The organism is Plasticicumulans acidivorans, from assembly GCF_003182095.1.
Classification (GTDB): Bacteria; Pseudomonadota; Gammaproteobacteria; order Competibacterales; family Competibacteraceae; genus Plasticicumulans; species Plasticicumulans acidivorans.
In genome coordinates, this window is sequence record NZ_QGTJ01000009.1 from 137,150 (window position 1) to 183,060 (window position 45,911).

42 protein-coding genes are annotated in these 45,911 nt (G+C 67.6%); 22 read left to right on the forward strand and 20 right to left on the reverse strand.

The annotated features are described in order from the left end of the window. Positions 1-47: 47 nt before the first annotated feature. From C7443_RS15185 to C7443_RS15200, 4 genes are read right to left on the reverse strand one after another with little or no spacing between them, the layout of a single operon-like run. Positions 48-1,571 carry an aromatic/alkene/methane monooxygenase hydroxylase/oxygenase subunit alpha gene (locus C7443_RS15185; protein ID WP_110019468.1) on the reverse strand — a complete coding sequence of 508 codons (1,524 nt, stop codon included), beginning with the start codon at positions 1,569-1,571 and terminating at the stop codon, positions 48-50. 54 nt (positions 1,572-1,625) lie between these two features. Then, the gene (locus C7443_RS15190) at positions 1,626-1,901 is read right to left on the reverse strand and encodes an MmoB/DmpM family protein (protein ID WP_110019469.1); all 276 of its coding nucleotides are present in this window, start codon (positions 1,899-1,901) and stop codon (positions 1,626-1,628) included. After that, complete coding sequence (locus C7443_RS15195) at positions 1,898-2,917, reverse strand: ferritin family protein (protein WP_110019510.1); 1,020 nt, start codon at positions 2,915-2,917, stop codon at positions 1,898-1,900. The genes C7443_RS15190 and C7443_RS15195 overlap by 4 nt, the downstream gene beginning before the upstream one ends. 40 nt (positions 2,918-2,957) lie before the next feature. Further along, on the reverse strand, positions 2,958-3,194 hold the full coding sequence (locus tag C7443_RS15200; protein ID WP_110019511.1) for a phenol hydroxylase subunit: 237 nt from the start codon (positions 3,192-3,194) through the stop codon (positions 2,958-2,960). A gap of 533 nt (positions 3,195-3,727) precedes the next feature. Between C7443_RS15200 and C7443_RS15205 the strand changes: the two genes are divergently transcribed. Next, positions 3,728-5,464, forward strand: a complete 1,737-nt coding sequence (locus C7443_RS15205; protein WP_110019470.1) for a sigma-54-dependent Fis family transcriptional regulator — start codon at positions 3,728-3,730, stop codon at positions 5,462-5,464. A gap of 229 nt (positions 5,465-5,693) precedes the next feature. Here the strand turns inward: C7443_RS15205 and C7443_RS15210 are convergent, their stop codons facing one another. After that, entirely contained in the window at positions 5,694-6,422 is a 729-nt protein-coding gene (locus C7443_RS15210; RefSeq protein ID WP_110019471.1) for a YopT-type cysteine protease domain-containing protein, read from the reverse strand. Positions 6,423-6,684: 262 nt separating this feature from the next. Between C7443_RS15210 and kdpF the strand changes: the two genes are divergently transcribed. The 6 genes from kdpF (at position 6,685) to C7443_RS15240 (ending at position 14,738) form a co-directional block, all read left to right on the forward strand. After that, positions 6,685-6,774, forward strand: coding sequence for a K(+)-transporting ATPase subunit F (gene kdpF / locus C7443_RS15215; protein WP_110019472.1), 90 nt, complete (start codon positions 6,685-6,687; stop codon positions 6,772-6,774). 10 nt (positions 6,775-6,784) lie between these two features. Continuing rightward, positions 6,785-8,500 carry a potassium-transporting ATPase subunit KdpA gene (gene kdpA, locus C7443_RS15220; RefSeq protein ID WP_110019473.1) on the forward strand — a complete coding sequence of 572 codons (1,716 nt, stop codon included), beginning with the start codon at positions 6,785-6,787 and terminating at the stop codon, positions 8,498-8,500. A gap of 73 nt (positions 8,501-8,573) precedes the next feature. Beyond that, positions 8,574-10,655, forward strand: coding sequence for a potassium-transporting ATPase subunit KdpB (gene kdpB / locus C7443_RS15225; protein ID WP_110019474.1), 2,082 nt, complete (start codon positions 8,574-8,576; stop codon positions 10,653-10,655). A 30-nt stretch (positions 10,656-10,685) separates the two neighbouring features. After that, positions 10,686-11,273 carry a potassium-transporting ATPase subunit KdpC gene (gene kdpC, locus C7443_RS15230; RefSeq protein ID WP_110019475.1) on the forward strand — a complete coding sequence of 196 codons (588 nt, stop codon included), beginning with the start codon at positions 10,686-10,688 and terminating at the stop codon, positions 11,271-11,273. Positions 11,274-11,319: 46 nt separating this feature from the next. Beyond that, positions 11,320-14,028: a sensor histidine kinase gene (locus C7443_RS15235; protein WP_110019476.1), complete on the forward strand. Its 2,709-nt coding sequence runs from the start codon at positions 11,320-11,322 to the stop codon at positions 14,026-14,028. Next, on the forward strand, positions 14,025-14,738 hold the full coding sequence (locus C7443_RS15240) for a response regulator (RefSeq protein WP_110019477.1): 714 nt from the start codon (positions 14,025-14,027) through the stop codon (positions 14,736-14,738). Before C7443_RS15235 ends, C7443_RS15240 begins: the two co-directional genes overlap by 4 nt. Before the next feature lie 5 nt (positions 14,739-14,743). Here C7443_RS15240 and C7443_RS15245 read toward each other — a convergent pair whose 3' ends face one another. Next, positions 14,744-15,841: an NADH:flavin oxidoreductase/NADH oxidase gene (locus C7443_RS15245; protein ID WP_110019478.1), complete on the reverse strand. Its 1,098-nt coding sequence runs from the start codon at positions 15,839-15,841 to the stop codon at positions 14,744-14,746. Positions 15,842-16,057: 216 nt separating this feature from the next. Here C7443_RS15245 and C7443_RS15250 point away from each other — a divergent pair, with 216 nt between their 5' ends. Next, on the forward strand, positions 16,058-17,131 hold the full coding sequence (locus C7443_RS15250; RefSeq protein ID WP_110019479.1) for a molybdopterin-dependent oxidoreductase: 1,074 nt from the start codon (positions 16,058-16,060) through the stop codon (positions 17,129-17,131). Between the two features lie 236 nt (positions 17,132-17,367). After that, positions 17,368-18,522 (forward strand): HAF repeat-containing PEP-CTERM protein, encoded by a 1,155-nt coding sequence (locus tag C7443_RS15255; protein WP_110019480.1) that lies wholly within the window; start codon positions 17,368-17,370, stop codon positions 18,520-18,522. A gap of 241 nt (positions 18,523-18,763) precedes the next feature. On the opposite strand, the gene C7443_RS15260 is transcribed toward C7443_RS15255, so the two are convergent. Both C7443_RS15260 and C7443_RS15265 read right to left on the reverse strand, forming a co-directional pair. Beyond that, the gene (locus C7443_RS15260; RefSeq protein ID WP_110019481.1) at positions 18,764-21,397 is read right to left on the reverse strand and encodes a cation-translocating P-type ATPase; all 2,634 of its coding nucleotides are present in this window, start codon (positions 21,395-21,397) and stop codon (positions 18,764-18,766) included. 68 nt (positions 21,398-21,465) lie between these two features. Then, on the reverse strand, positions 21,466-21,789 hold the full coding sequence (locus C7443_RS15265; protein WP_110019482.1) for a YnfA family protein: 324 nt from the start codon (positions 21,787-21,789) through the stop codon (positions 21,466-21,468). Positions 21,790-21,958: 169 nt separating this feature from the next. Here C7443_RS15265 and C7443_RS15270 point away from each other — a divergent pair, with 169 nt between their 5' ends. From C7443_RS15270 to C7443_RS15280, 3 genes are read left to right on the forward strand one after another with little or no spacing between them, the layout of a single operon-like run. Further along, complete coding sequence (locus C7443_RS15270) at positions 21,959-22,999, forward strand: permease (protein ID WP_110019483.1); 1,041 nt, start codon at positions 21,959-21,961, stop codon at positions 22,997-22,999. A 10-nt stretch (positions 23,000-23,009) separates the two neighbouring features. Further along, positions 23,010-23,243, forward strand: coding sequence for a thioredoxin family protein (locus tag C7443_RS15275; protein ID WP_110019484.1), 234 nt, complete (start codon positions 23,010-23,012; stop codon positions 23,241-23,243). Between the two features lie 2 nt (positions 23,244-23,245). After that, positions 23,246-23,608, forward strand: a complete 363-nt coding sequence (locus C7443_RS15280; protein WP_110019485.1) for a metalloregulator ArsR/SmtB family transcription factor — start codon at positions 23,246-23,248, stop codon at positions 23,606-23,608. A gap of 281 nt (positions 23,609-23,889) precedes the next feature. Here the strand turns inward: C7443_RS15280 and C7443_RS15285 are convergent, their stop codons facing one another. The 4 genes from C7443_RS15285 to C7443_RS15300 all read right to left on the reverse strand — a co-directional run bounded on the left by C7443_RS15285 (position 23,890) and on the right by C7443_RS15300 (position 26,521). After that, complete coding sequence (locus tag C7443_RS15285; RefSeq protein WP_110019486.1) at positions 23,890-24,054, reverse strand: Hsp20 family protein; 165 nt, start codon at positions 24,052-24,054, stop codon at positions 23,890-23,892. Between the two features lie 42 nt (positions 24,055-24,096). Next, positions 24,097-24,567 (reverse strand): hypothetical protein, encoded by a 471-nt coding sequence (locus C7443_RS20160; RefSeq protein ID WP_170123637.1) that lies wholly within the window; start codon positions 24,565-24,567, stop codon positions 24,097-24,099. Positions 24,568-24,711: 144 nt separating this feature from the next. Next, positions 24,712-25,425 carry a response regulator transcription factor gene (locus C7443_RS15295; RefSeq protein ID WP_170123638.1) on the reverse strand — a complete coding sequence of 238 codons (714 nt, stop codon included), beginning with the start codon at positions 25,423-25,425 and terminating at the stop codon, positions 24,712-24,714. 157 nt (positions 25,426-25,582) lie between these two features. Further along, positions 25,583-26,521 carry a LysR family transcriptional regulator gene (locus C7443_RS15300; RefSeq protein ID WP_110019488.1) on the reverse strand — a complete coding sequence of 313 codons (939 nt, stop codon included), beginning with the start codon at positions 26,519-26,521 and terminating at the stop codon, positions 25,583-25,585. Positions 26,522-26,714: 193 nt separating this feature from the next. Here C7443_RS15300 and C7443_RS15305 point away from each other — a divergent pair, with 193 nt between their 5' ends. Further along, the gene (locus C7443_RS15305) at positions 26,715-27,476 is read left to right on the forward strand and encodes an SDR family oxidoreductase (protein ID WP_110019489.1); all 762 of its coding nucleotides are present in this window, start codon (positions 26,715-26,717) and stop codon (positions 27,474-27,476) included. Positions 27,477-27,492: 16 nt separating this feature from the next. Here the strand turns inward: C7443_RS15305 and C7443_RS15310 are convergent, their stop codons facing one another. The 3 genes from C7443_RS15310 to C7443_RS15320 all read right to left on the reverse strand — a co-directional run bounded on the left by C7443_RS15310 (position 27,493) and on the right by C7443_RS15320 (position 29,498). Further along, positions 27,493-28,305 (reverse strand): enoyl-CoA hydratase/isomerase family protein, encoded by an 813-nt coding sequence (locus C7443_RS15310; RefSeq protein WP_110019490.1) that lies wholly within the window; start codon positions 28,303-28,305, stop codon positions 27,493-27,495. A gap of 121 nt (positions 28,306-28,426) precedes the next feature. Continuing rightward, the gene (locus C7443_RS15315) at positions 28,427-29,020 is read right to left on the reverse strand and encodes a glutathione S-transferase family protein (protein WP_110019491.1); all 594 of its coding nucleotides are present in this window, start codon (positions 29,018-29,020) and stop codon (positions 28,427-28,429) included. A 19-nt stretch (positions 29,021-29,039) separates the two neighbouring features. After that, a complete protein-coding gene (locus C7443_RS15320) occupies positions 29,040-29,498 on the reverse strand; it encodes a VOC family protein (RefSeq protein WP_110019492.1) in 459 nt (152 codons plus the stop codon). 123 nt (positions 29,499-29,621) lie between these two features. Between C7443_RS15320 and C7443_RS15325 the strand changes: the two genes are divergently transcribed. After that, positions 29,622-30,518, forward strand: coding sequence for a LysR family transcriptional regulator (locus C7443_RS15325; RefSeq protein ID WP_110019493.1), 897 nt, complete (start codon positions 29,622-29,624; stop codon positions 30,516-30,518). A 9-nt stretch (positions 30,519-30,527) separates the two neighbouring features. Here C7443_RS15325 and C7443_RS15330 read toward each other — a convergent pair whose 3' ends face one another. Continuing rightward, positions 30,528-32,183, reverse strand: coding sequence for a CorA family divalent cation transporter (locus tag C7443_RS15330; RefSeq protein WP_110019494.1), 1,656 nt, complete (start codon positions 32,181-32,183; stop codon positions 30,528-30,530). A gap of 141 nt (positions 32,184-32,324) precedes the next feature. On the opposite strand from C7443_RS15330, the gene C7443_RS15335 reads away from it, so the two are divergent. The 3 genes from C7443_RS15335 (at position 32,325) to C7443_RS15345 (ending at position 36,142) form a co-directional block, all read left to right on the forward strand. After that, the gene (locus C7443_RS15335; RefSeq protein WP_110019495.1) at positions 32,325-32,960 is read left to right on the forward strand and encodes a CatA-like O-acetyltransferase; all 636 of its coding nucleotides are present in this window, start codon (positions 32,325-32,327) and stop codon (positions 32,958-32,960) included. Positions 32,961-33,061: 101 nt separating this feature from the next. After that, a complete protein-coding gene (locus C7443_RS15340; protein ID WP_110019496.1) occupies positions 33,062-34,816 on the forward strand; it encodes an ABC transporter permease in 1,755 nt (584 codons plus the stop codon). 9 nt (positions 34,817-34,825) lie between these two features. Further along, entirely contained in the window at positions 34,826-36,142 is a 1,317-nt protein-coding gene (locus C7443_RS15345) for an ABC transporter ATP-binding protein (RefSeq protein ID WP_110019497.1), read from the forward strand. Between the two features lie 12 nt (positions 36,143-36,154). Here the strand turns inward: C7443_RS15345 and arsB are convergent, their stop codons facing one another. From arsB to C7443_RS15360, 3 genes are all read right to left on the reverse strand, one after another. Continuing rightward, positions 36,155-37,243, reverse strand: a complete 1,089-nt coding sequence (arsB, locus tag C7443_RS15350) for an ACR3 family arsenite efflux transporter (protein WP_110019498.1) — start codon at positions 37,241-37,243, stop codon at positions 36,155-36,157. Between the two features lie 10 nt (positions 37,244-37,253). Next, positions 37,254-37,727 (reverse strand): ArsI/CadI family heavy metal resistance metalloenzyme, encoded by a 474-nt coding sequence (locus C7443_RS15355; RefSeq protein ID WP_110019499.1) that lies wholly within the window; start codon positions 37,725-37,727, stop codon positions 37,254-37,256. A gap of 62 nt (positions 37,728-37,789) precedes the next feature. Continuing rightward, positions 37,790-38,290 (reverse strand): arsenate reductase ArsC, encoded by a 501-nt coding sequence (locus C7443_RS15360; protein WP_110019512.1) that lies wholly within the window; start codon positions 38,288-38,290, stop codon positions 37,790-37,792. 142 nt (positions 38,291-38,432) lie between these two features. On the opposite strand from C7443_RS15360, the gene C7443_RS15365 reads away from it, so the two are divergent. From C7443_RS15365 to ppk2, 3 genes are all read left to right on the forward strand, one after another. Beyond that, positions 38,433-39,629 carry an MFS transporter gene (locus C7443_RS15365; RefSeq protein WP_170123639.1) on the forward strand — a complete coding sequence of 399 codons (1,197 nt, stop codon included), beginning with the start codon at positions 38,433-38,435 and terminating at the stop codon, positions 39,627-39,629. A 73-nt stretch (positions 39,630-39,702) separates the two neighbouring features. Then, complete coding sequence (locus C7443_RS15370; RefSeq protein ID WP_110019501.1) at positions 39,703-40,266, forward strand: riboflavin biosynthesis intermediates N-glycosidase; 564 nt, start codon at positions 39,703-39,705, stop codon at positions 40,264-40,266. A 192-nt stretch (positions 40,267-40,458) separates the two neighbouring features. Next, positions 40,459-41,226 (forward strand): polyphosphate kinase 2, encoded by a 768-nt coding sequence (gene ppk2, locus C7443_RS15375; protein ID WP_110019513.1) that lies wholly within the window; start codon positions 40,459-40,461, stop codon positions 41,224-41,226. A gap of 60 nt (positions 41,227-41,286) precedes the next feature. On the opposite strand, the gene C7443_RS15380 is transcribed toward ppk2, so the two are convergent. Further along, on the reverse strand, positions 41,287-43,485 hold the full coding sequence (locus tag C7443_RS15380) for a PepSY domain-containing protein (protein ID WP_170123641.1): 2,199 nt from the start codon (positions 43,483-43,485) through the stop codon (positions 41,287-41,289). Between the two features lie 179 nt (positions 43,486-43,664). On the opposite strand from C7443_RS15380, the gene C7443_RS15385 reads away from it, so the two are divergent. Together C7443_RS15385 and C7443_RS15390 are read left to right on the forward strand one after the other, a co-directional pair. After that, positions 43,665-44,390 (forward strand): response regulator, encoded by a 726-nt coding sequence (locus C7443_RS15385; protein WP_110019503.1) that lies wholly within the window; start codon positions 43,665-43,667, stop codon positions 44,388-44,390. Then, a complete protein-coding gene (locus C7443_RS15390; RefSeq protein ID WP_110019504.1) occupies positions 44,387-45,760 on the forward strand; it encodes an ATP-binding protein in 1,374 nt (457 codons plus the stop codon). The genes C7443_RS15385 and C7443_RS15390 overlap by 4 nt, the downstream gene beginning before the upstream one ends. Positions 45,761-45,911 lie beyond the last annotated feature (151 nt).

Genomic DNA, 45,911 nt, shown 5'->3' on the forward strand with positions numbered 1-45,911 from the left:
GTGCGGGACGTTGGGGACGGGCCGGGCGCATGGCCCGGCGCGGCGGTTCAGCCGGCGGCGGCTTCGCCCTTCCAGCGCTGCCAGTTCTGGCGGTCCGGCGAGCTCAGGTAGTCGAGGTTGTCGCGGCCGGCTTCGAGCCGGTACCAGCGCAGCACCTCGGGCACGCTGCCGCCGCCGCAATGGCCCTGATAGATCTGGTGCACCGGCAGCCAGGACTGCACGTACTTCTCCGGCTCGGCATCGAAGATGTCTTTGCAGCCGTCGGAGCAGAAGTGGTAGTGCTCGCCGTGGTAGTGGCTTTCGCGGTAGCAGGTGGTGGTCGGATCGTCGGGTTCGGTGAACACCATCGGGATCTGGCAGACCTGGCAGAGCATCGGCAGCGTCGGGTTGTAGAAGCGGCGGCCGGCGCGCTCCTCGGCGATCCAGTGCTCATAGCGCGGGCGGTAGCGGGCATCGAAGCTCGCCGGGTATTTCTCCGCCAGCCAGGCCATTTCGCTTTCGTCCGGCATCCAGGTGTGGAAGGCCGCGGCGTGGCCGTAGTTGTAGAAGGTCGCCCAGGCCTCGTGCGACAGGCGGTCCTTCTCCTTGACCGAGACTTCCCAGTGCCTGGGCATGCGGATGCCGTAGCGCGCCAGGTCGGCGAACAGCGCGCCGCCGTTCTGCTCGAAGTACATCTCCCAGGCTTCCTGCCAGGACATCACCCGCTTGGGCAGCATGTAATCCATCATCATCGCCACCAGCGTCAGCAGCCGGTAGCCGCGCCAGAACCACTTGTCGATCCAGCGCTGCACGATCGGCAGATTGTCCGGGTGCTGTTCGAGCATGAACTTGATGACTTCGAGGCCGAGCGTCATGTGCCGCGCCTCGTCGCTCTGCGCCGAGAAGCCGAAAGTCACCGTCGCCATGTCACCGTTGTAGGCGGCGCCGGACATGAACGGCATGAACAGCAGGTTGGTCAGCACGTACTCGAAGGAAAACGAGATCGCGGTGATGAACTCGAACGGCCCGGCACTCATCGCGTCATCGAAGAACGACTTCGGCACCGACAGGTACCAGACCCGGTCGTGCATGTGCCGCCATTCCTCGAAGCCGCTGAAGTACTTGTTGTAATGGCTGATGGTGTGGATCTGCGTCTGCACGTGGCGCAGCTCGTCGATCGACTGCATCTGGCAGGCGACCTGCGCGCCGGCGCCGGGAAACGCCCGCCCGACCATCGCAAAGCCGCGGTGCGCGGCGTATTCGAGCGGCGTGACGCCGGTCAGGAACAGCTTGAGCGCGTTGACGTAGCGGGCGTCGGTGACGTTGAGCTGGGCGTTGTTCTGGGCAAAGGCGTCGATGATCGCGTAGAGCTTGCGCTCCTTCTCCGCCTGGTACTTCCAGTAGGCGTCCATGGTCAGGCGGAACGGGTCCTCCCAGCGGTCCCAGTCCTCGATCTTGATGCCCTCAAGCCCGGCCTGCGGATAGATTTTGTCCTTCGGCTGGTAGCTCGGCTCCCAGGCCAGGTCGCGGGTCATGCGCGCGTACTTCTCGCGCAGCCCGAGCTTTTTCGGGGCGCTCGTCGGCGTGCTCATCGGTGTTCTCCTCACAAACTCGGGTGGTGACGGCGTGCGGCTTCGGCGCGGCGTCTAGTTGTGGCGTTCGAGGATGAAAGCCTCGTCGGTCTCGTCGACGTTGCCGGAAATCGACACCAGGCTGAGGTGGATCTCCTGCGGGTCCCAGGCACGGCCGATCAGCGCCTCGACGCTGGCGCGACGCACCTCGATACGGCCGTCGGCATCGATCTTCACCATCGCCGGGAAGTGAGTGACGGTGGCGTGCGGGTTATCGGCCTCGATCGCCTCGATGATCGGGCGCGCGTCCTCGTTGTTCTGCAGGGCGATGTAGACGCGGTTGTTGCTCATGCCGCCACCTCCGGCGCCCAGCTCAGGCCGCATTTCTTCTGCGCCCGCGCCTGCAGTGCGGCCTCTAGCTCATCGAGCACGGCCTCGGCGCCATCGCCGAACACCTCACTGGCGAGCGGCAGCAGTGCCGCGCGCACCCGCTCGCTCCACTGCCGGCACCAGCCGGCGACGCGCTCGCGGTTGGCGGCAGACGCGGCGGCGACGACCTTCAGCTGCTGGTCGATCCAGCGCGTGTGCTCGGCGTACCACTCGTCCATGAAACCGCTGAGCAGCGCCAGCGTGGTGCCGGCCTCGCGCGAGAACTCGGCTTCGATGCGTTCGTAGACCAGCGGATAGAGCAGACCGTCGAGCACGAAGTCCTGCGCCAGCAGCAGCTCGAACCAGTCCTCGACCACCAGCAGGTCCTCGCACAGGCGGCGCAGGGGCTGCAGGTGCGCAGCGTGCAGCCAGTCCGCCTTGGCGGCATCGAGCAGCGCGCTGCCGTTGCTGTCGAGCAGCAGGCCGATGCGTGTCAGGTACTGGGCGATGCCGAGGCGGTCCATCGCGCAGAACGAGGCCGCCTGCGTCAGCGCCGCGCCGTAGCCGTAGGCGGCGACCGCGGTGTTGTTGAGGTTCGCGGCATATTCGACGTGGCGCAGCGGCAGCACCAAGGCGGCGACGCGGCGCTTCCAGCCTTCGTCGAGCAGCTCCGGCAGGCCGCGCTGTTCGACGAAGGCGAAATTGCGCTCCATCACCTCCTGCTGGCGCGCCCGCGTCTGCGTCCAGGCACCGTAGTAGTACTGGCGCGGATCGGTGCAGGCGTACCAGTCGTCCATGACGATCGCCGTGCGCGAGGCGTCGTAGAGCTCGTGCCCGGCGTCCCAGTACGGCCGGTAGTGGAAATTGACCTCCGGCTGCAGGTCGAAGGTGGCTTCCTGGTAGCGCGAGGCCGGTTTGCCGCTGCCGATACGGCGGGCGACGTGGCCGAAGGTCTGGCGCAACGGCGTCACCGCCGTCGTGCGGATGTCGATCTGCATGCTGCTCTCCTCGGGTGGATCGATCGTGATCGTTGGGCGCTCAGCGACGCGGCTCGCCATGGCGCCATTGCCGCTTGTCATCGCTGATGCGCTGCGCGGCGGCGTCATCGAGCCGCTGCACCGCGTGCTCGGCGCAGAAGGCCTCGAACGCCGCCCGCGGCAGGATCAGCTCGACGTAGAGCTCGGGATCGCCGATCGCGAAGTCGAACTCGACGAAGCCGTTGGCGTGCTCCTCGCGCACACGGACGTAGCAGGTGGGAAGCGGCGTGCTGGCCAAGGGGGCGTCTCCGCGATCGTGGATGAAAACCGGCGGCAGGCCGCCGGTGCCGGTGAACGTCGCGGCTGGTACCACCCCGCCGTCGCCGTCCGCGCTCTCCGTGCGAAGTCGCTATCAGCAGAGACCGTGCCATAATTATAATTAATTGATTTAAATGGTTTTGCTGCAGATGCAGTGAAGCTTTTGAGCAAGCACCGACTTGATCAAATCAGCAGCTCGCAACGGTGCGTTTGAGCATTTGCTCAAGCTGCGGCGCAACATCCGAGCGGGGCGCCAGCGTCGCGTGCAGAGGGTTTTCCCGGATTGGCGCAGCAGCGCTGCAAAGTGCAGCATCGCCCGCGCACGAGGCTTGGTCGCCCGGCGCAAGGTGGCTAGACTGCGCGGCACCACCCCGCCACCGTCCGTCACCCCGTGCCCGACGGACCAGGGCCACGACTGCCGCCCCGGCAGCGCAGGCCCGGCCGAAAACGACAGACATGAACCCGCCGGGAGACGCCAGCGCGTCCTACGGTCGGGCCGGAGGGGAGCACCTGATGACCACCGAACGAACCGTGTCGCTGCACGGCGCACAGCTCGGCGAGCTGGGCGAACACCTGCAGCTCACGTTTGAACAGGGCCATATTTCACTCGACGCGCAGCGCATGATCCTGCTGCACACCACGGCGATGGGCGCGCTGCGCAAGGAGCTGATCGATTCCCTCGGCAGCGACCGCGCCCGCGGCCTGCTCACGCGCATGGGCTACGCCTCGGGCGTGCGCGATGCCGAAATGGCGCGGCGCATGCTGCCGCAGGCGAGCGGCGATGAACTGATGCTGGTCGGTCCGCAGTTGCACGCGCTCGAAGGCATCGTCAACGTCCAGCCGGTGCGCGTCGACATCGACATCGCCCGCGGCCGCTATTACGGCGAATTCATCTGGACCGACGCCTATGAATCCGAGGTGCATCAGGAGGCGTTCGGCATGGCCACCGAGCCGGTGTGCTGGATGCAGCTCGGCTACGCCAGCGGCTACACCACGCACGTGTTCGGCCGCCCGGTGCTGTATCGCGAAGTCGAGTGCTGCGCACGCGGCGATGCGCAGTGCCGCATCATCGGCAGGCCGCACGCCGGCTGGAGCGCCGAGGAGATCCGCGACGACCTGCGCTACTTCCGTCCGGAATCCTTCGCCGAGCAGATGATCCAGCTGCAGACTCAGGTCGAGCTGCTGCGCTCCTCGCTCGGCGACCGCGTCACGCTCGGCGACATGGTCGGCCAGTCGACGCCGTTTCGCAGCGCCTGCGAGCTGATCCGCAAGGCGGCGGCCAGTCCGGTCACCGTGCTGCTGCTCGGCGAAACCGGCGTCGGCAAGGAAATGTTCGCACGCGGCCTGCACAGCGTCAGCAGCCGTGCCGAGGCGCCGTTCGTCGCCCTCAACTGTGCGGCGATCCCCGAGGAACTGATCGAATCCGAGCTGTTCGGCGTCGAAAAAGGCGCCTTCACCGGCGCGCAGACCTCGCGCCCCGGCCGCTTCGAACGCGCCCACGGCGGCACGCTGTTCCTCGACGAAGTCGGCGAACTGTCGGCCTCGGCGCAGGCCAAGCTGCTGCGCGTGCTGCAGGAAGGCGAACTCGAACGCGTCGGCGATTCACGCACGCGCCGCGTCGACGTGCGCGTGGTCGCCGCCACCAACGTCGACCTGCAGGAAGCCGCCCGCGCCGGACGCTTCCGCAACGACCTCTATTACCGCCTGAGCGTGTTCCCGGTGCGCATCCCACCGCTGCGCGAGCGCCGCGAGGACATTCCGCTGCTGGTCGAGCGCTTCCTGCAGAAGCACTCGGTGCGCCACGGCAAGAACGCCGTCGGCGTCAGCGACGCCGCATTGCGCGCGCTGTGCAAATACGCCTGGCCGGGCAACATCCGCGAGCTGGAAAACATCATCGAGCGCGGCGTCATCCTCACACCGAGCCACGGCCGCATCGACCTGCCCGATCTGTTCCCGCAGGTCGGCATCGGCACCTGCGCCGGCGGCCTCGCCGCCTACGCCCCGGCGCCCGACGACGCCGAACCGCAGGCGCTGCCACCGCTGCCGGCAGTCACCGCCGACGCAGCGGTCGACAAAGACGTGCTGGTCGATGACGTGCTCGCCAGCGGCACCTCTCTCGATGCCCTCGAAGCCCGCCTGCTCAACGCCGCCGTCGAACGCAGCGACGGCAACCTCACCCAGGCCGCCCGCCTGCTCGGCATCACCCGACCACAACTGGCGTACCGGCTGAAGAAACTGGGCGGAGACTGAGTCCGGCTGGCCAGCGGCGTCCCCGCAGCATCGCCGGCGGTTCTTCAACGTCAGGCGATGCTCGATACCTCCATGCCCATTCGTCGGCCCCGGCGTCACGGCCGAGGCCGGCGAACACGCTTCATTCAAGTGGCAATATTCGGCCCATCAGGTTTAATCGAATCATTCGCAAACAATGCACTGCTTTGCGCTTCATGTTTTTCATGTCGTCTTGCACTGCGGATAAAAACTAACCAAACACATGGACGAAAAACTGCTCAGTGCCGTATTCCTTGCGCATGAAAACATTCATGAAATTCCGGCATTCCTCATACGTGCTGAAGGTTACCTGACCATTGTTTGGATCAAAGAACTTGGCCTTGCCACCACTTTCCTGACTGCGGAAACAAACGGCCACGGCATGGGCGCCAACGTTGATGAACCAAAACCCCTGCCCGTCCGGGAATTGCGCCGTCGAAGCCTTTTCTTCCGGAATCGAAAACCGGGTCTGCCCCTTGTGCTGCATCATGGCACCGCCGATTTTCGACATCGCGCCACACACTGAGGCGACCTCCATATCGTTCGCTTCCTGAATCGACCGTGCCTTGTGCGGTCGCCGGGTGTTGTATTGAACCCAGCCGATCCAGGTAAATCGCCGGCGATGCAGATCGAGATCTTCCGATGCCAGCGGGCCTGACGCCGTTGGATTGTCCATGCGGGCAAACAGGAAAGATTCAAAGAACTTCCTGACCTGCAGGTCCCTGCTCATATCAGGGTCAACGAAATCGCTGTCAGTATCAGGCTGTTTCCCGACCGCCTTGCTGTAATTCTTGACCAAGTACGCAACCGACAGGGCACGACAGACACCATTGACGACTTCCGGCGGCGAGCCAAAGCGTTTTATATAGAAAGACTGCTTAAAGTCTTTCGCGCTGCCGCCGCAGCTTTCCGCCATTTTCTTGAAGTCTTCGAATTTCATCCGCACCCCGGTCTTAAAGCTCTACAGCCACTTATTTCACACAACGCCGGCCGTCGTTTCTCGAAATCGTAATTCGCCTGTTCGACAGACAGGTCGCGCGCCGAGATCCATCGAAACAATCAAACTGTTTTTCATTATTCGCCATCAGGATATCGCACCAATCCCCCGAGCCTATCGACCTGCGGCTTAAGCCCGCTTTAACAGCATCTTTACGCCATGCCACTGAACACTGCATGCGGTTTCCACCCTTGCAGGAGGTTTCATGGCCACGCTTCACTTGGTTGCCGGTTTTACCGCGGTGGCGCTCGCGCTGTATCTGTGCGCGGCCTTGCTGTGGCCGGAACAGTTTTGAGAACTGCGCGATGAGCATCAATGGCTTTGCGCAGATCGCGCTGTTCTTTCTGATCCTGCCACTGCTGGCGGCGCCGCTGGCCGCGTGGATGCAGCGGCTCTATGCCGGCGATGCCGGCTGGCTCGGTTGGCTGCTCGGTCCGCTCGAACGCGGCATCTACCACGTGCTCGGCCCGCTCGCCGACGGTGAACAGGACTGGCGGCAGTATGCAGTGAGCGTGCTGGCGTTCTCGCTGTTTGGCGTTGCGGCGGTGTTCGCGCTGCAGCTGATGCAAGCCTGGCTGCCGCTCAATCCGCAGGGCATGAGCGCGGTGGCAAGCGATCTGGCGCTGAATACCGCGGTGAGCTTCGTCACCAATACCAACTGGCAGAACTATGCGGGCGAGTCGACGCTGAGCCCGCTGGTGCAGATGCTCGGCCTCGGTGTACAGAACTTCCTCTCGGCAGCGACCGGGCTGGCAGTGATGCTGGCGCTGATCCGCGGTTTCAGCCGCGAGCGCAGCACCGGGCTCGGCAATTTCTGGGTCGATCTGACGCGCTCGACGCTGTACCTGCTGCTGCCGCTGGCACTGCTGCTGGCACTGCTGCTGGTGGCGCAGGGCGTGGTGCAGACCTTCGCCGCCTACCCGACGACCAGCGATGGCCAGTCGATCGCGCTCGGTCCGGTAGCCTCGCAGCTGGCGATCAAGCACCTCGGTACCAACGGCGGCGGTTTTTTCAACGCCAATGCCGCACATCCCTTTGAAAACCCGACGCCGCTGACAGATTTCCTGCTGGTGCTGGCGCAGACGCTGATCCCGGCGGCCGCGGCGCTGCTGTTCGGCCGCCTGGTCGGCGACCGCCGTCAGGGGCGGATGCTGCTGGCGGCGATGCTGCTGGTACTGGCTGCCGCCGCCGTGGCCACCTACTGCGCCGAAGCCGCCGGCAACCCGCGCATCACCACGCTGGCCGGCGTCGACAGCCAGCCCCGCGAGGCAATGCCGGGCGGCAACCTCGAAGGCAAGGAGCTGCGCTTCGGCATCGCCCGTTCGGCGCTGTTCGCCACCGCCACGACCGCCACCTCCACCGGCGCCGTCGACAGCCAGCACGATGCCTACACCCCGCTCGGCGGCCTGGTACCGATGGTGCTGATGCAGTTCTCGGAAACCATTCTCGGCGGTGTCGGTTCCGGGCTCTACGGCATGCTGGTGTTCGTCGTGCTGGCGGTGTTCGTCGCCGGGCTGATGGTCGGTCGCACCCCCGAGTACCTCGGCAAGAAGATCGAGCCCTTCGAGATGAAAATGACGGCGATCGTCGTGCTGCTGATGCCGGCACTGGTGCTGCTGCCGACGGCGCTCGCGGCAGTGCTGCCGACAGCGCTGACGGCGCTCGGCAATCCCGCCGCGCACGGCTTCAGCGAGCTGCTTTACGCCTTCACCTCGATGGCCAACAACAACGGCAGCGCCTTCGGCGGTCTGAGCGGCAATACACCGTTTTACAACCTGCTCGGTGCCGCGGTGATGCTGCTCGGCCGCTTCGGCACGCTGTTGCCGGTGCTGGCGCTCGCCGGCCACCTCGCCGCCAAACCACGGCTGGCCCTCGGTGCCGGCACGCTGCCAACGCACACGCCGCTATTCGCCGGCTTCCTGATCGGTGTGGTGATCGTCGTCGGCGCGCTGACCTTCTTCCCGGCGCTGGCACTGGGGCCGCTGGTCGAGCAGCTGCAACTGTGGCAGGCCACGCCATGATCGCCGCCCACCCGATCCGCCAGGCACCGTCCGCCGTCGCGAGCGACTCGCGCACTCTGGAGGCCGTTCCAGCATGACCCGCATCCGCCATACCCTGTACGAACCACGCCTGCTGCGCGAGGCGACGCTGGCCGCCGTGCGCAAGCTCACGCCACGCCAGCAGTGGCGCAACCCGGTGATGTTCACCGTCTGGATCGGCAGCCTCGGCACCACTGTGCTGTGGCTGACCGCCGTGACCGGCGTTGCTGATGCACCCGCCGACTTCACCCTCGCGGTCTGCCTGTGGCTGTGGTTCACGGTGCTGTTCGCCAACTTCGCCGAGGCGCTGGCCGAAGGTCGCGGCAAGGCCCAGGCCGACAGTCTGCGCCGCAGCCGCACGCAGGTGCAGGCCTTGCGCCTGCAGGCTCCGCAGCGCGAGGCGGGCAGCGAACGTGTCGCTTCGAGCGCGCTGCGTGCCGGCGATCACGTGCTGGTCGAGGCCGGCGAACTGATCCCCGGCGACGGTGAAGTGGTGGCCGGCATCGCCTCGGTCAACGAGGCCGCGATCACCGGCGAGAGCGCACCGGTGATCCGCGAGGCCGGCGGTGATCGCAGCGCCGTCACCGGCGGCACCACGGTGCTGTCGGACTGGCTGATCGTGCGCATCACCAGCAACCCCGGCGAGAGCTTTCTCGATCGCATGATCGCGCTGGTCGAGGGCGCGCAGCGCCAGCGCACGCCCAACGAGATCGCGCTGGCGATCCTGCTGGCGGCGCTGACGCTGGTGTTCCTGCTGGTGACGGCGACGCTGCTGCCGTTTTCGCAGTACGCGGCAACGGCCAGCGGCGGCGCAGCGGTGTCGCTGACGGTACTGATCGCGCTGTTCGTCTGCCTGGCGCCAACCACCATCGGCGGCCTGCTCTCGGCGATCGGCATCGCCGGCATGGATCGCATGATCCAGGCCAACGTCATCGCCACCTCCGGACGGGCGATCGAGGCCGCCGGCGACGTCGACGTGCTGCTGCTCGATAAGACCGGCACCATCACCCTCGGCAACCGCCAGGCCACCGAGTTCGTACCGGCGCCCGGGGTGGCGGTCGAGCGCCTCGCCGATGCCGCGCAGCTGGCCTCGCTGGCCGACGAAACCCCCGAGGGACGCAGCATCGTGGTGCTGGCCAAGGAGCGCCACGGCCTGCGCGGGCGCGCGCTCGGCGCGCTGGAAGCGCACTTCGTGCCGTTCAGTGCACAGACACGCATGAGCGGTGTCGACCTGGCGCAGCGTGAAATCCGCAAGGGCGCGGTCGAGGCCATCGCCGCCTGGCTGCAGCAGCACGGCCGCGAGCTGCCGGCGGCGGTACGCGAAGCCGCCGAAACGGTCGCCCGTCAGGGTGCCACGCCGCTGATCGTCGCCGAACGGCCGCTGCCCGGTGGCCGCGCCGAAGTGCTCGGTCTGGTGCGGCTCAAGGACATCGTCAAGGGCGGCATCCGCGAGCGTTTCGCGCAGTTGCGGGCGATGGGCATCGGTACGGTGATGATCACCGGCGACAACGCGCTGACCGCCGCGGCGATCGCCGCCGAGGCCGGCGTCGACGACTTCCTCGCCGAGGCCCGCCCCGAGGACAAGCTGGCGCTGATCCGCCGCCTGCAGGGCGAAGGCCGGCTGGTGGCGATGACCGGCGACGGTACCAACGATGCGCCGGCGCTGGCGCAGGCCGACGTCGCCGTGGCGATGAACAGCGGCACGCAGGCGGCCAAAGAAGCCGGCAACATGGTCGACCTCGACTCCAACCCGACCAAGCTGATCGAGATCGTCGCCATCGGCAAACAGCTGCTGATGACCCGCGGCGCGCTGACCACCTTCAGCCTCGCCAACGACATCGCCAAGTACTTCGCCATCATCCCCGCCGCCTTTGCCGGTACCTACCCGGCGCTCGGCGCGCTCAATCTGATGCACCTGGCCACGCCGCAGAGTGCGCTGCTGTCGGCGGTGATCTTCAATGCGCTGGTCATCGTCGCGCTGATTCCGCTGGCGCTGCGCGGCGTCGCCTGGCGGCCGGCGAGCGCCTCGCAGCTGCTGCGCAAGCACCTGCTGCTCTACGGCCTCGGCGGCGTCCTCGTGCCCTTTGTCGGCATCAAGCTGATTGACCTGCTGCTGGTCGGTCTCGGCGTGGCCTGAAGGCCGCCACATCCTGGGGAGTTTTCCGCCATGCGTTTCTATCTCGCCACGCTGCGCCCGGCCCTGCTCGCACTGCTGCTGCTCAGCGCCATCACCGGCCTCGCCTACCCGCTCGCCGTTACCGGGCTGGCGCAGTGGCTGTTTCCCTGGCAGGCCAACGGCAGCCGCCTGTACACCGCCGACGGCCGCCTGTTCGGCTCGGCGCTGATCGGCCAGTCCTTCACGCGTCCGCAACAGTTCTGGGGCCGGCCATCGGCGACGCAGCCGGCGGCATATAACGCCGCTGCCTCCGCCGGCGCCAACCTCGGACCACTGCACCCGCAGCTGAGCGAGCTGGTGCAGGCGCGCATCGCCGCACTGCGCGCTGCCGACCCGGACAATCCGGCGCCGATCCCGCTCGACCTGCTCACCAGCTCGGCGAGCGGCCTCGATCCGCACATCTCACCGGCCGCCGCACAGTGGCAAGCGGTGCGCGTCGCCCGCGCCCGCGGCCTGCCGCTGGCACAAGTGCAGGCGCTGATCGCCGCCTGCCGCGAGCCGCGCCAGTTCGGCGTGCTCGGCGAAGCGCGGGTGAACGTGGTCCGGCTGAATCAGGCGCTCGACAGGTTGCAACCGTGAGCCGCCGGTGCGACCCCGAACACGCGACGACGCCAGGCAGGCCGCGATGAACGCCGACCATCGTCCCGATCCCGACACCCTGCTGGCACTGGCACAGCAGGAAGAACGCCAGCGCCAGAGCGGGCGGCTGAAGGTCTTCCTCGGTGCCGCGCCGGGTGTCGGCAAGACCTTCGCGATGCTCGAAGCCGCGCGCCAGGCACAGCGCAGCGGCGTCGACGTGGTCGCCGGCGTGGTCGAGACCCACCGCCGCGCCGAAACCGAGGCGCTGCTCGACGGCATCGAGCAGCTGGCGCCGCAGAGCATCGCCTACCGCGGCGTCGAACTGCGCGAGTTCGATCTCGACGCCGCGCTGGCCCGCCATCCGGCGCTGCTGCTGGTCGACGAGCTGGCGCACAGCAACGCCCCGGGCTCGCGTCATGCCAAGCGCTGGCAGGACGTACAGGAGCTGCTGGCGCGCGGCATCGACGTCTACACCACGCTCAACGTGCAGCATCTGGAGAGTCTCAACGACGTCGTCGCCGGCATCACCGGCGTGGTGGTGCGCGAAACCGTGCCCGACGCCGTACTCGAACAGGCCGACGCCGTCGAGCTGGTCGACCTGCCACCGCCGGAGCTGATCGCGCGGCTGCGGGCCGGCAAGGTCTACCTGCCGGCGCAGGCCGAACGGGCACGCGAGCATTTCTTCCGCGAGGCCAACCTGGCGGCACTGCGCGAGCTGGCGCTGCGCTCGACGGCGGCGCAGGTCAACGCCCGTGTACTCACGCTCAAGGCTGGCACCGCGCCGGCCGCCACCTGGTCGACGCGCGAACGCGTGCTGGTGTGCGTCGGCGCCGACAGCAGCGGCGCGCGCATCGTGCGTGCCGGGCGGCGGCTGGCGGCGCAGCTGCATGCCGAGTGGACCGCGGTCTACGTCGACACGCCGCAGCACGGCGTGGCGGCGGCAACGCGCGAGGAGATCGTCGCCAGCCTGCGCCTTGCCGAACAGCTCGGCGCCGAAACCGTCACCCTCAGCGGCCGTTCGGTCGCCGAGGAGGTGCTGAGCTACGCGCGGGCGCGCAACGTCACCCGCATCATCGTCGGCCGGCCAGCCCGCAGCAGCTGGCGGCTACGCCTGCGCGGCGGTCTGGTCGATGCGTTGCTGCGCGGCAGCGGCGACATCGAGATCCACGCCGTGCCCAGCGACGCGCCGCCAGCACCGCCAGCACCGCCAACCACCACAGCCGCCACGCCGGCACGACCGTGGCCCTGGCGTGCCTACGGGCTCGCGGCCGTCGGCGTGCTGCTGGCCACCGCCGGCTGCTACCTGATGGCGCCGTACTTCGAACTGGCCAACCTGATCATGCTCTACCTGATCGGCGTGGTGCTGGTCAGCCGCCGCGGCGAGCGCGGGCCGGCGGTGCTGGCGGCAGTGCTATCGGTACTGGCTTTCGATTTCTTCTTCGTGCCGCCGCACCTGACCTTCGCGGTATCCGACACGCAGTACTTCGTCACTTTCGCGGTGATGCTGGTCGTCGGTCTGGTGATCAGCGAACTGACGGTGCGCGAGCGCACGCAGGGCGAACAGGCGCGGCTGCGCGAGCGGCGTACCGCCGCGCTGCACCAGCTCTCGAAGAGCCTGGCCAGCCTGCGCGGCGCGGCGGCGCTGCTCGATGCCGCGGTGCGCCACATCGCCGAGGTGTTCGAAGCGCAGGTGCTGGCGCTGCTGCCCGATGAGCAGGGCAAGCTGACCATCCGCGCCGGCATGCGTGCCGAGTTCACGATGAACGCCAAGGAGCAAAGCGTCGCGCAGTGGGTCTACGACCTCGGCCGCGCCGCCGGACTCGGCACCAGCACGCTGCCGTTCGTCGATGCCGTCTACGTGCCGCTGCTCGGCAAGCGCGGCGCGGTCGGCGCGCTGCGTGTGCGCCCGGCCGACGCCGCGCGCCTGGTCCTGCCCGAGCAGATGCGTCTGCTCGAAGCCTTCGCCAACCAGACCGCGCTGGCGCTGGAGGTCGATCGCCTTGGTGAAGAAGCGCGCGAGGCGCGGCTGGCCGCCGATACCGAGCGCCTGCGCAGCTCGCTGCTGGCATCGGTGTCACACGATCTGCGCACACCGCTGGCGGCGATCATCGGTTCGGCTTCGAGTCTGGTCGAATACGGCGAACAGCTCGACGACGGCGAGCGCCGCGAGCTGGCCGCCAACATCCAGAGCGAAGCCGAGCGCCTCAATCGCCTGGTCGGCAATCTGCTGCAGGCCACCCGCCTGGAGGCCGGCACGCTGACGCTGCACAAAGAGGCGCATGACCTGGAGACGGTGATCGGCAGTGCACTGGCGCGGCTGGCGACGGCGCTCGAAGGCCGGCCGCTGCACACCACGCTGCCGCCGAACCTGCCACTGGTGCCGCTCGATCCGCTGCTGATCGAGCAGGTGCTGGTCAACCTGCTGGAAAACGCCCTGCACTACACGCCGCCCGGCAGTCCGCTGGAAATCGGCGTCGAAGGCCACACCGACGCGGTGGTCATCACCGTCGCCGATCGCGGGCCGGGGCTGCCGGCGGCGGGCGAGCAGCTGTTCCAGCGGTTCTGGCGCGGCGGGCAGTCCGACCACCCGAGTGGCAGTGGCCTCGGACTGGCGATCTGCCGCGGCATCGTCGAGCTGCACGGCGGCCACATCGAGGCCAGTGCCCGCGTCGGCGGTGGCGCGGTGTTTCGCTTCACGCTGCCGCTGGCCCCCGACGCCGCCAGCGCGCCGCCGCCACAGGAGCCCGCACCATGATCGCCAGCGAATGCCCGGCCGTGCTGATCGTCGAGGACGAAGTCGCGATCCGCCGCTTTCTGCGCACCGCGCTGCGGCCGCAGGCGCTGCGGCTGTTCGAAGCCGCCAGCGGCAGCGAAGCGCTGCGCCTGGCCGCCGCCGAACAGCCCGACGTGATCCTGCTCGATCTCGGCCTGCCCGATCTCGATGGCCTGGAGGTGCTGGCGCGGCTGCGTGAATGGACGCAGACGCCGGTGATCATCCTCTCGGCCCGCGGCCAGGAGGCCGACAAGGTGCGCGGACTGGACGCCGGCGCCGACGACTACCTGGCCAAACCGTTCGGCGTGCCCGAGCTGCTGGCCCGCCTGCGCGTGGCGCTGCGCCACCGCAACCGCAGCGAACACAGCACGGTGCTGGTCGCCGGCAGCCTGCGCATCGACCTCGTCGCACGCAAAGTCAGCCGTGACGGCGTCGACATCGCGCTGACGCCGCGCCAGTACCGCGTGCTCGCCGTGCTCGCCCGTCATGCCGGGCGGGTGGTGACGCAGCAGCAGCTGATCCGCGAGGTCTGGGGCGAGCACAGCGACACCAGCGCCGATTCGGTGCGCATCGCCATGCACGAGCTGCGGCACCGCCTGGAACCCGACCCGGTACGCCCGCGCTGGCTGCGCACCGAGCCGGGTGTCGGCTATCGCCTGCTCGCCGAAGACGCCGCCGACCCGGATCGCTGAGGCGCTCAGCCGGCGGTGAACAGCCCTTTCACGCCGTGCGGCGGCGCGCGCCAGTACTGCGGCGGCACCTGCACGCTGGCGCCGAGCCTGGCGGCGGCGTGCCAGGGCCAGTGCGGCTCGTAAAGCATGGCGCGGGCCAGGGCGACGGCATCGGCCTGGCCGCTGGCGATGATCGACTCAGCGTGCTCGGGCTCGGTGATCAGGCCGACGGCGATCACCGGCACCTCAACCGCGGCTTTCACCGCCTGGGCGAAGGCCACCTGATAGCCCGCCTGCAGCGGGATCTGCTGGGCGTTCGACAGGCCGCCGCTGGAAACATGAATGGCCGCGCAACCGCGCGCGGCGAGCGCCTGGGCGAAGGCGATGGTGCCGTCGATGTCCCAGCCGCCGGGCACCCAGTCGCTGGCGGAGACACGCACCCACACCGGCCGCTCGGCCGGGAACTGCGCGCGGATCGCCTCGAACACTTCCAGCGGGAAGCGCAGGCGGTTTTCCAGGCTGCCGCCGTAGGCATCCTCGCGCCGGTTGCTCAGCGGCGAGAGGAACTGGTGCAGCAGGTAGCCGTGCGCGGCGTGCAGCTCGACGCCGTCGAGGCCGAGGCGCGCGGCGCGGGCCGCCGCCGCGGCGAAGGCCTCGCGGATGCGCGCCAGCCCGGCGTGATCGAGGGCCAGCGGCGGCACATCGCCGTCAGTATGGGCCAGCGCCGAAGGCGCGACGGTCTGCCAGCCACCGGCCTCCGGCGCCAGCTGGCCGCCGCCCAGCCACGGCAACTGCGTCGAGGCCTTGCGCCCGGCATGGGCGAGCTGCACGGCCAGCGGCATCGTCGAGTAACGGCGCACGCCGCTGAGCACGCGCGCCAGCGCCGCTTCGTTGTCGTCGCTCCACAGGCCGATGTCACTCGGCGAGATGCGCCCTTCCGGGCTGACCGCGGTGGCTTCGAGGATCAGCAGACCGGCGCCGGAAAAGGCCAGCTGGCCGAGGTGGATCAGGTGCCAGTCGCTGGCGTCGCCGTCTTCGGCGGAGTACTGGCACATCGGTGCGATGACGATGCGGTTGGGCAGCTGCAGGCCGCCGAGCGACAGCGGTTCGAACAGGTGGCTCATCGGGGAATCCTCCGGCAAACGGCCAGTTGTGCGTCGCGGCACACGGTACGTGCCGGCCGGCGCGGGCACCAAGGCGCGCGCCGTTTGGCTGCCAGACGGCAAAGCCACAGCTCGCCCGTCGATGAGTGCATCTCGATGTATTGACACGGATATATCGAAACCGCGACTGTCGCCCTGCCCCCCGCCTTTCCGTCTTTTCATCTGGAGACCGCCCCGATGCACCTTCCCGTCATCCCGCGCTCGCGTCTGCGCCCCGCCCTCGCCGCGCTGCTGCTCGGCACCAGCAGCCTGCTGCACGCAGCACCGACCACCAGCGAATTCAGCCTGTCCGGTGATGTGCTCAACCCCGGCACCTACCAGCTCGACGATCTGCTGGCGCTGCCGGCCGTCAGCGAGTCGGTCAGCTACGGCACCGGCCACGGCCCGGTCAGTGCCGAGTTCACCGGCGCCAGCCTGTGGTCGCTGCTGCAGGCCGCCGGCATCAAGGTCGATGCGGCGGTGAAAAACGATCTGATCAGCAAGTACGTGGTCGCCACCGGCAGCGACGGCTATCGCGCCGTCTACTCGATCGCCGAACTCTCACCGCAGTTCGGCGGCAGCGGCACACCGGCGCTGGTGGCCTACACGATGGACGGCGCCGCGCTCGGCAGCAGCGGCTTCGCCCGCACCACCGCACCGGGCGACGCGGCCGGCGGCCGTTACGTCTCCAACCTCGCCAGCCTGCAGGTGTTCGACGCCCCGGCGGCGGCGGTGAGCGGCGGCGGCGTGTCGAGCGCGTTCACGCTCGACGGCACGGTGAGCACGGCGCTGAGTTTCGACCTCGCGGCGCTGCAGAGCATGAGCACGGTGACCGAGGCGGTCAGCTACGTCACCAGCAAGGGCACGGTGTCGGCGACCTTCACCGGCGTGCCGCTGTGGTCGCTGCTGACGATGGCCGGCATCGTTAGCGACCCCGACGTGAAGAACGATCTGCTCGGCAAGGTGCTGATCGCCACCGGCAGTGACGGCTATCAGGCGGTGTTCTCGCTGGCCGAGCTCGACCCGGCCTTCGGCGGCAATGCCAGCCTGCCGATCATGGTCGCCTTCGAGATGGACGGCGCGCTGCTGACCGACGATGGCTTCGCCCGCCTGGTGGTGCCGGAGGACATCGCCGGCGGCCGCTATGTCTCCAACCTGGTCAGCCTGCAGCTGATCGACGCGCCACGCGCGGTGCCGGTGCCGGGCACGCTCGGTCTGGCCGTGCTCGGCCTGGGCCTGCTCGGTCGCCGGCGCGCACGCCGTCTGCACTGAGTTGATGCGGCGCAGCTGATCACGGCAGCCGCGCCCACGGCGGCGACATCGCTCGGGCTGCAGGCCGCGATGTCGCCTTTCTTTACGCAAGCTAACGAAAACCTCACATTTAAAAACGTTAATGAATGTCAACCTATTGAATTAAATTTTCTTAATAGTCTCAGGCACTGGCTTTGCTTCAGGCAGGCCGCCGGCGACCGGCCGGACCTCCCGATCCCTTTCCCGTGCCTGAAGAAATGACAACAACAACAATCAGCAACCCTCTTTGCGCCGCCCTGCTGGTTGGCGGCGCCTTTGCGGCCAGCGCGGCGCAGGCCTGGACCATCACCGACCTCGGCACGCTGCCCGGTCCTTACGAACAGAGCGTGGCCTACGCGATCAGCGACAGCGGGCTGATCAGCGGTGGCAGTGCCAGCGCCGGCGGCGGCTTCCACGCCGTGCGCTGGAGCGCGCCGGGCACGCCCGTCGATCTCGGCCTGCTGCCCGGCGGCAACCCTTACTCGTATGGCTACAGCATCAACAGCGCCGGGCAGATCGCCGGGGCCGCCTTGGCTCCGGGGGGCCTGCTGTATGCCGCGCGCGCCGTGCTCTGGCAGGCCGACGGCAGCCTGCTGGCGTTGCCCGATCTGCCGGGCGGCGGTCAGGAAAGCGCCGCTTACGACATCAATGAAGCCGGTCAGATCGTCGGCTACGCCAGCGCCGGCACCGGCTACCGTGCCTTCCTCTGGTCGGCCGCCAGCGGCATGCAGAACCTTGGTGATCTGCCGGGCGGCAGCAATCTGAGCGTCGCCAACAGCCTCAACGATCACGGTCAGGTGGTCGGCTACTCCAATGCCTTCACCGGCGACCGTGCCTTCCTCTGGTCGGCGGCGACGGGCATGCAGAACCTCGGCGATCTCGCCGGCGGCGCGAACTACAGCCAGGCGCTGGCGATCAACAACGCCGGTCAGGTGGTCGGCAGCAGCGGTGTCGCCGGCGGCGGCCACGCCTTTCTCTGGTCCAGCGCGACCGGCATGGTCGATCTCGGCGATCTCGCCGGCGGTCTGGAAGCGAGCACGGCGCTGGCGATCAACGATCTGGGCAGCATCGTCGGCACCGGCTCGGTCGACGGCAACGTGCAGCACGCCGTGCTCTGGGAAAACGGCGGCATTCTCGATCTGTCGCTGCTGCCGGAAGTCGCCGCCGCCGGCTGGTCGTATCTGGAACAGGCCACCGGCATCAACACCCGCGGCCAGATCGTCGGCTTCGGCGTGATCGACGACAGCACACACGCCTTCCTGCTGACGCCCTCGGCCCCCGCCAGCAGCACACCGAACGCCGTGCCGCTGCCGTCGAGCATTGCCCTGTTCGGCGCCGGACTCGGCCTGTTCGGGCTGCGCCGCCGGCGCTGACAGCCGGCAGCGCCTCGACAAACGTCGTGCATTCCTCCGCACGCACGCCCACGAACGTCTACGCTTGGCCTCGGCTGTTCAGACCATCGGCGCTTCGCGCCACGGTCGAACGCGCGCCAGGCGCACGCTCTGGGCTCTTCCTCCGGGCCAGACCGCATGTACGGCCAGGGGATCTTGGTGGCACGGACGCCACCTGTTTTAAATCTTCCGCCGCCTCGCCATATCCCGCTCACCGCACCGCTCAGCCGTGCCGCGCGCGGTCGCGGGCGCGCATACAGGCCTTGCGCAGTTCTTCGCAGCACAGCAGCAGCAGCGCACCGAGTGCGGCCCAGCCCCACACTGCCACCGACAGCGCCGCGGTGCCGAACAGCTGCTGGCCGGGCGAGGTGTAGACGATGGCGAGGATCACCAGCAGCTCGAAGGCCAGCGCCGGCAGCAGCAGACGGTTGTGTCCGCCGTGCCAGACGGCCTCGCGCGGATGGCGGCAGACGAACAGATTGGCCATCTGGCAGACGACGATGCTCACCAGGCAGGCGCTGGTCGCCTGCAGATACAGCGGCGACCGCGCGCCCAGCGCGTCACCGTACTGCCAGCCGCCGGCGTTCAGCAGCCACAGGAACACGCCGAGCGAGACCAGCGTCTGCATGACGCCGAGCCAGCCGTAGGCGCGCAGCAGCAGCGGTGCATTGAGCAGCCGCTCGCGGCGGGCACGCGGCGGTTCGCGCATCAGGCCCGGATGCGGCGGCTCGGCACCGAGCGCCAGCGCCGGCAGCATGTCGGTGCCGAGGTCGACGGCGAGGATCTGGATCACCGTCAGCGGCAGCGGGATGCCGGCGAGCACGAAGGCCAGATAAGGCACGATTTCCGGCACGTTCGAGCTGAGGATGTAGGTCAGGAACTTGCGGATGTTGGCGTAGACCGCGCGGCCTTCTTCGATGGCGTCGACGAGGGTGGCGAAATGGTCGTCGAGCAGCACGATGTCGGCCGCTTCCTTGGCGACGTCGGTGCCGCTCAGGCCCATAGCGATGCCGACGTCGGCGCGCTTGAGCGCCGGCGCGTCGTTGACGCCATCGCCAGTCACCGCCACCACCTCGCCGCGCGCCTGCAGCGCTTCGACCACCAGCAGCTTCTGCTCGGCGCTGACCCGGGCGCAGATCAACTCCGGCGCCGCCAGCACCTGCTGGCGCTGCGCCGGCGTCATCCGCTGCAGGTCCTCGCCGCGCAGCAGCAGCGGCTGCGCGCCGCGCACCAGCCCGATCTGGCGAGCGATCGCCAGCGCCGTCTGCGGATGATCGCCGGTGACCATGACCACGCGGATGCCGGCCTCACGGCAGCGGCCGACCGCCTCGCGCACCTGCGGTCGCGGCGGGTCTTCCAGCGCCAGCAGGCCGGCGCAGACCAGATCGTCCTCGCAGGCCGGCGCCTGCTCCGGCAGTTCGCGCCAGGCCAGTGCCAGCACGCGCAGGCCGCTGGCAGCGCACGCCGCCTGCTGCGCCAGCAGCGCCGCGCGGGCCGGCTCGTCGAATGTGCGCGGCTGATCGCCGTCAGCGACGGTGCGGCACAGCGGCAGCACGGTTTCCGGCGCGCCCTTGCACAGCAGCAGGCGGCGGCCGTCGAGCTTCACCACCACCGACATGCGCTTGCGCTCGGTATCAAACGCCAGCTCGTCGAGGCACTCGGCGCTGGCGCCGGCACCGGCCCAGGCGTACAGCGCCAGTTCCATCGGGTCGCCGCTCACCGTGCCTGCGCTGCAGCGCAGCGTGTGGCAGTGGCGGGCGATACAGGCCAGCATCGCCGGTACATGCCCGGGCGCATCTGTGCCGTCCGCGCTGACCACGCGGGCCACGCGCATGCGGTTCTGTGTCAGCGTGCCGGTCTTGTCCGAGCAGATCACCGTGGTCGAGCCGAGCGCCTCGACCGCCGGCAGGTGGCGCACCAAAGCCTGACGCCGCGCCATGCGCTGGGTAGCCAGCGCCAGCGCCAGCGTCACCGTCGGCAGCAACCCCTCCGGCACGTTGGCGACGATGATGCCGACGGCGAACATCAGGTTGGCGAGAAACGGCAGGCCGAGCAGCTCGCCGATCGCAAAGAACAGCACGCCGAGGCCGCAGGCGAGCGCCACCACCAGCCGCGAGATGCGCGCGATCTCGCGCTGCAGCGGCGAGACCGTCTCGGCGGCCCCCTGCGTCAGCCGGGCGATGCGGCCGAACTCGGTGTGCATGCCGGTGGCGAACACCAGCGCGCTGGCCTCGCCGCTCACCAGCAGCGTGCCGGCGAGCAGCAGATTGCTGGCCTCCAGCGGGTGAATGCTGGCGCAGGGCGCGGCACTGCGCGCCATCGGCACCGATTCGCCGCTGATCGTTGCCGTGTCGACGCGCACGCCGTGAGCTTCGAGCAGGCGGCAGTCGGCCGGCACGCGGTCGCCGGCCCCGAGGCGGATGACATCACCGGGCACCAGCGCCTCAGCGGCCAGCCGTTCGAGGTGACCGTCGCGCAGTACGTCGACCTGCGGCGGCAGCAGCGAGCGCAGTGCCGCCAGCGCCTGCTCGGCGCGATACTCCTGCCAGAACGAGAACAGGCCGTTGACGACGATGACACCGACGATCGCCACGCCCAGCTCGCGCATGCCCTGCCCCGGATCGTGCAGCTCGGCGACGAAGGCGAGCCCGGCGGCGAACCACAGGATCAGCGCGAAGAAGTGTACGAACTCACGCCCCAGCCGCCACCACAGCGGCTCGCGCTCAGCCGCCTCAATACGGTTGGGACCGAAGCGCGCGCGCCGCGCCACCACCTCGGCGGCGCTCAGTCCCGAGCTGCGGCTGTCGAGCCGCGCCAGTGCCTCCTGCGGTGTACGGCGGGCAATCTCGAAATCCATCGCGGACTCCTGCGAGTGGCTCCCGCAGCAGGTCTAGCAGAGTCGCGCACGCCGCCACTTGCGCCGGATCAGGCGCGCCAGCCGTGGACGATGATCAGCACGCCGAGCAGCATCACCGCCGCCCCGAGCCAGTCGCTCGGCGCCAGCGGCACATCGTCAATGAAGCGCAGCCACAGCAGTGCCACACCGACGTAGACGCCGCCATAAGCCGCGTACACCCGCCCGCTCGCCGCCGGATGCAGGCTGAGCAGCCAGGCGAACAGCGCCAGGCTGGCCGCCGCCGGCAGCAGCCAGTACACCGGGCCATCCCGCCGCAGCCACAGATACGGCAGATAGCAGCCGACGATCTCGGCCACTGCCGTGACCAGGTACAGCAGGAAGGTGCGCAGCATCGGATGGCCCCCGGATTCGCTGCCGACAGCATGCCCGCGCGGCGCGATCGCTGGCGAATGCGGCCGTCGTACGCCGTCGCCTGATCTGCGTCAGCGGATGCTCACATTCAGCCGCACATATATACGCGATGGCATATATTCAGGGCACTTCATGCGCGGAGCACACACCATGCAAAGTGAACGCCTGTCCTCCCCGCTGCCACTGGCGCGCGCCTGGCTGTGGCTCGCCGCCGTGCCGCTGTGGTGGCTGGTCTACCTCCAGCTGACGCCGCTGAGTGATGCGCTGTTTGCGCTGCTGCCGCTGTCGCGGGCTGACGCGCTCGGCGAGGCGGTCTACTTCTTCATCTTCGAGGTGCCGAAGGTGCTGCTGCTGCTGACGGCGGTGGTGTTCGTCATGGGCGTGGTGCGCTCGTACTTTTCCGCCGAGCACACGCGCGCGCTGCTCGCCGGGCGGGCGGAAGGCGTCGGCAACGTGCTCGCCGCGCTGCTCGGCGTGGTCACGCCGTTCTGCTCGTGCTCGGCGGTGCCGCTGTTCATCGGTTTTCTCAGCGCCGGCGTGCCGCTCGGCGTGACGCTGTCGTTCCTGATCGCCGCGCCGATGGTCAACGAGATCGCCCTCGGCCTGCTGTTCGCGATGTTCGGCTGGAAGATCGCCGCGCTGTATCTGGGGCTGGGTCTGGCGGTGGCGATGCTGGCCGGCTGGATCATCGGCCGGCTGAAGCTCGAAGGCTGGGTCGAAGACTGGGTGCTGGCGCGGCCGAAGACTGCCGCCAGCGTCAGTGATGCCGGCCTGCACTGGCGCGAGCGCATCGACGCCGGCCAGGACGCGGTCGTCGACATCGTCGGCAAGGTCTGGCCCTACGTGCTGCTCGGCATCGCCGCCGGCGCCGGCATCCACGGTTACGTGCCGGCCGACTTCATGGCCGGGCTGATGGGCCGCGAGGCCTGGTGGAGCGTGCCGCTGGCGGTGCTGTTCGGCGTGCCGATGTATTCCAATGCCGCCGGCATCATCCCGGTGGTCGAGGCGCTGCTGTCCAAGGGCGCGGCGCTCGGTACCGTGCTGGCGTTCATGATGTCGGTGATCGCGCTGTCCTTCCCGGAGATGGTGATCCTGCGCAAGGTGCTCAAGCCGCAGCTGATCGCCACCTTCATCGCCGTCGTCGCCGCCGGCATCCTGCTGGTCGGCTACGTCTTCAACCTCGTGCTGTGAGGCGCATTCCATGAAAATCCAGATCCTCGGCAGCGGCTGCCAGAAGTGCCAGAAGCTCGCCGAATACGCGACGCAGGCGGCCGATGAGCTCGGCCTCGATTACACGCTGGAGAAGATCACCGACCCCGGTACCATCGTCGACATGGGCGTGATGCAGACGCCGGCGCTCGCCGTCGACGGCGTCGTCAAGCTCGCCGGCCACCTCGCCGGCGTCGAGGCGCTGAAGCCGCTGCTGCGGGGCTGACGATGAGCGCACGCCGACTCGATCCCACCACGCTGCTGCGCGCCCTCGTCGACCCGACGCGGGCGCGCATCATGGCGCTGCTCGACGGCGAGCCCGATATCTGCGTCTGCGAGTTCTGTCACGCGCTGGCCGAGACGCAGCCGAAAATCTCGCGCCACCTCGCCGCGCTGCGCGCCGCCGAACTGGTCGTCGACCGCCGCGAGGGCACGCGCGTGTTCTACGCGCTGCACCCGCGGCTGCCAGCCTGGGCACGCAGCCTGCTCGGCGCGCTCGCCCACGGTTTCGCCGACGATGCCGCGCTGCGCAGCGCGCGCACGCGACTGCAGCAGATGCCGCAGCGACCGCAGCGCGCGAACGCCGCCTGAACCCCCGCCCAGCGACCGGCGCAAGCACGCCACCTCGCCGGTGCAACGCTTCAGCACACCTGCGGAAATCGCCACGGCGATCGCCTTCCAGCTCGCCGGTGGCAGCTGCTTCAGCACCGCTCAGACCCTGCACGTCGGCGGCGGAGCCTCGATCGGCAGGGTGGTGTTATGAATGTATGGCAAAAAATGACCCGTGCACCCGCTGCCTGCGCAGCCGGTGCCCGGGTGCTCCTCCTCCAACGTCCATGTCCGCCGCAAAATCTCAGTGAGGATTCAGCGCTTCAGTGAATCTGTACCTCGGTAACCTTCGGCGCTGCGGCCTCGGTCTTCGGCAGGGTGACGAACAGCATGCCGTCTCTGAATTCAGCAGAGATCCTGATGCCGTCGACGTTTTCCGGCACGCAGCCGTCCCGCCTGCGTTTCTGGCCGCTCGTGGTTGCGGGCACCTGCGTGCCCGCCGCCTCCGCACTGCAACGGCCGCCGACCGTTCAGCCCGCCTGCCGGGTGCGCGTCCGAATCGGCTCGGCCCGCGCCGGCTCCTGTGGCTGCTCGGTCTTGCCGAGGCTGTCCAGCGTCTGCTGCACCGCCTCGAAAGCCTGGGTTCTGGCCTGATCCAGCAGTGACCAGTCGAACTGCTTCGTCATCGCCAGGCAGGTGCGGAACACATTGGCGTTCAGTCGCTCCGTTTCCTTGAGCCAGTAGGCCTGGGTTTCACAGAAGCGCTGCATCGACTGCTGCAGATGACCGTTCCAGATGTCGGCCCAGCCTTCCAGCCACGCCTGCTGACTCTCCATCAGATCGACGAGACAGGTCATTCCGCGACCGATGGTGTCAGGGGTTCGCGGGTCGGCATCATTGCTGTGTGCCTGCATGAATCGCCAGCCTCCGAGCATGCCTTCGAAATTACGTTTCTGTATTTCGATGCAGTCTTCCACTAATTTTTCAGCGTTGTATAACATTTCATTTTCCTCCTTCCTCCTTATCCCATTGGTTCCTGCTTGTTTTTATATTTTACAATCTTCAATACGCTTCGACGCCACTGGTCGCAATTGGGATTTACCTTACACGACAGCTACCTGCCGATCAGTGTCATGCAAATGACACTAACTCGACTGGCTATTTATTACAATTCGACTGCAGCCGTCATGACTCAACGGAACTGGCTGACTCGTGACCGGCGAAGTGGAATTCAATACCGCCTGTAATTGCATCGCGGCTGATAATGTCGAGGCATGCAGTTTGTGCAGCGCGCGGCGTCGATAGGTTTCGACGCTGGATTCACCGAGATGCAGATCAAGGGCAATGGCTTTATTCGAGCCTCCTGCCATGACCGCGGCCAGAACCTCGCGCTCGCGTAAGGTCAGCCGCGCGAACAGCGCGCGCACCATCAGCCGGCGGCGGCGCCAGGGCCATTCGGCCTGCCCCTTTTCGAGCACGCCGTGCAGCCTCGACAGCAGGTCGGCACAGGGCCACTGCACGACGTCGACGGCGCCGAACTTCATCAGCTGCACCGCCGAGCCAACGCTGAGCTGGCCACCGAAGCCGATCACCGGACATTCGACACCGCAGGCCGCCAGGCTGCCGCGACGGGCAATTTCGGCGAGGCGCGCGGGGCAGGCATCAAGCAGCAGACAGGCCGGATGATCCGGCCCGAGCATGGCGCAGGCGCTGGCGAGATCGCGCCATACCCTCACGGCGTAACCCGCCTGTTCGAGCCGCTGGCGCAAAGCCGGCGTACATCCGCCCCCACCGATCAGCTCGATCGTCGCGCTCGCATCCACGCTTTGCGGTGCACTCGGCGCCCCGGGCCATGCCATCGTCGCCATCGTCCGCCCCCGGCTCCATGCGAAGCAGCCCTGCTGCAGAAGGCTTCTACCCCAGTCCGGGAAAAAAATCGCTGCGGTGCATCAAGCCAAGGATATGCAAGACAAATCAGGGCAGGACGAGGCCGCGTCCGGCTCAGCCTGAGCGGTTTCAGGCATCGTCCGCGGCGAGTGACGGAAACGACTCCGGCGCCCCGAAGCGCTCGGTATACAGCGCAGCGATCCAGTCGATGAACACGCGCACTCGGCGCGACAGCTGGCGGTGCTGCGGATACAGTGCGGCGACCGGCAACGGCGGGCTGCGCCAGGCCGACAGCACCTCGACCAGCCGCCCGGCGCGCAGCTCCGCGGCAACGTGATAGCGCGGCAGCTGGATCAGACCGCAGCCGCTCAGGGCGCAGATGACATAGCTCTCGGCATCGCTGACTGCCAGCCAGCCGCTCGGCGAGAATTCGCGCAGCTCGCCGTCGACGATCAGCTCGAATGGATAGCGCTGTGTCACGGTGCTGGAAAAGAAATTCACCGCCTGATGGTCGACCAGTTCCCGCGGATGCCGCGGCACACCGTGACAGCGCAGATATTCCGGGCTGGCGCAGATCAGCTGCGGCATCAGCGCCAGGCGACGGCTCACCAGCGAAGCGTCGTGCGGATCGCCGGCACGCACCACGCAGTCGATGCCTTCGCGGATCAGATCGACCAGACGGTCACCGCTGCTGACGCGCAGCTCGATATCGGGATAACGGCGGTGAAACGCATCGATGCGCGGCAGCACGATGGCGGTCGCATGCGTGCCGTGCAGGTCGACGCGCAGCGTGCCGCGCGGGCTGGAGTTCAGGTGGCGCAGCGAGGACTCGGCGTCGTCCAGTTCACCGAGGATCTGCACACAGCGTTCGTAGAAAGCCTGTCCATCCAGCGTCGGCTGCACCTGCCGGGTCGTGCGCGCCAGCAGACGTGCGCCAAGCCGCTCCTCCAGTGCCTTGATCGCGTTCGTGGCCGTGGCGCGCGGCAGCACCAGCGCATCGGCGGCACGGGTGAAACTGCCGAGCTCGACGATGCGGGTAAACAAACGCAGGGTCTCAAGTCGATCCATAGCACTCTATTGTTGGTGGTTTTTGAATGATCAAATTCATTTGTGCTGATTTATCCATGCGCGATCAACGGTGATGCTCTGTCTGCGGCTGGAAACCAAAGTCCCGCAGAACTGGACGTTCCGGGGACAGGCACCGCTGCCAGCGCCCGCGCGACACGGGCACCCCACCACCTCGACGAGCAGGAACCGCGTAATGAATCTGACACAACCCACCACTCTAGACGACGGCCCGCGGATCGCCATTGTCAGCGGCGCTTCGCGCGGCATCGGCCGGGCCATTGCCGAACGGCTGGCGGCCGATGGCCTGGCCGTCGTCGTCAACTACGCCGGCCAGGCCGAAGGCGCGGCGCAGACCGTGGCGGCGATCAGCGCGCGCGGCGGCCGGGCGCTCGCCGTGCAGGCCGACGTCGGTAACGCCGGAGATGTCGAACGGCTGTTCGCCTGCACGCAGTCCCATTTCGGGCGTGTCGACGTCGTCGTCAACAGCGCCGGCATCATGCCGATCGCGCCGATCGCCGATGACAGTCTCGACGCCTTCGACCGCGTCATCGCCACCAATCTGCGCGGCACCTTTCTGATGATGGCCGCCGCGGCCCGCCACCTCGGGAACGGCGGTCGCTTCATCGCCTTGTCCTCCAGCGTGCTGGCGAAGAACTTCCCCGGCTACGGGCCGTATATCGCCAGCAAGGCCGGGGTCGAAGGACTGGTGCGGGTGTTCGCCAATGAGCTGCGCGGACGCAACATCACGGTCAACGCCATCGCCCCCGGCCCGGTCGCCACCGAGCTGTTCCTCTCCGGCAAAAGCGAGGGGCAGATCGCGCAGATCGTCGGCCAGGCGCCGCTCGAACGCCTCGGTCAGCCCGACGACATCGCCGCAGCGGTGTCATTCCTCGCCGGCGCCGACGGTGCCTGGGTCAACGCTCAGGTGCTGCGCGTCAACGGCGGCTTTGCCTGATCGTCCGCGTTCGGGCTCAGATATCCGTCGGCTGATCAGGGATCACGGCAGCGGGACAGGCATTGAAATGCGCCGGCCGTTTATCGAGGAAGGCGCGCATGCCCTCCTCGCGGTCGGCCAGCGCGAGGCTGTGGTGAAACAGCTGCCGCTCCAGGCGCAGCCCGGCGGCGAGCGGCAGGCTGGCGCCGTCGCGCGCGGCACGCTTGATCAGCATCAGCACCTCGCCCGACAGCGTCGCCAGCTCGGCAGCCAGCGCCCGGCCTTCATCGAGCAGACGCTGGCGCGGCACGATGCGCGAGACCAGCCCGCAGCGCTCGGCCTCGCGGGCGTCCATGCGCCGGCCGCTGAGCAGCAGGTCGAGCGCCTTGGCCATGCCGATCAGCCGCGGCAGGCGCTGCGTGCCGCCGGCGCCCGGCATGGTGCCGAGGCGGATTTCCGGGTGGGCGAACACGGCGTCGTCCGCCGCCAGCACCACATCGCACATCTCCACCAGCTCGCAGCCGCCGCCGAGCGCAAAGCCCTGCACCAGCGCCAGCAGCGGCTTGGGAAATTCGCCGAGCGCCGTGCAGCAGCCGGCGAAGTCGCTGGCCACGGCGGCTTCGGCGCTGATGCCGAGCATCTCGCGGATGTCGGCACCGGCGGCGAAGTGCTCACCCTCAGCGCGCAGCAGCACCACGCGCACCTGCGGCTCGCCCGCCAGCCGCGCCAGGTGCTCGGCGAGTGCATCGGTCAGCGCCCGGCACAGGGCATTGCGCGCAGCCGGGCGGTCGATGACCAGCTCGGCGTAACCGGCCTGCGGATACTCGCAGCGGACGAAATCGGCGGACATGGCGGGCCTCCTCGGAATCGTTCAGGCGGTAAGTCGCTGCACTTCACCGTAGCGAGTGCGCACGCCGACACCAGCCGCCGCCGCGCATGTCAGCCATGCACGGCGGCGCGGTAGCGCGGCGTCAGGTGCCGGGCATCGCCAGGTAGCGCGGCAGTGACTTGACGCGATCGATCCAGCGGGCGATGTGGCGGTACGGCGCGAGGTCGATGCCACCTTCCGGGGCGAGCGCGACGTAGGGGAACACTGCGCAGTCGGCAATCGTCGGCCGGCCGGCGGCCAGCCAGTCATGGCTCGCCAGGTGCCCGTCGATCAGGCCGAGGATGCGCGCGGCCTTGTCCAGCGCCACCGCCTTGTCGAGGACGAAGCCGAACTTGTCGACCAGACGCGCGGCCGAAGGACCGTTCTGGATCTCGTTGGCCGAGGTCGACAGCCACTGCATCACCTCACCCTGCAGCTGCGGCTCGACCGGCCACCAGGCGGCACCGCCGTAACGCGCCGCCAGATAGACCAGAATCGCCTGCGAGTCGCGCAGGACCAGTTCGCCGTCGACCAGGATCGGCAGCTCGCCCCAGGGGTTGAGCTCGATCAGCGGCGCGCGCTTGTGCTCGCCGCCGAGGAAGTCGACGGCGACGCAGTCGATGTCGATCTGCGCCAGTGCGGCGAACAGCCGGACCTTGTAGCAGTTGCCGGACAGTTCCAGATCATAGAGTTTCATGCGGGTTCTCCTGGGGTGGTCAGCGGGGGTGCAACAGTTGATTGAATTCGAGGACATTGCCGTCCGGATCGCGGATGAACAGCGCGATGCGGCGCGGACCGATCGGGTGCGGACCTTCGGTGATGCGGATGCCCTGGCGCTGCAGCCAGTCCTGCAGCGCCGTCAGGTCATCGACGACGAAGGCCGGATGGGTCATGCCCGGCAGCTTCACCGCCGCGTCGAGCAGCACGTTGTGGGCGGCCGGCTGGCGCGCGGCGTTGAAGATCAGGTTGATGCGCACGCCGTCGGCGCTGAGCATCTCGTTGGCCTCGTAGTCCGGGAAATGCGCGCTCTCGCTGAAGCCGAGGCGCTGGTAAAAAGCCAGTGCCTGCGCGCGGTCGCTGACGCGGATGCCGACGTGATCGAAGGCGACGATGCGGGCGGGACTGGCAGCGGACGCGCTCGCCAGGTCCGCGGGTGAACACGATGTCGAAGTCATTGGCAATGCACCGAAGGCGTGTGGCCGGGAAGGTGGGACGCAGTGTCGGTGCCCGCCGCCGGCGCACCAATGCCGGCGCGCTGACAACACTTGTGCAGCCAGCGCACAGATCGGAGCCGGCCCATGGATAAGCTCAAGGCGATGACCACCTTCGTGCGCATCGTCGACAGCGGCAGCCTGACCGCAGCGGCGGAGGCGCTCGGCAACTCGACGGCGGCGGTGGTGCGCAGCCTGGCGGCGCTGGAGCGCCAGCTCGGCGTGCGCTTGATCAACCGCAACACCCGCCGCCTGGCGCTGACCGACGAGGGCGCGGAATACCTCGCCTGGTGCCGGCGCATCCTCGGTGAGTTCGAGGCCATCGAACACGGCTTCGATGCCCGCCGCCTGCAGGCCAGCGGCGTGCTGCGCATCACCGCGCCGGTCGAGCTCGGGCGCGAACACCTGCTGCCGCTGGTCAACCAGTTCCTCGACGCGCACCCGGCGCTGAGCATCGAGCTGACGCTGCTCGACCGTATCGTCGATCTGCTCGAAGAAGGTCTGGATCTGGCGCTGCGCATCGGCCGGCTGCCGGATTCCTCGCTGGTCGCGCTGCCGCTCGGGCGCACCCGCCAGGTCATCTGCGCCAGCCCGCAGCTGATCGCGCGCCTCGGTACGCCGGCCCACCCGGTGCAGCTCGCCGAACTGCCCTGCGTGTGCTTCGCGCCGCAGGGCCGGCAGTGGAGTTTTCAGGCCGATGGCGAGGTGCTCAACGTCGAGGTGACGGCGAAGCTCGCGACCAACCAGGTGCAGGCAGTGCGCAGTGCCTGCGAACACGGGCTCGGCTTCACCCGCCTGCTGCACTATCAGGTGGCGCCGGCGCTCGCCGCCGGCCGCCTGCAGCGCCTGCTGCAGCCGTTCGAGCCGCCGGCGCTGCCGGTGCAGCTGGTCTATCCGCATGCGCGGCTGCTGTCGGCGCGGGTGCGTCAGTTCATGGACTGGATCGCGCCGCGGCTGGCGGCCGCGCTGCCCGATGCCGGCTAGCGCGCGGCCTCAGTCATCCGCCCTGCGCGAGGCCATCCACACCTTGAGGAACGCCGCGATCTTGCGGTGCGGCGGCTCACGCTCATCGGAGAGCAGATCAAGGAAGTCCGACAGGCGCTTGGACTTCACCACCGTGTAGAAGGTGACCCAGGTGGTCACCCCCAGCACGCCGAAGAAATATAGCAGCTTGAGCGGCAGGCCGAGCCCCTCCAGACCGAGCAGATTCATGCCGAAATAGCCGGTGACGGTGGTACCGATCAGGCCGAAGGCCGTGACCACGGTCAGGCGCACCACGGTGTTCGCCTGCCGCCGCAGCGAGTCGGATTCGAGGTACTGGATCATGTCTTCGATGCGCTCGCGTACCTCGGCATACAGCGCCTCGGTGCCGAGAAACTCGCGCTGCATGCGGTACAGCTCGCGCGCCTGGTACTGATCGGTCAGCGCGCGGAACCAGTAGCGGTGGGTGAAGCGCAGGAAGATTTCCTTGAGCTTGCGAATCTCGCGCTTGAAGCGCTTGACCGACTCCGGGTCGCCGATGTCGAGCTGCTTGAGCCAGTACACCAGCCGGTCCGAGAGCATCAGCAGCGTCGCCTTGTGCAGATGCGGGATCAGGAACAGCAGGAAGTACTGGTGGCGGAACTGTTCGAGCAGGCTGCCGTTCGGCGCGAAGAAATACGGCGAGTGCACGCTGCCCACCATCGTGAAGGCTTCGCCGCAGCACAGGTAGCGCACACCGGGGGCGCCGTCCGCGTCGTTATTCCAGAAGCGGTCGTAGCAGTGACGCGCCTCGAAGGCATCGGCCTCAGCGCCCTGGAACGGCGGCCGCTCGGGCGCGCCGGGCGGCGTGATCAGCGCCAGGCGCATGAAGTCATTGCGGCTCAGCCGGCGCGGATCGTCGTCGAAGGCGAGATAGGCCATCACCAGCATGCGGTGATATTCGAGCTGGCGATAGCGCAGCAGGCCGGGCGCCGCCGAGTGGTGCTGCACCAGCGGCCGCAGCAGGAATTCCCAGTGGGCGGCTTCGATCGGCGCGCGGTACTCGCCGACGTGGCGCACGAATTTGCCGCGATCCTGATAATCGGACGCCGCCAGCACGCGGCCATCGGCGGCCAGCCATTCGACAAGCTGCAGACAGTGGCCGCCGCTGCCGTCGGCCTCCCAGTACACCGGATAGGCGCGGCCGAAGCGATAGGTCAGCTCCTGCAGCAGATCGAGCGCGATGTCGGCGCCGTGCAGCTCGATCGCCAGCACGGTGACGTCGATGTCATAGAAAAAAAACAGCTCGACGCGGGCGACGTCGAGTTCGAGCGGCGGCTGTGCCGGGTCGGGAAACGTACAGCGCACGCGCTGCACGTCGCTGCGGCGAAACACGCGGATCGGCGATTCGGCCGCAGCCAGCGCGCTGCCCTTGCCATCGCCGTACAGAAAGCGGCGCACGTGCGGCAGGAAGGTGGCGAACTCGCGATAGCGGCTGAGCGGAAAGTCCTCGGCATCGCCGCTGAAATCATCATCGACCTTGAGCCAGGGATTGTCCGCTCCCGGCTGTTCGAGCAGTTGCCAGTGATTCTGGATCTGCCAGTGCTCGCGCAGCGGCATCAGCTGCAGCGGCCAGAGCAGGATTTCGCGGAAGTGGCCGACGCGTGGGCGGGGGGCGTGATCGGGCATGGCGGGCCGTCGCTGGGCTGAAAGGCCCTGCGAAGTGTAGTCAACACCATCTGGCGAGCACGGCCGTAGCCGGACGGCGCTGGTGCGCTGCGGCGGCGTCTGTTAGACCGGACGCCTCCTCCCGGCCACGGTGCCCGCAGCATGCCGCAGCAGATCGACCTCGAACACTATCCGCGCAAAGCCCTGTTCCTGGCCTTCAAGGACCGCGAAGTGCCGGTGTTCTCGACCACCTGCGAAATCGACATCAGCGCGCTGAAGTGTTTTCTCGATGCACGCGACGACGGCTTCTTCGTGCCGCTCAGCTACCTGATCTCGCTGGCGGTCAACGCAGTACCGGCGCTGCGCCAGCGCATCATCGACGGCGAGCCGTGGGAGTTCGAGCAGGTCGACCCGGGCTACACCGTGCTGCTCGATGACGAGACCTTCTCCTTCTGCGACTCGCTGCACCTGCAGCCGTATGCCCGCTACCGCGATCACGCCCGTGCGCGCATCGCGGCCGTGCGCAGCCAGCCCGAGCTCGGCACCGGGCGCAAGGACCAGCTGTTTTTCATCAGCAATCTGCCGTGGTTCAGCTTCACGGCGATCACGCATCCATTTTCCCGCAGCTACGCCTCGATCCCGATCGTCTCGGTCGGCCGCTATCAGGAGCACGCCGGCGGCTGGCGGCTGCCGGTGGCGCTGCAGGTGCATCACGCCCTGGTCGACGGCCTGCACGTCGGCCGCTTCTACACGCGGCTGACGCAGCTGTGTGCCGCACCGCAAGATTGGCTGGATTGAGCGAGGCAGCCGGCGGTGTTTAACCCAGCGCTAACCTGAACGCGCTGAACTAGGCGTCTGCTACGACCACGCTCCTCATCCCGTCACGCTGAGCCCTGCTGATGCCGCGCCGCCCCGAACTCCAGCCGCTGCCCGCCTTGCGTGCGCTGCCCAGCCGCTGGGATCTGCTTGCCTTTCCGCTGCTGTTCAGCGTGCTGTTCCTGCTGGCCTGGGGTAGCCGCGGCATGCACGTGCCGTATGCCGTCGATGCCGCGCCGGCGATCTCGCTCCAGCCGCAGGCGCTGCCGGAATACGCGCTGCGCACCACCCTGCGCATGGCGGCGGCGCTGCTCTGCTCCTTTGTCTTTACCTGCGTGTTCGCCAAGCTCGCCGCCGCCAGCCGACGCGCCGAGCAGGTGCTGATCCCGCTGCTCGATGTGCTGCAGTCGGTGCCGATCCTTGGCTTTCTGTCGGTGACGGTGGTGTGGTTCATCAAGCTGTTCCCCGGCAATCTGCTCGGCGCCGAGTGCGCGGCGATCTTTGCCATCTTCACCTCGCAGGCCTGGAACATGGCCTTCAGCTTCTTCTATTCGCTGCGCATGGTGCCGAAGGACCTGTACCAGGTCGCCGACCTGTTCGGGCTGTCGCCGTGGCAGCGCTTCTGCAAGCTCGAACTGCCCTTCGCGGCACCGAATCTGGTGTGGAACGCGATGATGTCGGTGTCCGGCGGCTGGTTCTTCGTCGTCGCCTCGGAGGCGATCACCGTCGGCGGCCACAGCGTGCTACTGCCGGGTGTCGGCTCCTACATCGCCGTGGCGATCCAGCGCGAGGATCTGCATGCGATCGGCTGGGCCATCGTCTGCATGGCACTGCTGATCGCGCTCTACGATCAGCTGGTGTTCCGCCCGCTGGTGGCCTGGGCCGACAAATTCCGCTTCGAATTCTCCCAGGCGCAGCCGACGCCGGCGTCGTGGATGCTGACACTGCTGACGCGCGCACGCTGGCTGCGTGCACTGCTCGCCGTGCCGCTGCTGGCGCTCGCCACCGGCGGACACTGGCTGGCGCAGCGGCTACCGCGGCGACGCTGGCGGCCGGTGCCGCGCATCAAATGGCGGCGCGTGGCACCGCTCGGTGACTGGTCGGGGCTGCTGTTCAATCTCGGCGTGGCGCTCGCCGCCGTCGTCGTCACCGTGCTGCTGGCACGCTTTGTCCTGCGCGAGGCGAGTTATGCCGAAATCGCACGGGTGTTCGGCCTCGGCGCCTGCACGCTGCTGCGCGTGCTGGTGCTGAGCCTGCTGGCGACGCTGCTGTGGGTGCCTCTCGGCATCCTCATCGGCCTGCACCCGCGCCTTGCCGCCCGCAGCCAACCGCTGGCGCTGTTCCTGTCGGCGTTTCCGGCCAATCTGCTGTTTCCGGTGGCAGTGCTCGGCATCGTTCACTTCCGGCTCAACCCGGAGATCTGGGTCAGCCCGCTGATGATCCTCGGCACGCAGTGGTACATCCTCTTCAATGTCGTCGCCGGCGCCAGCGCCCTGCCCAACGACCTGCGCGAGGCCGCCGCCAACCTCGGGCTGCGTGGCTGGCCGCTGTGGCGGCGGGTGCTGCTGCCGGCGGTGTTCCCGGCCTACCTCACCGGCGGTCTGACCGCTTCCGGCGGTGCTTGGAACGCCAGCGTCGTCTCGGAAGTGGTGAGCTGGGGCCCGACCACACTCACCGCGACCGGCGTCGGCGCCTACATCGCCCAGCAGACCGCCGTCGGCGATACGCCGCGCGTAGTGCTCGGTATCGCGGTGATGAGCCTGTACGTCGTCGTCTGCAATCGCTTTCTGTGGAAACGCCTGTACGGCTGGGCGCAGAACCGCCTGGCCCTCGACTGAGCCTGCCCGATGAGTGCTCCTTCAGACGCCACCCGGCGCGACGCCCTGCTCGAACTGCGGCAGGTCGCCAAGCGCTACACCACGCCCGACCAGGGCTCGATCAGCATCCTCGAAGGCATCGATCTGACGCTGCATGCCGGCGAGATCGTCGCCATCCTCGGCCGCTCCGGCTGCGGTAAGTCGACGCTGCTGCGCATCCTCTGCGGCCTGATCCCGGCCAGCGCCGGCGCCGTGCTCTACCGCGGCCAGCCGGTGACGCGACCTGAGCCACGCATCAGCATGGTGTTCCAGACCTTCGGCCTGTTCCCCTGGCTGACCGTGCTGGAAAACGTCGCACTCGGCCTGGAAGCCCAGGGCGTGGCAGCGGCCGAGCGGCACAAACGTGCGCTGGCGGCGATCGACATGATCGGTCTCGACGGCTTCGAGTCGGCCTACCCGAAGGAGCTGTCGGGCGGCATGCGCCAGCGCGTCGGGTTTGCGCGGGCGCTGGTGGTGGCACCCGACGTGCTGCTGATGGACGAGGCCTTCTCCGCGCTCGACGTGCCGACTTCGGAGACGCTGCGCAACGACCTGCTCGACCTGTGGCTGGAACGGCGCATCCCGACACGGGCGATCCTGATGGTGTCGCACAGCATCGAGGAAGTGCTGATGATCGCCGACCGTATCGTCATCCTCGATGCCAACCCCGGCCGCCTGAAAGCCGAGCTGGCGGTGACGCTGCGCCACCCGCGCGACCCGGTGACGCCGGCCTTCCGCGCGCTGACCGAGCGCATCTACACGCTGATGAGCAGCGGCCCGACAACGCGCAGCATCGGCATCGGCCACCGCCTGCCGGGCAGCGGCGTGCAGCAGATGGTCGGCCTGCTCGATGAGATCGCCGCGCACGACGACCAGGGCGCCGAGCTGGCCGCCGCCGCCAACGCGCTGGAACTGGAAGTCGACGAGCTGTTCCCGATCGTCGAGGGGCTGGAGCTGTTCGGCTTTGCGCAAGTCAGCGCCGGCCTGATTTCGATCACCGCGCACGGTCGCGCCTTCCTCGAAGCCGACATCCTGCAGCGCAAGGAAATCTTCGCCGAGCATCTGGTGCGCAACGTGCCGCTGGCGGCACACATCTGCCGCGTCATCGACGAGCGCCCGCAGCACTGCGCGCCGGAAAGCCGCTTCCTGCGCGAACTCGAAGACACGCTGAGCAGCGACGAGGCCGAGCGCGTACTCAGCGTGGTCATCGACTGGGGCCGTTATGCCGAAGTCTTCGCCTACGACTTCGATCGAGGCGAATTCGTCGCCGAAGACCCGGCCGGCGTCACGCCGGCCGACAGCGAGTGACTTCCGGCGCGCTCACTGGCGCGGACAGGCCGGCCCGGCGAGCGGCGTGCTGTCGACGGCCTCGCCGAACCAGCGCCGCTGCAGCCACAGCGCGACGTTGACCAGTGCGATCAGGGCCGGCACCTCGACCAGCGGGCCGATCACCGCGGTGAAAGCCTCGGCGGAATTGAGCCCGAACACGGCGACGGCGACGGCGATCGCCAGCTCGAAGTTGTTGCTCGCCGCCGTAAACGACAGCGTTGCCGTCTTCGAGTAGTCGGCGCCGAGACGGCGGCCGAGCCAGAAGCTGACCAGGAACATGATGACGAAGTAGATCAGCAGCGGCACGGCGATGCGCAGCACGTCGAACGGGATCTTCACGATCAGCTCGCCCTTGAGCGAGAACATCACCAGGATGGTGAACAGCAGCGCGATCAGCGTCAGCGGCGAGATGCGCGGCACGAACACCCGCGTGTACCAGTCGTCACCCTTGAGCCGGCGCAGCAGCAGGCGCGTCAGCAGTCCGGCGAGGAACGGGATGCCGAGGTAGATGAACACGGTGCGGGCGATCTGCGCCATCGAGACATCGACGGCAAAGGTATCGAGACCGAGCCAGCCCGGCAGCACGCCGAGGAACAGCCACGCATACAGCGGGAAGCACAGCACCTGGAATACCGAGTTGAAGGCGACCAGGCCGGCGCAGTATTCGGTATCGCCGCGCGCCAGCTCGTTCCAGACGATGACCATGGCGATGCAGCGCGCCAGACCGATCAGGATCAGCCCGGCCATGTAGTGCGGCAGATCGTGCAGCAGCGTCACTGCCAGTACGAACATCAGCAGCGGGCCGATCACCCAGTTCTGCAGCAGCGACAGACCGAGCACGCGGGTGTTGCGAAACACCTGCGGCAGCGCCTCGTAGCGCACTTTCGCCAGCGGCGGATACATCATGACGATCAGGCCGATGGCGATCGGCAGGCTGGTCGTGCCGCTCTGCCAGCCCTGCCAGAAATCGGCGATACCCGGGAAGAAATGCCCCCAGGCGACGCCGACGGCCATCGCCAGAAAGATCCACAGCGTCAGCCAGCGGTCGAGGAAGGACAGGCGGCGGGATACGGCACTCATCGAGATCCCCTCAGCAGCAGCCGGTGCGCGGCGTACAGCAGGCGGCCGGCTCGGCCGCGGGCGCTGCCGGCGGTGCGCAGCAGGAAGTGGCCTCGCCGAGCGGCGCCGGCTCGCCGTAGTGGGTCGCTTCGCCGCGGGTGAGGAAGGTTTCCCAGGCGATGCCCTGCGGATCATGGATCCAGGTCTTTTCCGAGTACGCGTAGCAGCACACCGTCTCGCCCTGCTCGATCAGCGGCGCCCCGGCACCGGCGAGCTGCGCCACGGCGCCCGCCAGCTCCTGCTCGTCCTCGACCTGGATGCCGAGGTGATCGAGGCCCGGAGCACGGCCGCGGGCGCTGATGGCGAAGTTCACGCGCGGGTCATCGAGCATCCATTTGGCGTAATCGTCCTTGCACACGCTCGGCTCGCTGCCGAACAAGGCGGTGTAGAAGCGCAGCGACGCGGCGAGATCGTCGACAGCGATGTGGACATGCAGGCGTTTCATCGTGGAACTCCCTTTAAGGCAATGACGGCCAGCTGGCGACGACTGGCCGAGTGACGCAAGCTTCACAGGCCGCTGCGGCCGATTTCGTCGAGCCGGCGCTGCAGACTCATACGATCGAGCGCCTCGGGCCGCAGTGCGGCGAAAGCCTTGATGCGATTCTCCAGCACCCGCAGCGCCTCGCGAAACGCCAGCATGCGCTCGGCCTCGCTGCCCTGTACCGCGGCCGGATCGGCCACCCCCCAGTGGGCGGTGATCGGCTGCCCCGGCCACAGCGGGCAGACCTCGCCCGCCGCGTTGTCGCAGACGGTGATGACGAAATCGAGTGCCGGTGCCCCGGACGCGGCGAATTCATCCCAGGACTTCGAACGCAGCCCGGTGCTGGGCAGGCCGAGCTGGGAGAGCAGCTGCACGGCCAGTGGATTGACGCTGCCGGTCGGATGGCTGCCGGCGGAATAGGCGTGCAGGCGCCCTTCCCCCCAGTGGTTCATCAGGCTCTCGGCAAGGATGCTGCGCGCCGAATTGCCGGTGCACAGGAACAGCACGTTCCAGGTTTTCGCGCTCATACGATCGGACTCTGTGGCGGGCGAGTTGAAATCGGTCGATTATATTTCCAATTTATTTGAAATATGTGACCAAACGGATCAACGGGTGGATGGCGGCATAATCCGCCACCCCGGTCATCGTCCGCTGTTCAGGTTGCCCGTCGTGCCGCTGCTGCGCTTTTTCCTGCCGTTCGCCACGGCGTACTGTCTGTCCTCGCTGTTTCGCGTCGTCATCGGCGTCATCTCACCGGAGCTGGCACGCCAGTTCGCCCTCGATGCACGCGCGCTCGGTCTGCTGGCCAGTGCCTACCTCTACGCCTTCGCCGCAGCGCAGTTGCCCGGCGGTCTGCTGCTCGATCGCTTCGGCCCGCGGCGCAGCGAAGGCGCGCTGCTGCTGGTCGCGGCGGCCGGAGCGCTGCTGTTCGCACTCGCCGACGGCTTTACCGCGCTCGCCCTCGGTCGTGTGCTGATCGCCGTCGGTGTCGCCGTCTGCTACGCGGCGCCGCTGAAAGCCGCGGCCATGTGGTATCCGCCGCAGCGGCAGGTATCGCTGTCGGGCTGGATCATGCTGATCGGCGGCCTCGGCGCGGCGCTGGCGACGCGGCCGGTCGAAGCGCTGCTCGGGCTGTTCGACTGGCGTCAGGTCTTCACCGGCCTCGCCGTCCTCAGCGCACTGGCGGCCGCCGGTGTGATGTTCGCCATTCCGGATATCGGCATCGATAAAGCGCAGCGCTCGTTCGCCGCGCAATGGCGCGGCCTCGGCATGCTGCTGCGTCACCCGCGCTTCTGGTGGGTGATGCCGTGGGCCTTCACCGGCATGGGCACTTTCATTTCGATCCAGGGCCTGTGGGGCATGCAGTGGCTGCTGCACGCCAGCGCCCTGGAACGCGCACCGGCGGCCAGCCTGATGCTGACCATGTCGCTGGTGGCACTGGCGGGGTACTTCGCCGTCGGCGCGCTCAGCGAACGCCTGGCCCGCCACGGCATCGACAACCGTCACCTGCTCGCCGTCGGCATGGCCATCGAGCTGTGCGCGCTGCTGGCGATCTGCCTGCACTGGCCGCGACCGTGGTTGTGGTGGTGTCTGTACGGTCTCGGCACCTCGCTGAACGTGCTGACCTACACGGTGCTCAGTCACGGTCTGCCGCGCGAGCTGGTCGGTCGCGGCGCCACCGGCCTCAACCTGTTCATGTTCATCGGCAGCGGCTCGCTGAGCTACGCCATCGGCTGGCTGATCAGCGGGCTCGAAGCCGGCGGGGCCCTGCCGGAGGCGGCCTTCGGCACGGCATTTCTCTGCCTGCTCGCCGCCAACGCCCTGGCTGCCGGCTGGTACCTGCTGCGCTGGCGGCGCTTCGCCTGAGCGCCACGCCTGGCGACCTACCGGGGCTTGCGCGAAGATGCCGCCGCCATTCCTCTCAATTGCAGGCCCAGCCATGCCCGCCCCACTCGATCTCGACACCCTGCGCAGGCGTCACGCCAACGGCGAACACTTCGATTACGTGTTCTTCTGGGGGCACCGTGCGCCGGTGAACAGCGTCGATCAGCACTGCCTGAGCCAGTGGTTCGCCGCCGGCTTCACGCTCGATGGCGTGCATTACCCGACCGCCGAGCATTTCATGATGGCGGAGAAGGCCCGGCTGTTCGGCGATGCGGCAATCCGCGCCCGCATCCTCGCCGACGCCGATCCCGGTCGCGTCAAGGCGCTCGGGCGCAAGATCAGCGGCTTCGACGAGGCCCGCTGGCAGCAAGAACGCTTCGACATCGTCGTGCGCGGCAGCCTCGCCAAGTTCAGCCAGAACCCGGCACTCGCAGCCTATCTGCAGGCGACCAGCGATGCGGTGCTGGTCGAGGCCAGTCCTTACGATGCGATCTGGGGCATCGGCATGGCCGAGTTCATCGACGGCGCCGATGATCCGCAGCACTGGCTCGGCCTCAACCTGCTCGGCTTCGCGCTGATGGCGGCCCGCCAGCAGCTGCGCGAGTCGACTGCCCGCTGAGCGTTCGACCACGGGCCGTGGACAGCACCTTCAGCCGGTTTGGCTAGACTCTGAATAGACGTCCGCCAGTCGGCAGGGCGCCGTAGCCAGCACCTGGGAGTGCGATCCATGGGACACAAACATCACAAGAAGCGCGCTGCGGAAGGCGCCGAGCTCGATGTGGAAACCATCGACGGTGCCGCGAATGCACCGATGAAGCGCAAGGCCTACGAGGCGGCGCTGAAGCCACTGCACGAGGAACTGGTCCACTTGCAGGAGTGGGTCAAAAAGGAGGGGCTGAAGGTCTGCATCGTCTTCGAAGGGCGCGATGGCGCCGGCAAAGGCGGCACGATCAAGGCGATCACCGAGCGCGTCAGTCCGCGGGTGTTCCGCGTCATCGCGCTGCCGGCACCGAGTCCGCGCGAGCAGTCACAGATGTACGTGCAGCGCTACCTGCCGCATCTGCCGGCCGCCGGTGAAGTCGTGATTTTCGATCGCAGCTGGTACAACCGCGCCGGCGTCGAGCGGGTCATGGGCTTTTGCAGCGACCAGCAGGCGCTGGAGTTTCTCGATGCGGTACCGCTGGTCGAGAAAGCGATGGTCAAGTCCGGCATCATCCTCATCAAGTACTGGCTCGAAGTCAGCCCGGAAGAGCAGACGCGGCGCCTGCGCGCACGCATCGAGGATGATCGCAAGACCTGGAAGCTGTCGCCGATGGACCTCAAGTCCTACAGCCGCTGGTATGACTATTCGCGGGCACGCGACGAGATGATCGCCGCCACCGACAGCGAATGGGCGCCGTGGTACTGCGTGCGCTCTGACGACAAGAAGCGGGCGCGGCTCAACGTCATCAGTCATCTGCTGGCGCAGATTCCCTACGAGCACCTGCCGCGCGAGCCGGTGAAGCTGCCGCGTCGACAGAAAGCCGGCCACTACCAGGAAAGCGACTACCCGTTCCGCTTCGTCGACGAACGTTTCTGATGCAGGCAACACCGCGCGCCGCCCGCGCCGATGACGGAACGGGCAGCGCGCGCTTTTGGCTCAATCGAACAGATCGAAGTGCAGGCGGCCGGCTGCACGCCAGTCCTGCAGCTGCGCCTGCGCCGCCGCGCTGTCGAAGCCGCGGTGGGCCTGCAGCGCCTCGATCAGCGCACGCTCGACGCCATCACCGAGCCGGCTGCGACCGCAGACGTACAGCACGGCGGCATCTTCGACCAGCCAGCGCAGCAGTTCTTCGGCCTGCTCGCGCACGGCATCCGGCACGTAATGGCAGCCACCGGCATCACGTGAGAAGGCGGTATCGAGGCGTGTCAGCACGCCCTGATCGCGCCAGGCCGTCAACTCGCGGCCGTAGAGGAAATCGCCGTCGAAGTGGCGATTGCCGAACAGCAGCCAGCTGGCGCCGGCACCTTCGACGCCGGCACGCTCGGCGATGAAGCCGGGGAACGGTGCGATGCCGCAACCGGCCGCAATCATGATCATCGGCCGACCGATGGCGGGGGGATTGAAACCAGGATGGCGACGCAGCTTGCCCTGCAGCACGACACCTTGCGCGAGCTCACGGCACAGCTTGTAGGACATGCGGCCGTAATGCGGTTCGCCGTGGATGCTTTCGGTGAGCTTCAGGCCGACCGTCAACGTCAGGCGCCCGCCGCGCCCTTCGCGTTCGATGCGACCGAGCGAATAGCAACGCTCCACATCGTTCGCGGCCGGTGCCAGCAGCAGCAAGTCACCCGGACGGCAATCCGGCAGCGTGTCGACACCGAAGCAGACACGCCAGGTTTCGGCGGTGTCGCCGCTTTCGGGATCATCGAGGCGCTCGCGCTCGATCAGCTTCAGGCTCACTGCGGCATCCTGCACGGACATGGCCACGGCCGTACTGCTCGCCGCCTCGATGCCGAACGCCGTCTGCGTGCGCTTGAACCATTCACTCCAGGCCGCCACCGGTTCGCCATCAGCCTGCGCTGCCGGCACGGCTTCGCTGGCGCCGGCGGCCAACAGGGCGCTGCGCACGGTCTCACCACCACCGCAAAAATGGGCATAGCGGCGATCGCCAAGCTCAAGCAGTGAAAAGCGTGCCGCTGTGCGCGCACCGTGCAGGGCACTGACAAAACGTCGGCCCGGCTCCGCGACATCACCCTCGCCTGTCGTCGACACCAGCAGCAAGGCCCCGCGGTAGCGTTCGAGATCCGCCGGACTGAGCGCCGCCAGCGAGGCGCAGGCGACTTCGTACCCGGCCTGACGCAAGGCATCGGCCGTCGCCGCGGCGAGACGGGCCGCCGTGCCGGTCTGACTGGCGTGGGCAACCAGCCATTCGGCAGCGCCGACCTTGCCGCCGGCTTGACGCTTGCGGCGCAGCCAGGACCAGAATCCGGTGATGCTGAGCCCGCTCAAGGTCAACGCGGCGAGCAGATTGATCGCACCGGACCAGGCCCCACCCCAGGTTCCCTCATGTAACTCCGAGACCAGACCTTTGCTGGCGGGCGCCGCATGCACACTGCCGCCGCCGTCAACGATGTAACGTTGAGCTCCAGCACTGCTCCCCACCTCCAGCAGCACGCTACCGGCGCGGAAGCTGCGCGCCCAGTGCAGGCCGCTCAGATCCACCTGTGCAGCCGCCAGTTCAAGACCGCGTGACAGGGACAGTGCCGGACGCGCCGGTGCGATCGGCGGCAGCTGCGGGCCACCGATGTGCAGGATCATCAGGGCGGCAGTGATCGGTCCGATAGCGATCAGCGGCAGTAGCAGCCAACCGGCCGCCATGTGCCAGCCAAGCAGCGTATTGCGCAGACGCAGCCAGCCGAGCAGCGGGCCGCAGACGACGATGGCGAGCATCGCCCAGCTCGCCCATTCGACCACCACGCCGAGTCCGAGCAGCAGGTTCTTGTGCAGTTGCTCCGTCACCGCGAACACATCGACACCGCCGCCTGGCTGCACCTGACCATCCGCCAGAGCGAAGCGTCCCTGCGGGCCGGCACCGCGGCTGTTCAGTTCGATGCTACCGCCTTCGATACGCAGTGAAGACGCCTGCCCCTGCGGATCAAGCTGTGTCAGCCGCTGCAAAACGCTGCCCGACTCGACCGGTGCCGTCACGGCCGGCGTGGTGAGGTCATCCACGATCGGCTTGAGCGCGAGCACCGCACCGGAAAGCAAGATGATCATAAATAGGGGGAAAAAGATCAGGCCGAGCCAGCGATGCGCAAGACGCAACCACGGCCTGACCGTCGTCATCGTCGACATGAGAGAACTCCCGGTCATGGAATCTGCCGCCTTTCTACGCCTGTCAGCATGGATAAGGTTCGTCGCGGCGCCGGCGAATCTGGGCCAATCGTCACAAGCACGGGATTTGCGACAAATGCGTACATTTTCCCCGGTGCACGCGGCCGCACTTGGGCTTAGGCTGAAGCCACGGAGGCCGTATGGACCGTATCCCTCATATTCTCGTCGTTGACGATCATCGTGAAATTCGCGAATTGCTGGCGCAGTACCTGACGCAGCACGGTCTGCGGGTAAGCACGGCCAATGGCGGTGCACAGTTGCGTGAGCAATTGCAGGTATCGGCACCGGATCTGGTGGTGCTCGACATCATGATGCCGGGTGAAGACGGTCTGTCACTGTGTCGCTGGCTGCGCGCCAGCTCGCGTTTACCCGTGATCCTGCTGACGGCCGTGGCCGAGGATGCCGATCGCATCGTCGGTCTGGAAATGGGCGCCGACGATTACGTCACCAAGCCATTCAACCCACGTGAACTGCTTGCGCGTATCCGTGCCGTACTGCGCCGTGCGCAGGCGCCAGCCAGTGGTGAACTTTCACCCGAGACACCTCGCCGCTACCGTTTCGGCGGCTGGACCTTCGACCTCGACCGGAGGGAACTGGATGCACCGGACGGCACCGCGGTCGCCATCAGTGCCGCGGAATTCCGGCTGCTGCAGGCACTGGTCGAGCGACCGGGCCGCGTGCTGACACGTGACCAGCTGCTCGACATTACCGCCGGGCGCAGTGCCGAGCTGTTCGACCGCAGCATCGACAACATCGTCAGCCGCCTGCGACGCAAGATCGAAACCGATCCGAAAGATCCGCAGCTGATCCGCACGGTCTGGGGTGAGGGTTACGCACTGGTGGCCAGCGTCGAAGCGCTGTCGTGAAACGCTCACCGGCGTCACTGACCACTCAGCTGGCGCTCGGCCTGTTCGCCGTCGTGCTGATCTGGCAGGTCGCCGGCATCATGCTGTCGAACCGTCGTGAGGAGGCAGCAGTCCGCGCGGCGATTCGCGGTCAGGTGCTCGATGCCACGGTGGTCGCCAGACACATGCTGGACAGCTGGCCGGAATCCACCTGGCCGCAGCTGCTCGAAGGACTCGGCCTGCCGTTCCAGTGTTATGCCGTATCCGCCGAGCCTGCTGCTGCCACAGCACAGGAGGCCGGCGAGCACCTGCTGAGTGAACGCCTTGCCCATATGCTGCGCGTCGATCCGGCGACGGTACACGTCAGCTTCGAAGAAAGCCCGTCGTCGCAAGTACCTGACTGCTCTCGATTCGACAGCCGGATCGGCTCTCCACACGAGGGGCCGGTCAATCACACTCATCGGTTCGCCGGCCTGCGTCTGGCGGTCGCGCTTGACGGACAGCGCTGGCTGAACGTTCATGCAATCACTGTGCTGCCGCCATCCAATGAGCGGGCTGCAGATATTGCGCTGCTGCTGCTCGCACTGCTCGGCAGCGCCACGGTGCTGGTGACCGTGCATCGGGCAACCCGAGGATTGCGTCAACTGGCCAATGCTGCGGAGCGTTTTGGTCGTGGTGAAGCGGTCGAACCTTTAGCCGAGGCGGGGCCTCGCGAAGTCGCCGCAGCGACTCATGCGTTCAACACCATGCAGCAACGGCTCACACGCTTTGTTCAGGATCGCACCAGACTGCTGGCAGCTGTCAGCCACGATTTGCGCACGCCACTGACCACATTGCGCCTGCGCGCCGAGTTACTCGACGATCGTGAAGCAGCCCAGCGGATTCTGACGACGCTCGACGAAATGCAGGCCCTGGTTGAGGCGACCCTGAGCTTTGCACGCGCAGACGCAGGTGAAATCAGCCGGCCCGTTGATCTGGCGGCACTCGCTGAAAGCCTGGTTGATGATCTGGTCGAGCTTGGCATGAACGTCACGATCAAGCAGGTCGCACGCCTGCGCCGAACCTGCCGTCCACAGGCACTGCGCCGGGCGCTGCGCAATCTGATCGAAAATGCCGTGCGTTACGCCGGCAATGCATGTGTATCCGTATGCGTCACCAACAACGGGATACTCCTCATCGTCGAGGACGACGGCACCGGTATCCCAGACGCAGCGCTTGAAGATGTGCTGGAACCTTTCGTGCGTATCGAGACTTCACGCAGTCAAGAAACAGGCGGGGTTGGACTGGGGTTGTCTATTGCAAGAAGCATCGCTCGCGCCCATGGCGGGGAACTGACATTAGTCAATCGCGCCCCCCACGGTTTACGGGCAGAGATCTTTCTGCCGGACTGACGTCACGCAGATTCGATGACAGTCGTTTGTGCGTTTTTCAAACCCCAAGAAACGCGAAGCCCCTGACCGTTGTAATGGGTCAGGGGCTTGTTGTGTAAGGTGCCTGGCGGTGCCCTACTTTCACATGGGGAGGCCCCACACTATCATCGGC

Coding starts and splice junctions, on each gene's coding strand:
- C7443_RS15315 (WP_110019491.1), bottom strand. CDS start 29,020: ATGAAACTCTATGATCTGGAACTGTCCGGCAACTGCTACAAGGTCCGG.
- kdpB (WP_110019474.1), top strand. CDS start 8,574: ATGACCCGCATCCGCCATACCCTGTACGAACCACGCCTGCTGCGCGAG.
- C7443_RS15260 (WP_110019481.1), bottom strand. CDS start 21,397: ATGGATTTCGAGATTGCCCGCCGTACACCGCAGGAGGCACTGGCGCGG.
- kdpA (WP_110019473.1), top strand. CDS start 6,785: ATGAGCATCAATGGCTTTGCGCAGATCGCGCTGTTCTTTCTGATCCTG.
- C7443_RS15195 (WP_110019510.1), bottom strand. CDS start 2,917: ATGCAGATCGACATCCGCACGACGGCGGTGACGCCGTTGCGCCAGACC.
- C7443_RS15250 (WP_110019479.1), top strand. CDS start 16,058: ATGCACCTTCCCGTCATCCCGCGCTCGCGTCTGCGCCCCGCCCTCGCC.
- C7443_RS15210 (WP_110019471.1), bottom strand. CDS start 6,422: ATGAAATTCGAAGACTTCAAGAAAATGGCGGAAAGCTGCGGCGGCAGC.
- C7443_RS15345 (WP_110019497.1), top strand. CDS start 34,826: ATGAGTGCTCCTTCAGACGCCACCCGGCGCGACGCCCTGCTCGAACTG.
- C7443_RS15255 (WP_110019480.1), top strand. CDS start 17,368: ATGACAACAACAACAATCAGCAACCCTCTTTGCGCCGCCCTGCTGGTT.
- kdpC (WP_110019475.1), top strand. CDS start 10,686: ATGCGTTTCTATCTCGCCACGCTGCGCCCGGCCCTGCTCGCACTGCTG.
- C7443_RS15300 (WP_110019488.1), bottom strand. CDS start 26,521: ATGGATCGACTTGAGACCCTGCGTTTGTTTACCCGCATCGTCGAGCTC.
- C7443_RS15380 (WP_170123641.1), bottom strand. CDS start 43,485: ATGTCGACGATGACGACGGTCAGGCCGTGGTTGCGTCTTGCGCATCGC.
- kdpF (WP_110019472.1), top strand. CDS start 6,685: ATGGCCACGCTTCACTTGGTTGCCGGTTTTACCGCGGTGGCGCTCGCG.
- ppk2 (WP_110019513.1), top strand. CDS start 40,459: ATGAAGCGCAAGGCCTACGAGGCGGCGCTGAAGCCACTGCACGAGGAA.
- C7443_RS15275 (WP_110019484.1), top strand. CDS start 23,010: ATGAAAATCCAGATCCTCGGCAGCGGCTGCCAGAAGTGCCAGAAGCTC.
- C7443_RS15360 (WP_110019512.1), bottom strand. CDS start 38,290: ATGAGCGCGAAAACCTGGAACGTGCTGTTCCTGTGCACCGGCAATTCG.
- C7443_RS15370 (WP_110019501.1), top strand. CDS start 39,703: ATGCCCGCCCCACTCGATCTCGACACCCTGCGCAGGCGTCACGCCAAC.
- C7443_RS15240 (WP_110019477.1), top strand. CDS start 14,025: ATGATCGCCAGCGAATGCCCGGCCGTGCTGATCGTCGAGGACGAAGTC.
- C7443_RS15330 (WP_110019494.1), bottom strand. CDS start 32,183: ATGCCCGATCACGCCCCCCGCCCACGCGTCGGCCACTTCCGCGAAATC.
- C7443_RS15385 (WP_110019503.1), top strand. CDS start 43,665: ATGGACCGTATCCCTCATATTCTCGTCGTTGACGATCATCGTGAAATT.
- C7443_RS15265 (WP_110019482.1), bottom strand. CDS start 21,789: ATGCTGCGCACCTTCCTGCTGTACCTGGTCACGGCAGTGGCCGAGATC.
- C7443_RS15235 (WP_110019476.1), top strand. CDS start 11,320: ATGAACGCCGACCATCGTCCCGATCCCGACACCCTGCTGGCACTGGCA.
- C7443_RS15295 (WP_170123638.1), bottom strand. CDS start 25,425: ATGGCATGGCCCGGGGCGCCGAGTGCACCGCAAAGCGTGGATGCGAGC.
- C7443_RS15305 (WP_110019489.1), top strand. CDS start 26,715: ATGAATCTGACACAACCCACCACTCTAGACGACGGCCCGCGGATCGCC.
- C7443_RS15340 (WP_110019496.1), top strand. CDS start 33,062: ATGCCGCGCCGCCCCGAACTCCAGCCGCTGCCCGCCTTGCGTGCGCTG.
- C7443_RS15325 (WP_110019493.1), top strand. CDS start 29,622: ATGGATAAGCTCAAGGCGATGACCACCTTCGTGCGCATCGTCGACAGC.
- C7443_RS15270 (WP_110019483.1), top strand. CDS start 21,959: ATGCAAAGTGAACGCCTGTCCTCCCCGCTGCCACTGGCGCGCGCCTGG.
- C7443_RS20160 (WP_170123637.1), bottom strand. CDS start 24,567: ATGTTATACAACGCTGAAAAATTAGTGGAAGACTGCATCGAAATACAG.
- C7443_RS15310 (WP_110019490.1), bottom strand. CDS start 28,305: ATGTCCGCCGATTTCGTCCGCTGCGAGTATCCGCAGGCCGGTTACGCC.
- C7443_RS15335 (WP_110019495.1), top strand. CDS start 32,325: ATGCCGCAGCAGATCGACCTCGAACACTATCCGCGCAAAGCCCTGTTC.
- C7443_RS15280 (WP_110019485.1), top strand. CDS start 23,246: ATGAGCGCACGCCGACTCGATCCCACCACGCTGCTGCGCGCCCTCGTC.
- C7443_RS15190 (WP_110019469.1), bottom strand. CDS start 1,901: ATGAGCAACAACCGCGTCTACATCGCCCTGCAGAACAACGAGGACGCG.
- C7443_RS15320 (WP_110019492.1), bottom strand. CDS start 29,498: ATGACTTCGACATCGTGTTCACCCGCGGACCTGGCGAGCGCGTCCGCT.
- C7443_RS15205 (WP_110019470.1), top strand. CDS start 3,728: ATGACCACCGAACGAACCGTGTCGCTGCACGGCGCACAGCTCGGCGAG.
- C7443_RS15245 (WP_110019478.1), bottom strand. CDS start 15,841: ATGAGCCACCTGTTCGAACCGCTGTCGCTCGGCGGCCTGCAGCTGCCC.
- C7443_RS15185 (WP_110019468.1), bottom strand. CDS start 1,571: ATGAGCACGCCGACGAGCGCCCCGAAAAAGCTCGGGCTGCGCGAGAAG.
- arsB (WP_110019498.1), bottom strand. CDS start 37,243: ATGAGTGCCGTATCCCGCCGCCTGTCCTTCCTCGACCGCTGGCTGACG.
- C7443_RS15355 (WP_110019499.1), bottom strand. CDS start 37,727: ATGAAACGCCTGCATGTCCACATCGCTGTCGACGATCTCGCCGCGTCG.